The sequence below is a fragment of the Streptomyces sp. NPDC001100 genome, assembly GCF_053598575.1.
The window spans coordinates 418,243-475,913 of record NZ_JBSFKO010000002.1; the positions used below are offsets into that span (position 1 = coordinate 418,243).

Below are 57,671 nucleotides of genomic sequence, written 5' to 3' on the forward strand. Positions count from 1 at the left end.
GGCTGGCCGCGCTCGCGCGACGGTAGCCGCAAATCGATACAGTCCCGCCCCCTTTGGGGCGCGCCGAACCTGAAGGAACCCGAAATGAACCGTCGTACCCTCCTCGGCGCCCTCGCCGGAACGGCCGTCGCCGTCCCCGTCCTGTCCGCCTGCTCCAGCGGGGTCACCTCGCTCGACGGCGGGGGTTCCGCCGGCGGTGGCAGCGCCTCCAGCAAGAACGGCGTCACCATCGGCACCGCCAACTTCACCGAGAACCAGGTCCTCGGATACCTCTACGCCGCCGCCCTCGAAGCGGCCGGCGTGAAGGTCAAGGTCCGCCCCAACCTCGGCACCCGCGAGATCGTCTTCCCCGCCCTCAAGAGCGGCGACATCGACCTCCTCCCCGAGTACCAGGGCTCCCTGCTCACCTACCTCCAGCCCAAGTCCAAGGTCGCGGAGGCGGGCGAGATGCAGAACGCCCTCACCCTCGCCCTCCCCTCCGGCCTCCAGGTCCTGCCCTACGGCATCGCCGAGGACGCGGACTGCTTCGTCGTCACCCGCGCCACCGCCAGGAAGTACGGCCTCGCCACGCTGGCCGACCTCGCGAAGCACAACGGCAAGCTCACCCTCGGCGCCTCCGCCGAGGTCAAGACCCGTCAGGTGGGCGTCGTAGGACTGAAGGACGTCTACGGCATCGAGTTCAAGGAGTTCAAGTCCCTTGATTCCGACGGGCCGTTGGTGAAGGGCGCGCTGAAGAAGGGCGATGTGGACGTGGCGAACCTGTTCACCACCGACACCGACATCAAGGCCAACGACTGGGTCGTGCTGACCGACCCCAAGACCCTGATCCCCAGTCAGCACATCGTCCCGCTCATCGCCGACCGGGTGGCCGACCCCACCGTCCGCAAGGCCCTCGCGAGCCTCGGCAATCTGCTCACCACGGCCCAGCTCACCGAGCTCAACCGCCAGGTGGACAAGGACAAGAAGGACCCGGAGGACGTGGCGAACACGTACGCGAAGCAGCACGGCATCACGAAGTAATGGCCCATTGATGACCGATCGATGATCTGACGAGGGATCAGTCAAGAGTCGTTAAATCGGCACTCTCGGTAACTGATCGCATGCGTAGGGTGAGTTCACGCCCACCACCTGAGGAACCGCATGGCCTCGAACCGCAGGGCCTTTCTGACGGCCACCGCCGTCGGCGCGCTGGCCACCGCCCCCACGACCGCCACCGCCACCGTCGGCACCCGCCCCCGCCCGACCACCGCCCCCGCGGCCCTGGCCGAACTCCTCGACGGCAACCGCCGTTACGCGTCCGGCCACTCCCGCCACCCCGACGAGAGTCGTCCGCTGCGCCACCAACTGGCCACCGCACAGCACCCGTTCGCGGTGATCGTCGGCTGCATCGACTCCCGGGTGCCGCCCGAGCTGGTCTTCGACCAGGGCCTCGGCGACCTGCTGTGCATAAGGACGGCGGGCGAGGTCCTGGACGAGGCGGTGCTCGCGTCCATCCAGTACGGCGTCGAGGAACTGCGCATCCCCCTGGTCCTGGTGCTCGGCCACGAGCGCTGCGGGGCGGTGGCGGCGACCCTCGCCCACCTGGAGACAGGCGCCCCCGTTCCCGGCCATCTCGCGCTCCTCGTCGACGAGATCGCCCCGGCCGCCCGCCGCACCCGGGCGCTGCCCGGCGACTGGGCCGAGCACACGATGACCGCCCACACGGCCTGGGTCAGGGACGCGATCCGCGCCGACCCCGCCTTCGCTCCGGCGCACGTCGCGGCGGGGCGCTTCGACCTCGACACGGGCATCGTGTCCCTCCTGCCGTAACCCCCTCCTCTTCCCCCCACGCGAAGAAGCCCATGCCCATGCCCATGAACGGCGTGCTCTCCGTCCTGCCTGGCGGACGTGCGCGATGTGACGGCCGTGGACCTACGGCTGTCAGGGCTGACGGCGGTCGACGCGACGGGCGCGCTGGCGCTGAAGGAGGCGGTGGGCGAGCTGCGGGGCCGGGGTGTCGAGGTCCGGATCACGGGTGTGGAGCACGGTCACCGCAAGGTGCTGGAGTCGCTCGGGGTGCTCCCGGTGAACCCGAATCCAACAGGGGGGCTATCCCCAGTGCAGCGGGCGCGACCGCTCCCTAATCTGAGGCGCATGACGGGAATGGACTCGCACGACGCCGAACTCAAGAAGGAACTCAACGCCACCCTGCAGGCACGCAGGGAGTTGGGCGACGAGTACGAGTCGGCGCTGGTCGACTCGTTCCTGGAGAAGGTCGACCAGCGCATCGACGGCGCGGTGGAGCGCCGGGTGCGCCGGCAGATGGCCGAGCAGCAGATGGTGGTCGCCCGCGGCTCGCGCGGCGGGCCGAAACCCACCGACTCCTGGGGCGAGCGCTTCGGCTTCGGCATCGTCTCGATGGTCCTGGCGATCCCGCTCTCCGCGATCGGCGGCGGCATCGCCCACCTCCCCGGCCTCCTGGTGGCCTGGGCCGGGATCGTCGGGGTGAACGCGGTGCAGGCGGCGCGCACGACCCCGGGGCTGTTCGGGGGCGGGCGGCGCGGGAAGTCCTCGCAGGACAGCGAGTGGGAGGACTGAACTGCCCGGTCACGCCTGGCGGGTCGGCAGCACCATGATCTGCCGCAGGTTGACGTGCCGGGCACGGCTCGCCGCGTAGGCCACGACATCGGCGACCTCCTCGGCGGACAGCCCGCCCAACGCCCCGAACATCTCGTCCAGTTGACGGGTCATCTCCTCGCTGCCGAGGTGGGTCCCCAACTCGGTGTCGGTCAGGCCCGGTTCGATGTTGGTGACCCGTACGTCACGGGGCCCGAGCTCGGTGCGCAGCGACTGGGAGAGATAGGTGACGGCGGCCTTGGTCGCGCCGTACACGGCGTAGGCGGGGAACGTGATGTGCGCGCCGACGGACGAAATGTTCACCAGGTCCGCGCTACGTCCCTCCGCCGCCGCGGCCACCAGGTCCCCGGTGAAGGCGCGGATGACACGCAGTACCCCGGTCACGTTGGTGTCGAGCATCCGCCGCCACTCGTCGATCCGCCCGTCGTCGACGGCGTGCGGCAGCATGACTCCGGCGGCGTTGACGACCAGGTCGACGGGCCCGAACGTCTCATGCACCCGCTCGGCGGCGGCCTCCACGGACACGTCGTCGGTGACATCGGCGACGACGGCGAGGGCCTGTCCCCCGTCGGCCCGGATCTTCCCGGCAAGGGCGTCCAGTCGTTCCCCGCGCCGGGCCAGCAACGCCACCCGCGCCCCGTTCGCGGCCAGTTGAACGGCGATCGCCTGCCCGATCCCGCTGGCGGCCCCGGTGACCACGGCGGTACGGCCGACCAGATTCTCGTACGACATGAGGTGCTCCTCGGAAGATGGTCCGCCGGGGCACTTCCCCGGCGACGTCCACCACCCTGCGCCGCCCCACGGGCCCTACCCAGGGATGCGTTTTTCCTGGGTCTGCCAGTACCAGGCTGGAAAACGGCGACCGGCCTACCATCGAACCCATGGACGGGGACATCGGAGACTTCCTGCGCTCACGCCGTGCTCGCATCCAGCCCGAGGAGGTGGGGCTGGCCTCGTACGGGCGCCGCCGCGTCCCCGGGCTGCGCCGCGAGGAGGTCGCGCAACTGGCCGGAGTGAGCGTCGACTACTACATCCGGCTGGAGCAGGGCCGCGGGACCAGCGTCTCGGACGCGGTGCTCGACGCGATCGCCCGCGTCCTGCGCCTGGACGAGACAGAACACGGCTACTTGCGTACGGTGGCCCGCCCGCACCGAGGGAAGAAGGACCGGACGCCGACTCCCCGTGTACGCCCCGGTGTTCAGGTACTGCTTGACGGCATGGACCGCATGCCGGCCTTCGTGCTCGGCCCCCGGATGGACGTGCTCGCCTGGAACACCCTCGCCGACGCGCTCAGCGGTTTCAGCGCCATGCCCGTCGCCGTCCGCAACATCCCGCGCCATGTCTTCCTCGACCCGGCCTCGCGCGACCTCTACCCCGACTGGGCGGCGGTCGCCGCACAGGCCGTCGCGAATCTGCGGGTGACCTCCGGCCGCGAGGGCGACGACCCGGAACTGAACGCCCTCGTCGGTGAACTCTCCCTCCGCAGCGAGGACTTCCGCCGTCTGTGGGCCGACCACGAGGTCAAGGAGTGCGCCTACGGTGTGAAGCGCGTCCGGCACCCGGTCGCGGGGCTGCTGACGCTGCCGTACGAAACACTCGCGGTACCAGGGGAGTTGGCGCAGACGCTCGTGGTCTACACGCCGGAGCCGGGTTCGGAGACGGCGGAGAGGCTTGCGCTGCTGGGAAGTTGGGCAACTTCAGCGTCGTAGACGACGTCCCCGCGCAAAAAAAGCTATGCGCGGGGACCGCCGCACCCCCCGTTGCCGGGAGGGCGGGACGACGGCGGTCCCCGCGAGGGACGCGTGCCGGGTCAGGGCCGGGCGTGCGCGTCCTAGGCGTCGGTGGAGGTCCGGGAGCCGCTCCGGAGGTCCGTGACGCCGTTTTTGTGTCGGCGAGGCGGGGAGCCGCTCCCGCCCTGCCGACATCCACCAATCTGCCGTACCCGTGTTAAGCGGGTGCTGCGTGGACGTGACGCGCTCGTACCACTTCCACGAAGTCCACCGATTGGGTGGGCAACCGCAAAGTCGCCGCCGTCACGACCCGTTCACCGGACGTTTTGCTACTGCTTCCCGCCCTTGGCGAGGAAGGACAGCAGGTCCTGCCGGCTGATGACACCGGTCGGCTTGCCCTCGACCAGGACGATCGCCGCGTCGGCCGCGCCCAGCACGGTCATCAGGTCGCCCACCGGCTCACCGGAACCGACCTGCGGCAGCGGCGCCGACATGTGCTTCTCCAGCGGGTCGGTCAGGGAGGCGCGCTGGGTGAACAGGGCGTCCAGCAGCTCCCGTTCGACGACCGAGCCGACGACCTCCGCCGCCATGACGTCCGGGTGGCCGGCGCCCGGCTTCACGATCGGCATCTGCGAGACGCCGTACTCGCGCAGCACCTCGATGGCCTGGCCGACGGTCTCGTCCGGGTGCATGTGCACGAGGGACGGGATGGCGCCGTGCACCTTGTCGTTGAGGACGTCGGCGACACGGGCGCTGGGGCCCTCGTCCTCCAGGAAGCCGTAGTCGGCCATCCACTCGTCGTTGAAGATCTTGCTCAGGTAGCCGCGCCCGCTGTCGGGCAGCAGGACCACGACCACGTCGTCCGGGCCGAGCCGCTCCGCGACCCGCAGCGCGGCCACGACCGCCATCCCGCAGGAGCCGCCGACGAGCAGCCCCTCCTCCTTGGCCAGCCGCCGGGTCATCTGGAACGAATCCTTGTCGGACACGGCGACGATCTCGTCCGCGACGGTCCGGTCGTAGGCGGTCGGCCAGAAGTCCTCACCGACGCCCTCGACGAGGTACGGCCGCCCGGAGCCGCCGGAGTAGACGGACCCCTCGGGGTCGGCGCCGATGACCTGGACCTTGCCGTCGCTGGCGTCCTTCAGGTAGCGGCCGGTGCCGGAGATCGTCCCGCCCGTCCCCACGCCCGCCACGAAGTGGGTGATCTTCCCCTCGGTCTGCTCCCAGAGCTCGGGGCCGGTCGAGTGGTAGTGGGAGAGGGGGTTGTTGGGGTTGGAGTACTGGTCGGGCTTCCAGGCACCGGGCGTCTCGCGAACGAGCCGGTCGGAGACGTTGTAGTACGAGTCCGGGTGCTCGGGGTCCACGGCGGTCGGGCACACGACCACTTCGGCGCCGTACGCGCGCAGCACGTTGATCTTGTCGGTGGACACCTTGTCGGGGCACACGAAGATGCAGTGGTACCCCTTCTGCTGGGCCACGATGGCGAGGCCGACGCCGGTGTTGCCGCTGGTCGGCTCCACGATGGTGCCGCCGGGCTTGAGCGCCCCGCTCTGCTCCGCCGCCTCGATCATGCGCAGGGCGATACGGTCCTTCACGCTCCCGCCGGGGTTGAAGTACTCCACCTTGGCCAGAACGGTCGCCTGGATGCCCGCGGTCACGCTGTTGAGCCTCACCAGCGGGGTGTTGCCGACGAGGCTGATCATCGAGTCGTGGAATTGCACCGTTGTCTCCGGTTGCTGCAAAAGAAGTGGTCGTGATTGGTCCCGCCAGCCTAAGGCCCATAAATGGCGTTCACCGCCTGTTGAGATTGGGCGACGGGCTGTTCGGGGCAAGGAGTGGATGACGGCTACGAGGAGGTGGCGGCGACGTATGACGAGGATGTCGAGGGCGCGGGTGGCCCGGCGGATCGCGGCCGGTGCGGCGTACGGCGGTGGCGGGGTCGGGCTGGTGGGCGCGGCGGCCGTCGGGCTGGTGCTGGCCGAGGTGCGCTTCGTGAAACGGCACGTGGGCAACGGCCATGCACCGGGCAGCAACCATGTGCCGAGCGCCGACGGCCGGTACGGACATGTCTACGACACCCCGGGTGAACTCCCGCTGCGGCTGACCATGCTCGGCGACTCCACGGCCGCCGGCCAGGGCGTGCACCGGGCGGCCCAGACCCCGGGCGCACTGCTGGCCTCGGGCCTGGCCGCGGTCGCGGAACGCCCGGTCGAGCTGCGCAACGTGGCTCTTCCCGGCGCCCAGTCCGACGACCTGGACCGCCAGGTGGCCCTCGCCCTCGCGGACACCTCCCGCGTGCCCGACGTCTGCGTGATCATGATCGGCGCGAACGACGTCACCCACCGCATGCACCCGACCAGATCGGTCCGACACCTCTCGTCGACGGTACGGCGGCTGCGCACGGCCGGTGCCGAGGTGGTCGTCGGCACCTGTCCCGACCTGGGGACGGTGGAGCAGGTCCAGCAGCCGTTGCGCTGGCTGGCCCGCCGGGCCTCCCGGCAGCTGGCGGCGGCCCAGACGATCGGCACGGTCGAACAGGGCGGGCGCACGGTGTCGCTGGGCGACCTGCTGGGCCCCGAGTTCGCGGCGAACCCGCGCGAGCTGTTCGGCCCGGACAACTTCCACCCCTCCGCGGAGGGCTATGCCACGGCGGCCATGGCGGTCCTGCCGACCGTCTGCGCGGCCCTGGGCCTCTGGCCGGCGGAAGAGGACCGCCCGGACGCGTCCCGCCGCGAGGGCTTCCTGCCGGTGGCACGAGCGGCGGCGGAGGCGGCTTCGGAGCCGGGCACGGAGGTCACGGCGGCGATGCCGACCGGGCCTCGGGGGCCGTGGGCGTTGCTGAAGCGGCGAAAGAGGAGGCGGGTACAGGAGGCTTCGCCGATTCACGCACCCATTTCGGCGACTTCTCGACCCACCGAGTCGGGTGGTGGGTGGGCGTAGGTCGGGGGTCCAGGGGCGGAGCCCCTTGGGACGTCCACACGGATCCATCCGCACCACTGGCCCGCCCTACCAGGGGGCGTAGCGCCCAGGGACGCTGCCTCTGCCGACCCGCACCAGTCGTCCGCCCCGCGGGCTGGGGGTTGGCGCACATCTCGACCCACCGAGTCGGGTGGTGGGTGGGCACAGGTCGGGGGTCCAGGGGGCGGAGCCCTCTTGGGACGTCCACACCGACCCACCCGCACCACTCGCCCGCTCCACCGCCGGAGGCCCAAGCAAGCGCTTAGAAAACTGCGGTCAGGGTCACACGGCGATCCCCGTGACCTGTGCCATACGTGCGGGTAACTTCCCAAGGAGCCGTGCCAGTCCCCCCGTACGAAACGCCAATGGAGCCGTGATGCCCGAAGCCGTCATCGTCTCGACCGCCCGCTCCCCCATCGGCCGCGCCGTCAAGGGCTCCCTCAAGGACCTGCGCCCCGACGACCTCACCGCCACGATCATCCAGGCCGCCCTGGCGAAGATCCCCGAGCTGGACCCCGCGCTCATCGAGGACCTGATGCTCGGCTGCGGTCTGCCCGGCGGGGAGCAGGGTTACAACCTCGGCCGGATCGTCGCCGTACAGATGGGCATGGACCACCTGCCGGGCTGCACGATCACCCGTTACTGTTCCTCGTCCCTGCAGACCAGCCGGATGGCCCTGCACGCCATCAAGGCCGGCGAGGGCGACGTCTTCATCTCGGCCGGTGTCGAGATGGTCTCCCGCTACGCCAAGGGCAGCTCGGACGGTCTCCCGGACACCACGAACCCGATCTTCGCCGAGGCCCAGGCCCGTACCGCAGCCACCGCCGCGTCCGAGGGCTCCACCTGGCACGACCCGCGCGAGGACGGCCTGCTCCCCGACCCGTACATCGCGATGGGGCAGACCGCGGAGAACCTGGCCCGGATCAAGGGTGTCACCCGCCAGGACATGGACGAGTTCGGTGTCCGCTCGCAGAACCTCGCCGAGGAAGCCATCAAGAACGGCTTCTGGGAGCGCGAGATCACCCCGGTCACACTGCCGGACGGCACGGTCGTCAGCAAGGACGACGGCCCGCGCGCCGGCGTCACCCTGGAGGGCGTCTCCGGCCTCAAGCCGGTGTTCCGCCCCGACGGCCTGGTCACCGCCGGCAACTGCTGCCCGCTGAACGACGGCGCCGCCGCGGTCGTCATCATGAGCGACACCAAGGCCCGCGAGCTGGGCCTGACCCCGCTGGCGCGGATCGTGTCGACCGGTGTCTCCGGCCTCTCCCCCGAGATCATGGGCCTCGGCCCGGTCGAGGCGTCCAAGCAGGCGCTGGGCCGCGCCGGTCTGACCGTCGACGACATCGACCTGTTCGAGATCAACGAGGCGTTCGCCGCCCAGGTGATCCCCTCCTACCGCGACCTGAACATCCCGCTGGAGAAGCTGAACGTGAACGGCGGCGCGATCGCCGTCGGCCACCCCTTCGGCATGACCGGCGCCCGCATCACCGGCACACTGATCAACTCCCTCCAGTTCCACGACAAGCAGTTCGGTCTGGAGACGATGTGCGTCGGCGGCGGCCAGGGCATGGCGATGGTCATCGAGCGCCTCAGCTGACCAACTCCCCGTAGCCGTACGAGAACTTTGCGTCACCCTTAGGCCCGGAACCCAGTAACCACCTGGGTTCTGGGCCGATTTGTGATCCAATCTCCCCCAGGATGTGACCTATCTCCCTTCGGAGAGGGATTTTCCCAGGTCAGAACCGTTTCACCACCAAACATCGGGCCCAAAGTCCTGCCCGATTCGTGACGTTACGCACTGACAGCTGGATAGTCCGCCCTTCAAGCTGATGTAGGAAGTCGGGGGTCGACTTTGAACCGGGAGTACGTCAGTGAGCGCCATGCCGATCGCTTTGCTGCTCACCACGGCCGCCACAGGCGCCGTGGGCGTCGCCGTCCTGCGCACCCTCTTGGTGCTCCGTCGACAGGTGGCGGACCTGCACACCGAACTGGCCGAGGGCCGGGCCGCCGCCGTACGGGCGCTCGTGCCCGCCGCCCGCAGCCATGCCGACGCGGACGAGATACGCGCCGCCGTGGCCGAGGCGCTGGCCGAGGAGCGGGAGCGGGAACTGGCCGAGGCGCGGGCCTTCTGGGCCGCCCAGGAAGCCCGTGACACCGAGGTGCCGACCCTGCTGGGTCTGCCCGACAGCGAGCTGTTCATGCCCCGCCAGAGCGACTTCGTGGGCCTCGAACCGCTGGAGCCGGTGACCGAGCCGTTCACGGAGTCCGAGGAATTCGCCGGCGACTCCCCCGAACTGGCCGCCGCGCGCCGCCGTCACCCGTCCCACCCCGACTTCGTACCGGCCCAGTCACCGGTCGCGAACGACCACGAACGCACGGTGGCGACGCTGGAGGAACTCGCCGAGTCGGCGGTCGAACTGGCCGACGTCCGCCCCGGCCCCCTGGGCACGCTCGACGTCTACGTCTTCGTCGACGGCACCACCCTCTGCATGACCCCCGGCCACCGCGAAACCGCCGAACGCCTCGCCGCGGCCCTCCGCGCCGGCGAAACCCCGTTCCTGCTGGGCGGCTCGGGTGTCTCCGGCGCCTACACGCTGACGTTCGCGTGCGGCGAGGAGAACGTGTACATCCTGGCGGACAGGGTCATAGCGTCACTCTGATGTGTCGGGGTACGCCGGTTCGTTTTCGGGTGCGGGTGCGTTGTGGCTGGTCGCGCAGTTCCCCGCGCCCCTAAAAGACACGCCAGGCCCCGCGCCTTTAGTCTTTAGGGGCGCGGGGAACTGCGCGTCCAGCCACAACGCACCGTCAGTCGCCACGCAACCTCAGACGCCCGCCCTCTTCTGCGCCTCCGCAACCAGCCCGAGCGCCTCATCGACTTCGGCGTCGTTCACCAGCACAACCGCCAAGTCGTGCACAGCCACGGTGATTTGATCCGCGGCGGCGAACATCCCCGCATCGGGCATCTCCCGAGCATCGACGCCCGGCTCCTCAACAGCCTGCGCCCACCGAGACATTTGCCTGGCCAGCGCCAGCGCCTCCGCGGCAGCGCCCCGTTGCAAACGGCTCTGCGGCGCGGCCCGCAACCGGTCCGCGAAGTGATCCACCGCTTGAGTCAACCGCGTCGTATCCACCACGCCGCGAGACTACGCGCCGCACCCGGACTGTTGCCAACGGGCGAACGCTCAGGCACGGTGACTTGAAGGACCGGCTTACACCCCATGCGTCCGGAGGCGCCGATGTCCCAAGTGTTCTCCCAGGAGACCCACCGCAACCTGCTCGCCCGCATCCCCCACTGCACCGGTCGTGAAGTGTCCGACTGGCTGCGCACCGTCGACGAAGGCCCCGCCCTCTTCCGTTTCGAGGAGAAGGTCAGCTGGCTCCGCGCCGAGCACGACCTCGCATACGGCCACGCCAAGGCGATCATTCACGAGTACGACCTGAGGAGGGCCGCGCGCAAACTGCTCTAGGCGCGCACCGCAGACCGACCCATCACGGACTTACGGACATGACGAAGGGCCCCGGGGAGAACCCGGGGCCCTTTCGCGGATCAGCCTGCTGTCGGCTAGTCGTTGCTGTTGAGGATCGCGATGATCCGCAGGAACTCCATGTAGATCCACACCAGCGTCAGCGTGAGTCCGAAGGCCGCGAGCCACGCCTCTTCCTTCGGGGCGCCGTACGCGATGCCGTCCTCGACCTGCTTGAAGTCCAGGGCGAGGAAGCAGGCACCGAGGATGATGCCGACGATGCCGAAGAAGATGCCGAGCGGGCCGCTGCGGAAGCCGAGGCCGTCACCGCCGCCGAACACCGCGAACAGCAGGTTGACCGCCATCAGCAGCACGAAGCCGAGCGCGGCGGCCATCACGAAGCCGTAGAAGCGGCGGTTGACGCGGATCCAGCCCGCGCGGTACGCGATGAGCACACCGGCGAAGACCGCCATCGTGCCGATCACGGCCTGCATGGCCGCACCGCTCGCGATGCGGTTGTCGACGACGCTGGAGACGACGCCGAGGAAGACGCCTTCCAGGGCGGCGTACGACAGGATCAGCGCGGGGACGGGCTTGCGCTTGAAGGACTGGACGAACGCCAGCACCATCGCGACCAGCGCGGCGCCGATCCCGATGCCGTAGGAACGGCCGATGTTGGCGTCGTCGACCGGGAGCAGCACCCAGGCGAGCGCGGCCGTGACGATCAGCGTGCCGAGGGTGGTGCCGGTGCGCTGGACGACGTCGTCCATGGTCATCCGGCCGGTGGTGGCCGGGGCCTGGGGCGGTGCGCCCTGCTGAAGGTCCTGCTGGGCGTAAGGGTTCTGCGCGTAGGGGTTGCCCCCCGCGTACGGGTTGCCCTGCGTGCCCACGGCGGGGCCCCCGGCCTGCGGCGCGGTGTTGAAGCCCGCGTAGCCGTTGTCGCGGCTGAACCCCCGTCGCGAGAAGACCGGGTTTCTGCTCCTCATTTCACTCCTCCATGGCCGCCTCGCGCGGCCTTGGCCTCAAGAGTAATAGGTAGGCAAAAGTTTGACCCTACCTCTTGGGGAGGATCTTCCCCTCGTCCTGCCACGGTACGCGGTGGACCGCACCCCCTGTGGACACTGGTACCAACCCGTGACGCCCGTCTTAGAAGGTCCTTATCCCTGTTCAGCCGGTTCATCCAGGGGGAACCCGGTATACGCCTCGGCGAGGTCCGTCTCGGCCGCCCGCGAGGACGCGATCCGCTCCAGCCGGGCCAGCTGGAGCCGCCCCTCGAAGGGCGTCGCGTCGGGCGCGGGGTGCAGGAGGCTCGTCATGTCGTAGGAGAACCGCTCGGCCTGCCACACCCGCCGCAGACAGGTCGCGGAGTAGGCGTCGAGCCGCTCCTCGCTCCCCGTCTTCTTCTTGTACGTCAGGGCCCGCGCGAAGGTGACGACGTCGCCGACGGCGAGGTTGAGGCCCTTGGCTCCGGTGGGCGGCACGATGTGCGCGGCGTCGCCGGCGAGGAAGAGCCGGCCGTACCGCATGGGTTCGTGGACGTAGGAGCGCATGGGGGTGACCGACTTCTGCGTGATGGGCCCGCGGTCGAGCGTCCAGCCGTCCTCCGTCTCGAACCGGCGCTCCAGCTCGTCCCAGATCGCGTCGTCGCTCCAGCTCTCGGGGTCCGTGTCCGTCTCCACCTGGAGGTAGAGACGGGAGACGGAGGGGGAGCGCATGGAGAGGAGGGCGAAGCCGCGGTCGTGGCGGGCGTAGACGAGTTCGTCGTGCGAGGGCGCGACATCGGCGAGGATGCCGAGCCAGCCGTAGGGGTACGACCGTTCGAAGACGCGGGTCAGCTCGGCGGGGATCGCGGTGCGCGCGACGCCCCAGAATCCGTCGCAGCCCACGACGTAGTCGCAGTCGAGGACGTCCTCGCGGCCGTGCTGCCGGAACCGGACGCGCGGGCTGTCACTGTCCGCGCCCTCCACCGCCAGCGCCTCCGCCTCGAACAACAGCGGCCCGCCGTCCGCGAGTTGAAGGGCGATCAGGTCCTTGCACACCTCGGTCTGCGCGTAGACCATCACGCTGCGGCCGCCGGTGAGGCCCGGGAAGTCCACCCGGTGCCGCTTCCGGTCGAACCGCAGCTCGATCCCGTCGTGCCGCAGCCCCTCCCGGTCCATCCGCTCCCCGGCCCCGGCCTCCCGCAGTACGTCGACAGTCCCCTGCTCCAGGATCCCGGCCCGCTGCCGGTGCTCGACGTACTCCCGGTCCCGGCTCTCCAGGACGACCGAGTCGATACCGGCGTTGTGCAGCAGCCGGGCGAGAAGGAGTCCGGCGGGGCCGGCTCCGATGATGCCGACGGTGGTACGCATCGGGGGTCCCTTCGAGTGCGGGTCGTTCACTGACGTGTGCCCATATGGTGGCGCGTCCGCGTGTTCGCGCGTCCGCGTGTTCGTGTAGTGAAATTTACTTCACCTGTCTGCCGTCTCAGTCTCCGACCGGCCGGGCCGGGCTGTCAACGGCTGGAGGGCGAGCCCTTTCCCGTGGCGTCGAGCCGGAAGTGCCAGACGACCGCGAGCGGGGAGTCCTCCAGAGCCGCGGCCGACGCTTCCGGGCACCAGTGGTGCAGGTCCCAGGACGGGTGGGCCGGGAGCGGGTCCGGGGCGGCGGCGGGGGTGAGGGAGTGGCGGAGGCGCCGGGGTTCCTCACAGCTGCGGACCTGGAAGCCCAGCGGGAGGGCCGCGGCCAGGTAGGCGCTGAGCGGGCGGTGGTACTCGTCGAGGAGGGAGGGACGACCGTCCGGGCCGGGGCGGCGGGGCAGGGTCGGCCGGAGGTAGGACGCCAGCTGGTGGGCGTCCGAGACGACGAGGTGTCCGCCGGGGCGCAGGACACGCGCGAACTCCCTTAGTACCGGGGCCAGTTCGCGGACATGGGTCAGGGCGAGCGCGCACACCACGGTGTCGACCGCGTCGTCGGGAAGCGGGAGCCGGTGCAGGTCGGCCTCGCGGAAGTCGACGTCCGGCAGGCGCTCGCGGGCCCGGGCGAGCATGTCCGGCGAGGCGTCGACGCCGACGACCTGGTGACCGAGTTCATGCAAGTAGGCGGTGTGGCGGCCGGTGCCGCAGGCCGCGTCCAGTGCCGTGCCGACGGGCAGGCCGTCCAGGATGCGCCGGACAACGGGCTGCTCGACGTCGATCATCCCGTTGCCGGGGGCGTCGTAGTGCGGTGCCCAGTCCTGGTAGACCTCGGCCGTGCCGACCGTGCCCGGTTCCGCCGTGACCCCCTCGGCGTGGGCGAGGGCGGGTGTGTCCAGCAGGGTGCGGATCTCGGCGATCCGGGCCTCGACGAACGCCCGGTCGGCGCTTCCCTCCCGGAATCCGCGGAGCAGAGCGGCGCCCTCGACGCCCAGCAGATATCCCAGGGGGCTCAGATAGGTCACCTGCGCACGGTACGGACCGGCCCTCGGGCCGCTCCACCGGTTTTCCCGCGCTTCGGACAGGGACCGTCCGGTGAGGGGTTGCCGCGCCTACGTCGGCAACACACCGTTCCCATAGGTCACAGTCAGTGACCACGATAGTGCCCGGAGCCGGACTTGAACCGGCACGCCCGCGAAGGGGCAGCGAGGTTTAAGCTCGCCGTGTCTGCATTCCACCATCCGGGCAGGCCGTGGGCTCCACATCGAGGTCCCGAGCCTATCGGGGCGCGTCTCCCCAACAGCGGGCGGGCGTACCGATGTTGTCTTATTTTATTGATGTCTGAGGGTTCATCAGACCGTGGAAAGAGCCATCAGCACTTGCCAATAGCCTTGCGTGCGGCGTGGGGGCCTGTATGCGGAATGACGGAATTTCACCGCCCGAACGAGGGTGCTCCACCGGTTCTTGACCCGGGCCTGACTCAGGGGTCGTATCCGCGCTTGTCCCGGGGCTCGCCTCGGGGGCGGCCGTCATCCCCAGGTATGACAGCGCGGGGTGCAGTCCGACTGGAGGCTGCCCCCGGAACCGGAACAGCGGGTGACTACACGGCGGGATACGGCCGGAAGGATGGGACACGTCCCCAGCAACACCGTCGTCCCGACAGGAGTGCCTTCCGTGACCACCACCCCCATCGCCGACCGGACCACCTCAGTGGCCGCGCGCGCCACGGATCTTTCCAAGATCTACGGACAGGGCGAGACCCAGGTGGTCGCCCTCGACCGGGTCTCGATCTCCTTCCGGCGGGCCGAGTTCACGGCGATCATGGGCCCCTCTGGGTCCGGCAAGTCCACCCTCATGCACTGCGTGGCCGGCCTGGACTCGTTCTCGTCCGGTTCCGTCCGGATAGGTGACACGGAGCTGGGCTCCCTGAAGGACAAGCAGCTCACGAAGTTGCGCCGGGACAAGATCGGTTTCATCTTCCAGGCGTTCAACCTGCTGCCGACGCTGACGGCCCTGGAGAACATCACGCTCCCCATGGACATCGCGGGCCGCAAGCCCGACAAGGAGTGGCTGGACTCGGTGATCCGGATGATCGGTCTCTCCGACCGGCTCAAGCACCGGCCCTCCCAGCTCTCCGGCGGCCAGCAGCAACGCGTCGCCGTGGCAAGGGCGTTGGCCTCCCGCCCCGACATCATCTTCGGCGACGAGCCGACCGGAAACCTCGACTCGCGCTCCGGCGCCGAGGTGCTGGGCTTCCTGCGCAACTCCGTACGGGAGCTGGGGCAGACGGTGGTCATGGTGACCCACGACCCGGTGGCCGCGGCCTACGCGGACCGCGTGGTGTTCCTCGCGGACGGCCGCATCGTCGACGAGGTCTTCGAGCCGACGGCGGACTCGGTGCTCGACCGCATGCTGCGTCTTTCTGGGGGAACCCCCCAGACCCCCTGACTTCGACGCCAAGGGCCGCACCAGCTGAGCCCGGGCCCGAGTCTCCTGACGCTCCCTCACCTCTCGTACACCTGGACTGAGTAGACCCATGTTCCGAACCGCCTTGCGCAACGTACTCGCGCACAAGGCCCGGCTCCTCATGACCGTGCTCGCCGTGATGCTCGGCGTCGCGTTCGTGTCGGGGACCCTGGTCTTCACCAACACCATCTCGAACGCCTTCCAGAACAGCTCGGCCAAGGGCTTCGACCAGGTCGACGTCGCCGTCCAGGCCGTGGGCCAGAGCGACACGGGCGACACGGTCGGCAAAGCGCCCGAGCTGACCCAGGCCATGCTCGACACCAGCGCGAAGGTGCCGGGGGCCGCGTCCGCGACCGGGGTCGTCAACGGCTTCACCGCCATCGCCGACAAGAAGGGCAAGCTCATCGGCGGCGGCTTCCAGTCGGAGGGCGGCAACTACTGGGGGGACAAGGACGCCCGCTATCCGCTCAAGTCCGGTACGGCACCGCACGGTTCGGGTGAGGTCGCGATCGACTCCGCGACCGCGAAGCGTGCCGGGTACAAGGTCGGCGACACCGTGCGCATCTCGGTCGACGGCCCGGTGCTGACCCCGAGGATCACCGGCATCTTCACCACCGACGACGGCAACGTCGCCGCCGGCGGCAGCCTCGCCCTCTTCGACACGGCCACCGCGCAGAAGCTGTTCGGCAAGGCCGGGACGTACGACGAGATCGATGTGAAGGCCGCGGCCGGGACCAGTCAGGCGGCGCTCAAGTCCGCGCTGGACAGGGCGCTTCCCAAGGACCTCACCGAAACCACCACCGCCAAGCAGCTCGCCGACGACCAGGCCAAGCAGATCGCCTCGTCGATGAGCGGGCTGAAGCAGGGGCTGCTGGTCTTCGCGGGCATCGCGCTCTTCGTCGGTACGTTCATCATCGCCAACACCTTCACCATGCTGGTCGCCCAGCGCACCAAGGAACTGGCGCTGCTCCGCGCGGTCGGCGCCTCCCGGCGGCAGGTCACGCGCTCGGTGCTGCTTGAGGCGTTCGTGGTCGGCGTGGTCGCCGCGGTGGCCGGCCTGGTCGCCGGTATCGGCATCGGCGCCGGGCTGCGCGGCCTGATGGGCACGATCGGCGCGACGGTCCCGGACGGGCCGCTCATCATCACCTCGGGCACGGTCCTCAGCGCCCTCGCGGTCGGCATCCTCATCACCATGCTCGCCGCCTGGCTGCCCGGCCGCCGGGCCGCGAAGATCCCGCCGGTCGCCGCGATGAGCAGCGTGCACGCGGCGGCCACCACCAAGTCGCTGGTGCTGCGCAACACGCTCGGCGCGCTGTTCTCGGGCGCGGGCATCGCGGTCGTCATCGCGGCCACGACGATGAGCGGTTCGGACGGCCAGGCGCCCATGGGCATCGGCGCCGTACTCCTCATCATCGGCGTGTTCATCCTGACCCCGCTGCTGTCCCGCCCGCTGATCGCGGCGGCGGCCCCGGTCCTGCGGATCTTCGGGATCTCCGGCAAGCTGGCCCGCCAGAACTCGGTGCGCAACCCGCGCCGTACGGCCGCCACCGCCTCCGCGCTGATGATCGGCCTCACCCTCATCACCGGGATGACGGTGATGGCGGGCAGCCTCCAGCAGGCGATCGACAGGATGGCCTCGTCCGCGATCAGCGCCGACTACGTCGTGTCGATGGCGAACGGCAACGAGCTCTCCCCCGACGTCGACAAGACGCTCACCACCACCTCCGGCATCACCGCCAGCAGCCCGCTGCGCAACGCCCCCTCGCGCATCGACGGCACGTCCGAGTCCCTGACGGGCGTCAACGGCTCCGCGATCGGCAGGCTCACCGACCTCAAGGTGGACAGCGGCACCTTCAAGGTCGCCGGCACACAGGTCGTCGTGGACGACGACACGGCCAAGTCCCATGGCTGGAAGGCCGGTTCGACCTTCACCACGCACTACGAGGACGGCAAGGCACAGCAGCTGACCGTCTCCGCCGTCTACGAGGGCAACGCGCTGATCCGCGGCATCATGCTCGACAACGCGACGCTCGCCCCGCACCAGACCGACCCCGCCGACATGCAGATCCTGGTCAAGACCGCGGACGGCGCGTCGAGTTCGGCGAAGGACAAGCTGGAGAAGGCCCTCGGCTCCAACCCGGCCATCAAGGTCCAGGACAAGAAGGACCTCTCCAACAGCATCGCGCAGGTCTTCACCCTGATCCTCAACATGGTCTACGGCCTGCTCGCGATGGCGGTGATCGTCGCGGTCCTCGGAGTCATCAACACCCTCGCCATGTCGGTCTTCGAGCGCTCGCAGGAGATCGGGATGCTGCGCGCGATCGGCCTGGACCGCAAGGGCATCAAGCGGATGGTCCGTCTTGAGTCCCTGGTCATCTCGCTCTTCGGCGGGGTGCTCGGCATCGGCCTGGGCGTCTTCTTCGGCTGGGCGGCCGGGGAGTTGATCGGCTCGAAGATGGCGACGTACGAACTGGTCATTCCCTGGGCCCGGATGGCGCTCTTCCTGCTCCTGGCGGGCACGGTCGGCGTGCTGGCCGCGCTGTGGCCGGCCCGGCGGGCGGCGAAGCTGAACATGCTGTCGGCCATCAAGTCCGAGTAGCCGTACAGGAGTTGACCGAAAGAGGCCAGGGGCCCCGTTCCTGATCGGAACGGGGCCCCTGGCCATGTGCCCGGAAAACCCGGTCAGTTCCAGGTGCGGGCGCGCAACGGCATTCCGGAGTCGCCCGGTTCGGTGGTCCGGACGGCCAACACCTGGTTGACCCCAATGCGGTTGCGCTCGAAGCCGAGCGCGGAGGCCGCCATGTAGAGCCGCCACACCCGGGCCCGCCCGGCGCCGACGAGACCGACCGCGCGCCGCCACTCGGCCTCCAGGTTGGCGACCCAGCGGCGCAGGGTGAGCGCGTAGTGCTCGCGGATCGCCTCGACGTCCCGCACCTCGAACCCGGCGCTCTCCAGCTGGGTCACGGTGGTGCCGACCGGGGCGAGTTCGCCGTCGGGGAAGACGTACGCGTCGATGAACTCGTCGATGTCGTAGGCCGATTCGTCCTGCCAGGGGCGACGGGCGATCTGGTGGTTGAGCAGCCGGCCGCCCGGTCCGAGCAGTGCGTAGAGGACCCTCGCGTACTCCAGGTACCGTGCGGAGCCCACGTGTTCGGCCATGCCCACGGAGGAGATGGCGTCGTAGGGACCGTCGGTGACGTCGCGGTAGTCCTGGACGCGGATCTCGACCTTGTCGGTGAGCCCCTCCTCGGCGACGCGCTTGCGGGCGTAGGCCGCCTGTTCCTGCGAGAGGGTCACGCCGACGACGCTCACGCCGTACTCGCGGGCCGCGTGGATCGCCATCGAACCCCAGCCGCAGCCGACGTCGAGGAGTCGCTGACCGGGGGTCAACTCCAGCTTGCGGCAGATGAGTTCGAGCTTGTCGCGCTGTGCGTCCTCCAGGGTGCCGTCCGGCGACTCCCAGTAGGCGCACGAGTAGACCATCGAGGGGCCGAGGACGATCTCGTAGAAGTCGTTGCCGACGTCGTAGTGGTGGCTGATGGCGCGTTTGTCGGTGCGCTTGGTGTGGAGGTGGGCGCGGCTGCGGCGGACCTCCTCCGGGGGCGGGGCGGGCGGCAGCGGGAGTCCGGCGAGCTTCACCAGTCCGCGGGCGGCGGAGCGCACCTCGGGGTCGCGCAGGGCCTGGGCGAGGCCGCGGGCGTCGGCACCGCGCTCCCACACCAGCGAGGACATCGCGTCCAGGGCCGCGTACAGGTCGCCCTCGATGTCCAGGTCTCCGGAGACCCAGGCACGCGCCATGCCCAGTTCGCCGGGCTTCCACAGGAGGCGGCGCAGGGCGCGGCGATTGCGCACGACCAGGGCCGGCGCGTCGGGCGGCCCGGCCTCGGAACCGTCCCAGGCGCGGATGCGCACGGGGACAGGGGTTCCCAGCAGCTGTTCGAAGAGGGATTTGAGCCGCAGCGCGGCATCAGCCATGGCGCACACCTCCGTGACGCGGATCCCGGAATTGTCCATCACTACGTAAACACCGGCCAGGCCCGACCGCAGTCCTGCTTGAGCATTACGAGTAGGCAAAACAGATGTAGAGGACATGTAGACACGGGGTGCCGGGAACGCCGAAGGGGCCGTCCGCACCACGGATGGCGGACGGCCCCTTCGGGCGTACTTCAGGGGTGACCGGAGGGGGTCAGGAGGCCTTGGCCTTCTCCTCGGTCTTCGCGGCGGCGGCCGGGGCCGGCGCCGGCTTGGCGGCCTCGTAGAACTCCTCGCGGGGGTTCTCCATGGCGCCCAGGGACACGACCTCGCGCTTGAGGAACATCGCGAGGGTCCAGTCGGCGAAGACGCGGATCTTGCGGTTCCAGGTCGGCATCGCCAGACCGTGGTAGCCACGGTGCATGTACCAGGCGAGGCGGCCCTTGACCTTGATCTTCACCTTGCCCATGACGATCATGGCGACGCCCTTGTGGAGGCCGAGGCCGGCCACGGCGCCCTTGTTGGCGTGCGAGTACTCCTTCTGCGGGAAGCCCCGCAGACCGGAGATCACGTTGTCGCCGAGGACCTTCGCCTGGCGCAGCGCGTGCTGGGCGTTCGGCGGGCACCAGGCGTTCTCCACGCCGGCCTTGCGGGCGGCGATGTCGGGCACCTGGGCGTTGTCGCCGGCGGCCCAGATGTAGTCGGTGCCGGTGACCTGGAGGGTCGGCTGGGCGTCGACGTGACCGCGCGGGCCGAGCGGCAGGCCGAAGCGGGAGAGGACCGGGTTGGGCTTGACGCCGGCCGTCCACACGATCGTGTTGGAGTCGACCTCAAGGCCGTTCTTCAGCACGACGTGGCCGTCGACGCAGGAGTCCATCGAGGTCGAGAGGTAGATCTCGATCCCGCGGCTCTCCAGGTGCTCCTTGCCGTAGAGGCCGAGCTTGGGGCCGACCTCCGGGAGGATCTTGTCGGCGGCGTCGACGAGGACGAAGCGCATGTCCTCGCGGGAGACGTTGGTGTAGTACTTGGCCGCGTCCCGGGCCATGTCCTCGACCTCGCCGATGGTCTCCGCGCCGGCGAAACCGCCGCCGACGAAGACGAAGGTGAGCGCCTTGCGGCGGATCTCCTCGTCGGTGGTGGAGTCGGCCTTGTCGAGCTGCTCAAGGACGTGGTTGCGCAGGCCGATGGACTCCTCGATGCCCTTCATGCCGATGCCCTGTTCGGCGAGGCCGGGGATCGGGAAGGTGCGGGAGACCGCGCCCATCGCGATGACGAGGTAGTCGAAAGGCAGCTCGTACGCCTCGCCCACGAGGGGGGCGATCGTGGCGACCTTGCGGTCCTGGTCGATGGTGGTGACCCGGCCGGTGAGGACCTCCGCCTTCGGCAGTACGCGTCGCAGCGGGACGACGACGTGCCGAGGGGAGATGCTGCCGGCGGCGGCTTCGGGGAGGAAGGGCTGGTAGGTCATGTACGACCGGGGGTCGACGACCGTGACGGTCGCCTCGCCGTAGCGCATCTTCTTGAGAATGCGCCGAGCTGCGTACAGGCCTACGTACCCACCGCCTACTACGAGGATCCTGGGACGCTCCGTGGTGCTCATGCCATCGAGTATCCACCTGCCCCTGGGGGGTCGCTCGTGCGCCCCTTCACAAGCTTCCACAGGGGCTGTGTTATCCTCCGCGACTCGCATGATCCAGGTCACCTCGCGCGAGGTGAACCACGGTGCGGTTCGCCCCGTTGTCAAGGCCGCGTGAGCTGCTCCTCTGTCCCGCCCGACCCCCTGGACCACACCTCCGCGACACCCTCCCGAAACGCCCCCGAATCACTCCCGCGCCGACCCGCCGAGCAAGCTCCCGAGCCCGCCGGGGCCCCGGACGGGCCAACCGGGGCAGTCCGGTCGTCCAACTGGACAGAATTCCTTGTGAAGAACTTCACGAACTTTCTTACGGACACGTTCCGGAGGGGGTCGGCGAGCGCCCCTGCATCCGCTCATACGTTATATGGGCTGCTCAGGAGTTTACTACCGGCCGGTAATAATCCGGGGTGTCCGTCCGCGCCGCGAGGCGTTCCGGACGGGGCGGGAGTCAGATCCTGTGACGGTCCGGTGCCGCCCTCCGTTCGGCGGAAGGGCGGCACCGCGGGCCGGTCGGCGTCTTCGGCCGCTCAGGCCTCTGCACGCTCTTCCGCCGCCTTGGCGGCGATCCCGAACGCGATCCCGTCGAGGATCGCCGCCTATCGCGACTCGGCCGCCGCAGAGAAAGCGATGCCGTCCAAGATGTCGTGCTCGCTCACCACGACCTCCGTCGCGCCCGTCCGCTCCATGATCGAGAGGAGTACGAGGGCGCCCGCGCCGATGACGTCGACGCGGCCCGGGTGCATCGAGGGGATCGCGGCGCGTTCGGCGTGGGTCGACTTCAGCAAGGTGTCCGTGATCTCGCGGACCCGGTCGTAGGAGACGCGGGAGTGGTGGATGGCCTCCGTGTCGTACTCGGGGAGGTTCTGGGCGATCGCCGAGACCGTGGTGACCGAGCCGGCCAGGCCGACCAGGGTGCGGGCCTCGCGGAGGGGGACCGTCTTCGCGGCGAGGTCGAGAGCCTCCTCGATGTCCGCGCGCATCGCCGCCACCTGCTCCGACGTCGGCGGGTCCGTGACCTTGCCGTCGCGGACGAGGTGACGCTCGGTCATGCGGACGCAGCCGATGTCCACGGAGCGGGCCGCACGGACCTGGTCGTCGCCGACCACGAACTCCGTGGAGCCGCCGCCGATGTCGACGACGAGATACGGCTTGGCCAGGTCGTCGCGGCCCGTCAGTTCCTTGGTCGCGCCGGTGAAGGAGAGTTCCGCCTCCTCGTCGCCGGTGATCACCTCCGGCTCGACGCCCAGGATGTCCAGGACGCCCCGGACGAAGTCGTCACGGTTCGAGGCGTCGCGGGAGGCCGACGTGGCCACGAAGCGGACCTTGTCGGCGCCCTTCTCCCGGATCACCTCCGCGTACTCGCGGCAGGCCGCGAACGTCCGCTCCAGCGCCTCGGGTGCCAGCATGCCGGTCTTGTCGACGCCCTGGCCGAGCCGCACGATCGTCATCCGCCGGTCCAGCTCGCGCAGTTCACCCGTGGCCCCCGCGCCGGAGGCGCTGTCGGACACAGCCACGTCCGCGACGAGCAGCCGGATGGAGTTCGTACCGCAGTCGATCGCCGCGACGCGGCTGAAACCCTCCTCCAGCAGCGGGACGTCGGAGAAGTACGCGCTGCGGATCGCGGTGGGGTCGGAGGACTCCGCGGCCTCGGCGGGCAGTTCGTCGGCCGGGTCCGGTGCCGCCAGCGGCTGTACGCACGCGCCCTTGGCCCACCACTCCGGCAGCATCGCGAGCGCCTCGTCGCCGAGCGGGTTGACGCCCGGGCCCGCGGCCAGGGAGTGGCCCACGAGGACGTGCAGGCACTTCACGCGGTCCGGCATGCCGCCCGCGCTCGGGAAGCCCTCCAGGACCTCGATGGCGTCGCGGCGGGCGATGTAGTCCTCGTGCGCGGCACGGTACGCGGCGGCCAGTTCGGGGTCCGTCTGCAGCCGGGCCGTCATCTCCTTCATGACGCCGTTCGCCTCCAGCGTGCCGATCGCCGAGGAGGCCTTGGGGCACGTCAGGTAGTACGTCGTCGGGAAGGGCGTGCCGTCGGGGAGGCGGGGGGCCGTCTCCACCACGTCCGGCTGTCCGCACGGGCAGCGGTGCGCGATCGCGCGCAGGCCGCGCGGCGGACGCCCGAGCTGCTGCTTGAAGGCCTCGACATCCGCGTCGGTGGGCTCGGTGCGCGGAGTGGACGGCGGGGGCGTTTCCATGACTGTCTTCAGGACGTCTTTCTATGGGTCAGTTCTCGCTGGTGGTTCTCACTGGTCGGAGGCGTCGGACTTGTCCACGCCGTCCCAGACGTTCGCGTACCAGGGACGGTCGGCCGCCCCCAGCTCGGCACGCGACTGCTTGGCCGCGTCCGGGTCGATCACGATGTAGCCCGTCTCCCCGGGCATCACGTAGTGCAGCCGCTGCCGGATCTGCTGTTCCGCGTACGAGTCGTCCTGCCAGCGCGCCTTGAGGTCGCGGAGCTGCTCGACGCGCTGCCGGGCCTGCTCCTGCTGCCGCTGGAGTTCGGAGATCTCGGCGCGCTGGGAGACGTACTGCCTTATCGGGTACGCCAGCGCCACGATCAGCGAGCACAGCACCAGTGCGAGGAGGGCCGCCCGGCCGGTGAGCCGGGAGCGGCGGGCCTGCCGTTTGGTCTGGGAGCGGTAGACACGGGCCGCCGTCTGCTCGCCGAGCAGCTTGAGCCTGGTCGCGGTGGAGAACCGGTCCCGGTCCTTCACGGCCATGTCCCGCCTCCCCTTCACACGTGCGTACGTCCCCGCACACGGTACGGGACCGGGTGCGGGGACGTACGTACGACTGGCGAAGGATTGACCCTGGTGGGGTCAGCCCGTTACCGGTCTCAGCCCTTGAAGCGGGGGAACGCGGAGCGGCCCGCGTACTCGGCGGCGTCGTCGAGGATCTCCTCGATGCGCAGCAGCTGGTTGTACTTGGCGACGCGGTCCGAGCGGGCGGGGGCGCCGGTCTTGATCTGGCCGCAGTTCACCGCGACGGCGAGGTCGGCGATGGTGACGTCCTCGGTCTCGCCGGAGCGGTGGGACATCATGCACTTGAAGCCGTTGCGCTGGGCCATCTCGACGGCGTCCAGGGTCTCGGTCAGCGAGCCGATCTGGTTCACCTTGACGAGCAGGGCGTTGGCGGTGCCCTCCTCGATGCCGCGGGCGAGGCGCTCGGGGTTGGTGACGAAGAGGTCGTCGCCGACGATCTGGACCTTCTCGCCGAGGCGGTCGGTGATGACCTTCCAGCCGGCCCAGTCGTCCTCGTACAGCGGGTCCTCGATGGAGACGAGCGGGTACGCGGAGACGAGCTCCTCGTAGTACTCGGTCATCTCGGCGGCCGAGCGGGACTTGCCCTCGAACTCGTACTTGCCGTCCTTGTAGAACTCGGACGCGGCGACGTCGAGCGCGAGCGCGATCTGCTCGCCGGGGACGTAACCGGCCTGCTTGATGGCCTCGATGATGAGGTCGAGGGCGGCGCGATTGGACTCCAGGTTCGGGGCGAAGCCGCCCTCGTCGCCGAGGCCGGTGGACAGGCCCTTGGTCTTCAGCACCTTCTTGAGGGTGTGGTAGACCTCGGCGCCCCAGCGCAGCGCCTCGGAGAAGGACTCCGCGCCGATCGGGGCGATCATGAACTCCTGGATGTCCACGTTCGAGTCGGCGTGCGAGCCGCCGTTCAGGATGTTCATCATCGGAACGGGCAGCAGGTGCGCGTTCGGGCCGCCCAGGTAGCGGAAGAGGGGGAGGTCGCTGGCCTCGGACGCGGCGTGCGCGACGGCGAGGGAGACGCCGAGGATGGCGTTGGCGCCGAGCGAGCCCTTGTTGTCGGTGGCGTCCAGGTCGAACATGGCCTGGTCGATCAGGCGCTGCTCGGTGGCGTCGTAGCCGACGAGCTCCGGGCCGATCTGCTCGATGACGGCGAGGACGGCCTTCTCGACACCCTTGCCGCCGTAGCGGTTGGGGTCGCCGTCACGCAGCTCGATGGCTTCGAAGGCACCCGTGGAGGCGCCGGACGGAACGGCGGCACGACCCGTGCTGCCGTCGTCGAGGCCGACCTCGACCTCGACCGTGGGGTTGCCTCGGGAGTCCAGGATTTCCCGGGCTACGACGACGTCGATGGACGGCACGAGCATCTCCTTCTTGGGGTCTGACGCGGCTACGGCAACACCGCAGCGGCTCTGCGAGACGAGCCTAACCGGCTCGGGGCGATTGGCCATCCGGTCGGCCGCCTGATGGACAGAACCGAGAGTAAATTGTTTCCGAACGGAACAAAAAGCTTTCCCGAAGCGGACACAAAAAGGCCCCGCCCCGGTGCGTACGGGGGAACACGCACCGGGGCGGGGAGCCCGTGGGGGACGGGGGTGACCCTCACGAGGTCTCCATGGTGGAGTCCGCGGATGTGAGGGCGCTGTGGTTCAGCTGAGAGCTACTTAAGGTGGAGCTGCTGGCCCGGGTAGATGAAGTCGGCATCGTCGATGATGTCCTTGTTCAGCTTGAACAGGTGCTGCCAGCCGCCCTTGACCTTGTGCTTCTCGGCGATGGAGCTGAGGGTGTCGCCCTTGACGACCTTGTACTCGCCGTCACCCTTCTTGACCTTCTTGCCGGTCGGGGTGGAGACGGTCTTCTTGGCGGCCGGACGCTCGGCGGAGCGCGAGGCGGTCGTGTTGGACGTGGAGCGCTCGGTGGTGCTCTTGGAGGAGCTTGAGCCGTTCGAGCTGCTCGACGAGCTGGAGCTGCCGCCGGAGTAGGCGGCGCCCGACAGGCCGGTGCCGCAGACGGGCCAGGCACCCTTGCCCTGGGAGGCGAGAACCTTCTCGGCCACGGCTATCTGCTGCGACTTGGAGGCCTGGTTCGCGGTGGAGGCGTAGGCGGTGCCGCCGTACGCGGCCCACGTCGAGGCGGAGAACTGCAGACCGCCGTAGTAGCCGTTGCCCGTGTTGATGGACCAGTTGCCGCCGGACTCGCAGCTGGCGACCGTGTCCCACTCGGAGGCGGTCGCGGCGGAGGCGCTGCCGGTCGCCATGAGCGGGGCGGCGATGGCGACGCCGGTCACGCCGGCGAGCGTGGCGACGCGGGTGGCCTTGGACGGACGGCGGTGCTTGCCCTTGCTGGAAAACAGCATGGAAAATCCCAATCCCCTCACCGACGCCTACGAGGTGAGCTGTCGGGTTCGGGCCGTGTGAGTTGCCCGGCCGCGCACCTCTCGGTGCACGGCTTCACCCCAAGCCGCACTCGGCATCAACTGCCGGGCCCGGCACTTACCTTGGGTCCCCCGCTCCTGCCTACGGCGCTTGACGCGACGAATGTTCCCGGAGGCCGCTGGCAGGACTCGGCGTGTGCGGCAGCCGGGGCTCGTGGTGACGAGCGGCCTTGACCGTAGACACGGAATCGGCGGAATTTCAAAGACGATCAGGGCTTCTGAGACTCATCCCACACTTTCACCAAAGCGGACATTCGCCGCGAAGTGTGACGCGAACTCCCGCTGTTTTGCTGCTACTTTCCGCCCGTTTCAGCACTGACGTCCAAGGTCTGACCGGCGACAATCGCGGCCGGATCGGCGCCTATCACCTTTTTGTTCTCGGCGTAGAGCGCGCGCCATCCGCCGTCGAGGCCAAGGGAGTCGGCGATGGACGCGAGGGAGTCGCCGGCGCGGACGGTGTACGCCTGCGGCACCGCGTCCTCCTCGGCGCTCGCTCCGCGGTGCTTGCCGGCGCTCTGCTGCTGGACACCCTGGTCGGCGGTGTCGTCGAGCGCGCCGGTGTCGACGAGGCTCCACTTGCCCACCGCTTGCTGCGAGTTGTCCGATTCGTCGAGTTTCGGGGACTCGGTGGCCGAGCTGTCGCCCGCCGAAGAGGTGGTGGACTTGTCTGACTTGGTGGGTTTGTCCGTCGCGGAGGGGCTGGGGCTCTGCGAGTCGTCACCGGAGGTGCCGGCCGAATCGGAGGGGGTCGGGTCGGTGTTGCTGGAGTCGGACAGCCCGAACGACCCGGAGGAGCCGTCGGAGTCCGCGGAGCCCGAGGAGTCCGTCGCGCCGGTGGACGGCGAGTCGCTCGCGAGGCCGGTGTCGACGTTCGTCGAACCCGAGGTCGTGGTGAGGCCGGCGACCAGCGCGCAGGTGACCCACTCGGAGGTGCCCTTGGCGTCGAGAATCTTCTCGGCGACGGCTATCTGCTGCGAGCGGCTGGCGAGGTCGGCGGTCGGGGCGTAGTCCTCGCCGCCGTACTTGCTCCAGTCGTCCTGGGTCAGCTGGAGGCCGCCGTAGTGGCCGTTGCCGCTGTTCTCGCTCCAGGAGCCGCCGGTCTCGCACTCGGCCACCTTGTCCCAGGTGGTGCCGTCGGCGGCGTTCGCGGCGGCGGCGCCGAGGAGCGGGATGGCGATGGCGGAGCCGGTCACGCCGGCGGCGACGAGGATTGCCGGAGCCTGACGGGGGCGACGGTGACGACCGTTCCCGGAGAGCATGCGGAGGCCTTTCGCGTGACGACTGGGGGGAGCGCGCGGCGGGTGCTGCGGGGCGCCGCGCTGGTATTCGAACGTAGCCGCAGTCGATCACTTGTCACAAGTTAATGCCACGTAGATCACGTGAAGATCACAGACTTGAGGAACTGTCATCTTCGGGTTTACGCGGCGAGATGCCCTGTTCGGTCCGGGTCTACGACGGTGTCCACGGAGTTGGTGTGCCCGCTCCTGGCGTGAACTCCACGGGCAGGGTGCGCAGTCCGCGCATGATGAGGCCGCCGCGCCAGCGCAAGTCGGCCGGGTCGGCGGCCAGTTGAAGGTCCGGCAGGCGGGTGAGGAGGGTGGCGAGCGCGGTCTGCCCCTCCAGGCGGGCGAGCGGGGCGCCGAGGCAGTAGTGGATGCCGTGGCCGTAGCCGAGGTGTTGATTGTCACGCCGTCCGAGATCCAGCACGTCGGGATCGGCGAACCGCTCCGGATCGCGGTCCGCGGCGGCCAGTACGACGAGCACGGGGTCGCCGGCCGCGATGTCCTGCCCGCCGAGGGTGAGGGGGCGGGTGGCGAAGCGCCAGGTCGCCAGCTCCACCGGGCCGTCGTAGCGCAGGAGTTCCTCGACGCCGGTTTCGAGGAGGCCGTGTTCGCCCGCGGCGAGGGACTTCTCCAGGCGGGCACGCTGCTCGGGGTGGGTGAGGAGGGCGTAGGTGCCGTTGCCGATGAGGTTGACGGTCGTCTCGAAACCGGCGAAGAGCAGGATGAAGGCCATCGCCGCGGCCTCGTTCTCGGTGAGGTGCTCGCCCTCGTCGGAGGCACGGATGAGGGCGGAGATGAGGTCTTCGGTGGGGGCGGTGTCCGGGGTGCCGGGGAAGGTCCCGCCGGGGGGCGGGGCGGGGGCGTCGGAAAGGGCCGCGCGCTTGCGGTGGATGAGGTCGGCGAGATAGCCGCGCATCTTCTTCACCGACCGCGCGACTCCGCCCCTCGGCCCGCCCCCGTGCCGGATCATCATGCCCGCCCAGTCCCGGAAGTCGTCCTGGTCCTCGCGGGGGACGCCGAGCAGGTCGCAGATGGCGTAGATGGGGAGCGGGAAGGCGAAGTCGTGGATGAGGTCGGCGGAGCCGTCCGCTGCGAACCGGTCGATGAGATCGTTCGTCAACTCCTGCACGCGGGGCGCGAATTCGGCCACCCGGCGCGGTGTGAACGCCTTGCTGACCAGCCGTCGCAGCCGGGTGTGGTCCGGCGGGTCGATGTTGAGCAGATGGGTCATCAACTCGGCCTTGCGCTCACCCGGGATACCGGTCTTGCCCTTGGCGTGCGCGGGTTCGTCGTGATGCGCGGGGTTCTTGGACAGGCGTGAGTCGGCGAGCGCGAGCTTGGCGTCGGCGTACCGCGTGACCAACCAGGCCTCCACTCCGCTGGGGAGGCGTGTCCTGTGCACGGGAGCGTGCTCACGGAGCCAGGCGTAGGCGGGGTAGGGGTTGGTGGCGAACTCCCAGGTGAAGAGTTCGGGGGCGGAGGGGTGGGAGAGGTGGGGGTGCGGCTGGGCTGGCTGGTCTGTCACTCCTTGACGGTATCCGGGGTGGGGGCGCGCTCGGCGAGGGCCTTCAGGGCGGCGGGGTGGCCCGTGTCGGCGGCTTTGCCGCTCCAACTCCCCCCTCCCCCGCACAACCCGTTACATCACGCCCCGCCGCCGCTCCCCTCAACCCCCCTGATCGCATCCCGATAAGCCCGCCCCGCCGCCCGCAACGCGGCCTCCGGATCCACGCCGTCCGCCTCCGCACGCACCGCCAGCGCGAGCAGCTCGTACCCGATGCCGCCGCTCCCCTCCGCCAGAGGCAGCGGCACCTCAAGTCCCGCCGTCCGCACACGCGATGCCAGCTTCGCAGCGAGGGCGAGGCCGGGCTGGCCCATCGGGATGCCCTCGGTAATAGAGGTACGGCGCTTCTCCTCGGCTTTCGTGCGCAGCCAATGTGCCTTGACCTCCTCGGGAGTTGACGCGGTCTCGTCGCCGAAGACGTGCGGGTGACGGTGGATCAGCTTGGCGACGATGCCGCCGGCCACGTCGTCGATGGAGAAGGGGGTGTCGGGGTCCTCCTCGGCGATGCGGGCGTGGAAGACGACCTGGAGGAGGACGTCGCCGAGTTCCTCGCGCAGTTCGTCGCGGTCGCCCTCCTCGATCGCCTCGACGAGTTCGTACGCCTCCTCGATGCCGTACTTCGCCAGGCCCTTGTGGGTCTGCTGCGAGGACCACGGGCACTCGACCCGGATGCGGTCCATGACCTGGACGAGGTCCAGGAGGCGGGCGCCGGGCAGGTCGTAGGAGGCGGGGAGGAGTTCCAGTTCGGGCATCTGGACGCGGCCGGAGCCCGCGAGGCGGGCCAGGCCGTCGGTGAGCGCCGGTTCGCCCTCGCCCGTGGCGACGACGACCACGGTGTGGCCGCCCTCGCAGGCGGCGACCAGTTCCTCGGCGGTCGGAGCCGCCTCGACGACGGTTATGCCGGCCTCGCTCAGATACGGCAGCTGCGGATGCGCGGCGTCCGCGCACAGCACGCGGTCGGCCGTGCGCAGCGCCTCCCAGGCGGGCCAGGACAGCAGGCCAGGGGCGACACGGTGGCTGGTGGTGAGCAGGACGATGCGGCCAGGGGCGGGGACGGAGGCGGGAGCGGGGGTGCTCTCGGGACCGGGGCTGGTTGCGTTCACACACCGAACGTAACCCACGTCACCGACAGCCCCGCGAGTTGTCCACAGGCCTGTGGGCAGCCCTGCGGGTGCCGTGTCCGCCGCCGTACCCGGGACCGGACCATCCCCTCCGGAGGAGACGCCGTACCGTTACGCCGACTCCTGCGTCTGCGCCGCCGTCACCTCACGCACCCACGGTGTCTTGGCGTCGACGCGGCTGCTCTTCTCCACGTCCCACGTGCCGTAGCGCGGGTTGAGGTCGACGTGGAGTTCCTTGGAGGCAGTTGACAGAGCCTTCCAGAAGGCGGGCTGGCTGGTGTCGGTGCCGAGTTTCGCGGCGAGTTTGCGGCCCTCGACCTGGAGGCGGAGGTTCTCGTCCAGGCGCTGCGGCGCGACTCCGTACTGTGCGAGCCAGGTCGCCTCCAGGGCCTTGGAACCGCCCGCCTGCTGGGCGAGGGCGGCCCGCATGTCCTGGATGTCCTTGCGGGTGACGGTGACGTCGGCGTCCTGGGCGGCGCGGTGCACGACCTGGTCGAAGACCATGCCGTAGAGCAGCTCGCGGGTGAGGCCGCCGGTGGTGGCGATGGCCCGCACGTACTGTGCCTGGTCCTGGACGGCCGCCCGTTGTGCCACGCGCACCTCGTTGACCCGGCTCTGCAACTGCGCGACGGTGATGCGCTGCCCGCCGACGACGGCCGCCGCGCCGGGATGCGCTTCGCTTCCGCAGGCGGTCAGGGCGGGGGCCGCGGCGGCGATCACGGCGGTGAGGACGAGCGCGGTGCGACGGCGGCGGTGCAAGGGAGCCTCCCGAGGAGATTGTGCGACGGTGCACAAAGTCTTGCGGTGATCGATGTTAGGCAGTGGGTCGCCTGTGGCCAACCCATTCGACCAACGATTCACGAGGACTTCGGGCACCGGCACGTACCGGCACGCACGCGTGCGCTAGTTCCGGGCCTCCACCGCTCGTTCCACGGCCGCGGCGACTCCCTCGCGGAGACCGTCGCCCGTGGGTACCCATGACACGTTCGTGTCGGTCTTGGTGGTCTTGGTGGTCTTGGTGGTCTTGTCCGTGCTGCCACTGCCACCGCTGCTGCCGTCGCTGCTGCTGTCGCCCACGAGGACGAAGCCGACCTTCGCGTACCGCGCCGTCGTCTCCTGCGCCGCCTTCACCTCCACATCGCCCACCGCGAGGACGACCTCGCAGGAGCTCTGGAGCATGGCATTGAGGAAGGGGCGCGCGTTCGCGGTGCTCTGTTCGCCGGTCACCGAGGAGTAGCTCACGCGCGTGTGCGTCCTGAGCGAGGCGTCCTGCATACCCCGCCAGACCTTGGCGGCGACGCTCCCGTTGATGCCCTGGTGGTCGGTGAGCAGGCAGGCGTCGGTGTCGGTGTAGTGCCGGGCCCTGGTGGCGGGGATCGGCGGGCGGCTGTCGTGCCTGGAGAGGACGATTCCGGTCACGATCACCGCGAGGACGACGGCGAGCGCCGTCGCGATCATGGCGATGGTGCGACCGCCGAGCGCACGCAGCCCGGCCACCACGGCATGCCCCACGCGCGTGAGCCGTCGCTGTCTCTCCACCGGGACCGGACGCGCCTGCGCGACCTGCCGGACCTGCTTGCTCATGTACCGCTACTCCTCAGCCCGTTCGACCACCGGGCCGGCTGTCTGCTCGACCACCGGGCCGCCTGTGAGATCGGCGACCGAGTCACCTGCCGCGCGGTCGATCGCAGGGCCCTCCGCGCGGTCGATCGCGGGGTCCTCCGCGCGGTCGACGGCAAGGTCCTCCGCGCGGTCGGCCACCGAGGCATCTGTCCGGATGGCCGCGAGGTCCGCGAGGTCCGCGAGGTCTCCCGCCCGCCGTGGCCACGCCCGCCACGCGTGCGCCGAGGCGCCCGCCATGGAGAGCGTGACCAGCAGCAGGTCCACGCCGAACAGCGCGCCGTGCGTGTCGACCGGCGTCAGCGCGAGTTCGGTGATCCAGGCCGCGAGGACCACGGTGAACCCGGCGAAGGCCAGCCAGGCGGTGCGGGTGCGGCGGCGCAGGGCGAGGACGAGGGACGGGACGGGACAGAGCAGACCCAGACTGACGACCGGCAGCACGGCGAACCCCGCGCGCACGGCGGGTGTCCGCAGCACCGGAGCGGCAGACGCCCGCAGCAGCCTCAACATCCTCATCGCCCTCACCCCTCGCCCTTCAGCACCCGGTGCTCAGCCGGTGACGGCCACCGGCGCGTCCCACGCGTCGCGGTCCACGGTGATCGTGTAACCGCCGCGGGTCTCCTTGCTGTTGACCATGTACTGGTGGGCGCGGCTGTGGTCGGTGAACTGGGTGGAGCCCCACGGCCAGTCCGAGGTGGTCGTGTTGACCTTGTCCCACAGCGCGTACCAGAGGTTGCCCGGCAGGTCCGTCTTGTTGGTCGCCGTCGCGATCGCCTTGGCGCTGGAGCTGGAGAAGCCGTAGAGGCCGGCGCGGTAGATCTTGACGTGCAGTTCCTTGTCGAAGGCGCGCACGTAGGTCAGCACGGCGTTGTTGCAGGACGTGTTCGTCGTGTCGTACGACTCCATGTCCAGGTAGATCGGGCTGCCGGCCTTGAAGCCGAGCGCCGAGGCCTTGGCGACCGCATCGTCCGCCTCGCTCTTGCCGACGGCCGCCGCGGTGGTGGCGCTGATCTTCACCGAGCCGCCGGAGCCGCAGGACGGCTGGGAGCCGACGTAGAGCGGGATGAACTTCCAGCCGACCGTGCTGAGGGACTTGACCCAGGAGGCCGTGAGGTTGGGCTGGCTGCAGCCGCGGTTCTTGCCGCCGATGTAGACGGCGGCGCCGCCGTAGAAGCCGTCGGTGTGCCAGGCCTTCATCGCGGCGAGGGAGGGGGCGGCGCAGGTGTCGAAGGCGCGGCCCGTGTAGGTCTTCTGCGCGGGCCAGGTGGTGGCGGCCATCGAGGTCTGCGCGGCGATACCGCCCCCGGCGACGACGGCGGCACCCGCGACGCCCCAAGCGATGTATCTGCGCTTCTTCGACTGCCGGTGCTCGGACACGAAAAACCCCACCCCTGTTCATGACAAACGGACATGCATGACGTCCGCCGGAAAACTGTCGGCCCTTGTGGGCCCCGGAAGCTGCGCGGGTCCGGCGCGGCGACGCCGTAGGACTACGGTCGTACGGCCCTGATACGGAACTGTCCGTGCGCGCGCGGGACTTGGGACCCCAGCGAATCGCACGATAATCGACGGTGTCCTTCGGTCCGGAAAACGGATCCTCTCGATCGCCACAAGATTCCCTCACGACACGGCAAAAACTCCCGTCCCGGGGAACGCGGACCGGACAAACGCCGTACCAGTGCGCGGACGTGGCGGGCGTGAGCCGGGTCGCGGGACGGGTCGCGGGACGGTTCAGATGGCCGTTCGTCCCCCGGGCGGCGGCCCGTGCCATAACCTTGGCCCGACCTTGGGGGGTTGACATGGCAAAACGGCTGGAAGCCGGCTGGGGACAACGGATCGCCTGGGTGTTCCTTGCCTGGGGGTCGTGCGGCCTCCTGATGTGGGTGCCCTTCCTGTACGCGGCGATCCGCCGCGGGCGGGGTTCGGACTGGGGCGTGTTCGCGTCCTTCGTGCTCTACGAGTGCGTCACCCTGCCGTGGGCGGCGTCCGGCGGCAGCTCCAGCGGCGACCCGTTCCTCGGCTTGGCGGTCGTCCTGACCATGCTGATGGCCGCCGGACTGCTGCTGTTCGGGATGTTCGACACCCCGCCCCCGAAACAGCAGCTGTACATGGGCATGCCGGTGCCCCCGCAGCAGGGGAACCCGTACCTGCGGTAGATCCCGGACCTACGGCAGATTCCGGACCTCCGGTGGGTCACGCCCGCCGCTGGGTCACACCCGCCGGGTGCGCCGCAGGATCCGTACCGCGGGCCAGACGATCAGTCCGGTGACGGCCCACAGGAAGCCCGACAGGCCGAGCCATTCGCCGGTGCCGCTGTCGGGGTCGTGGCCGAAGACCGTCGTCGCGAGCGCGATGAAGGCGAACAGCCCGCCCAGCAGGAAGAGGACGACCAGCGCGGCGGTCTGTCCGCCGGTGCGCCGGGCGGGCGCGGCACCGCTCGCCGCGGCCGGTTCGGGTGCCTCCGCGCGTGGGGTGCTCTGCCGCGGCGGCAACTGCACGCGCGCGTCCGGCGGTACGGCCGCGTCGAGCATCGCCATCGTGTGCGCGTCGACGCCGTAGAGCCCCGGTTCTACGGCGACGGCGAGACCGTCGGTGCCGATGAGCCGCCGGCCGCCGTCGGGCCAGCTGAGCACGGCGGCGCAGGAACGGTACGGCACGGTCACCGCGAGGTCGCCGCCGTCGCGCCCGCGCACGGTCACGCTGACCCCGTCGTCCCCGACCACCAGCGCGGACCCGTCCTTGGCCACCGCCTCGAAACGCCGCCCGGTCACGGCGTACGTCGAACGGACCGGCGCCTCCGCATACCCCGCCCAGCTCGCGCTGTGCCCCGAGGGCACCTGCAACAGCGCGGTCCCCGCGGCCTCCAGGGCCACCGCGTGCAGCTGGCCGGGCGTCACCGACCACAGCTCGTGGCGCAGTTCGTCGAGCCCGCGCGGCGGCCGTCCGGCGAGCAGGTCCTCCGCCGCCCCCGGCAGCCGTCGTACGGCCGCGTCGGCCGCCGTCAGTCCCGCGTCGGCCCGCGTGCGTACGGCCTCCAGGTCCGCCTGCGCGATACGGCCGGCCTGGAGCGCGGCGAGGACGTCGACGAAGCCGCCGAGCACCGCGTCCTGCTTGGCGGGGAGCGAGTCCGCGAACGCGGTGACGACGGCGTGGCCGTCGCGGCGGGAGGTGTAGTCGGTGGCGGCGGTGTAGGAGTTGCCGTCCTCCTGGCGCAGGGCGCGGGAGAGTTCGCGTTCCAGGACACCGGCGTAGAGGCGGGCGGCGGAGGTGTCCGTGACGACTGCGTCGAGGAGGACTCCGCCCTGGCCGTCGGCGAAGTGGGCGGGTGTGGTGGGGAGCGCGGAGGTGACGGCGGGGAGGGGGTGGCGGGTGCCCGGGGGCAGCTTGAGCGTGAGTCCGGCGGGGAATCGCTCGCCGGCGATCCACAGCACGGCGTTGCCGCCGGTGAACCAGGTCTCCGTCCAGTGCCGTACGTCCTCCGGGCGCAGGTTCCTGACCCCCCACTCGGGGTAGCTGACCAGGCCGTAGCCCTGGGCGCCGTAGCGCCACAAGGGGAGTTGGCCGGTCTCACGGCGGGACTCCTCGGTCCGCAGGATCTCCTTCTCGGTCTCCAGGCGCTCCATGGGGAGGTCGGCGAGGGAGGCGCAGACGCCGTGGAGGTAGTCGACGATCTCGTGTTCGGCGCCCTCCACGTGGAAGTGGGTGAAGGCGGCCTTGGTCGCGCCGTTGTAGTGGTAGTCGGCGAGACCGTGGCGGTACAGGGCGAGATGTTCGACGAGGTGCGTGACACCGGCCCGGGCGAGGGTCTCGTCGGCGGTGCCGACGCGGAAGACGAGTCCGGCGCGGAGGGGGCCGGGGGCGTAGGCGAAGAGGGTGGGTATGCCGTCGACCTCGGTGAGGTGGATGGCGTTCACGGTGGCGGCGGACTGACTGTCGTGGGAGGCCTGGTGGTACTGGGGGTCCCGGGGGTTCATCTACGGCCTCTCAGGGCGGTGTCGCGGTGCTGGACGTACTGCTCGGCGGGCTTGCCGAGGTAATCCCACGGATAGTCGGAGGCGAGGTTGCCGAGGGCGCGGAAGTGCGCGGCGGCCTGCGCGGTGTCGCCGATCATCGAGAACAGCGCGGCGAAGCAGCCCTGGACGGTGACCCAGCCGTATGGCCGCGCGAACTGCGAGTGGAACACGGTGCGTTGGGCGGCCTCGACGAGTTCGGCATGCACGTGCGGCTGCCGCAGGTACTCGGTGCGTTTGTCGTCGGTGCCGAGGTCGAGCCAGTGCTCGATGTGCGCCTCGGCGACGAGCCCGCCGTTCAACGCCCCTTCGGGGGCGGTCAGTAGACACTCGCGCGCGAACCCGTGGGCCTCTTCCCAGGTGCCGCCCCACTTGGGGCACAGCTTCTGGAGGAGGCGGGCCTGGCCGGTGAAGTGGTGGGGGTGGTAGCGGGCGAGCCGGTTGTAGCGGCGCCGGCTCTCGTTCATCCCGAGCGACAGCCCGAGGGCGGTGTTGAGACGGGCGGCCCAGGCGGCGTCGTAGGAAGGGTCCAAAGCCGTTGCCCGGATGAGGAGTTGCTCCGCCTCCCTCAGGTGTTCGTGGAACGCCTTGAACTGCTCACGGCTGACGTTCTTGGCCCGCGCGCCGGTCCGTATCTCCCACCCGGCCTCGATGAGCCGGGTCCCGAGCACGGTGAGCGCGAGAACGTCGTGCGGTACGGCGGCGAGTTGCTGCCGCAGCGCGTGTTCAAAACCGTCGTCCTCGGCCAACACGCCCACGACGAAGGCCCGGTCGGTACCGGGCGGCAGGCTGTCGTGGTACTGCCGGATCGCGGCCCAGTCGGCCGCGGCGGCGGCCTGACGCAACCAGGTGACCTCCGGGAAGGCGGAGGCGAGTTCGAAGTCGGGGCCGGGATCGGCTCCGGGGGCGGATGACATGCGGCGGATCCTAGGCGAGGCCTGTGACATCGCGGGTGGCGGGGAATCCGCAGGTCAGAGATGGGGTGAGCGTGGGTTTGACTTGACCTTCGGCGGACCTTCCGTACAACTTCCGTTCACCGGAAGCTCATAGCGTCCGCACCTTTCTGTACTCACATCTGCGCTCACATCTGTACTTACGTCTCCCAGGAGTCCCGCCATGTCCCTGAACTCCCGCCGCAACCGCCAACTCCTTGAAGCAGCGGCCCCGTTGCTCCTCCAGGGCGAAGTCGTCGAGTTCACTTCCCTGGCCGCGATCGGCTCGGTGTCCGTCCGCCGACAGGCCCTGACGGCAGCGGTGGTGGGGGTGTTGAGCGCGGGGACGGTGATGGCCACGGTCACGCCACGCCCCATGTACATAGCCCTCACCGACCAGAGAGTCCTGTTCTTCGACGGCAACAGAGGCGGAAAGCCCGGCAAGTTGGTGCTGAACCTGCCGCGTCCGTATGTCTCGGCGGGCGGTTCGAAGAAGGCGTTCCTGGGGTTGCAGTTCACCACGAGGTTGTCGGTGGCGGGGCAGGAGCAGGGGTTGAAAGTGACGTTTCCGGTGCAGCACCGGGGGGATGGGCCACGGTTCGTGGGGGCGTTGCCGGTCACGCGATGAGGAGCTCACACCTGACGTATTTGCCGCGCGTGCCGTGCCGGGCCGAGGGCTGCCAGCCCCAGAGATCGGCACAGGCCCGGACTAGCGCGAGCCCTCGTCCGCCCTCAGAGTCTGTGGTCAACTCCAACGGCCGTGACGGGGGCGGGGGTTCGGGATCGGCGTCCCACGCCCCGATCCGCAGCACCCCTGCTTCCCACCGGACCCGTAGGTCGGCGGGCCCTTTCGTGTGCCGTACGGCGTTGGAGACCAGTTCGGCGGCGAGGAGTTCGGCGGTGTCGACGTGGCCGATGAGTCCGTGGACGGTGAGGATGAGGCGGAGGGTGCGGCGGCTTACGGTGACGGCTCGGGGGTCGTTGGGATGGAGAGGGAGTACTCCCAGGGGGCGGGGGCGATGGGTTCGATCTCGGGCTCGGTTTCGGGCATGGGTCAACTCCGTTCAGGTAAAGGAGAGTTCGCGCGGTGGCTCTGCCACGGCCGTCACGGCATGACGGGGTGGTGCACTTCCGCAGCGTGTACGTTGCATCACCAACGGTAGGGATAACCTGTCATCCCAAGCAAGCGGATCGCGTAATCTGCCCTCGAACGAGGAGGAGCAATCGATGGTCCTGAGGCGCGAACCAACGGCACGACAGATGCGCCTGGGCATCGAGTTGCGCAGACTCCGCGAGGCAGCGGGGCTCACCGCTGTCGACGCCGCGGCGCTGCTCGGAACCGGTCGCGTCCAGATCAGCCACATCGAGTCCGGAATCGTGGGCGTGAGTGAGGAACGAGTACGCCGCCTCGCATCCCATTACGCGTGCACGGACGCGGAGTTCATCGAAGCCCTTGTCGCAATGGCAACCGATCGGACGCGGGGATGGTGGGAGGAGTACCGGGGGCTGCTGCCCACGTCGTTCCTGGACCTGGCCGAACTGGACCATCACGCCGCGTTCTTGCACGAGGTGGCGATCCTGTACGTGCCGGGCCTGCTACAGACGGAGGACTACGCCCGCGCGGTGTTCTCCGCGAGGGTCCCCGAACTCACCGACGAGGAGCTTGAGTTGCGCGTCCAACATCGCCTGAGGCGCCAACGTATCAACATGCCCTACGAGTTGGTGATCCACGAGTCGGCATTGCGCATCAGGGTCAGCGACCGCGCAGCCTCCCGAGCTCAACTCACCAAGCTCCTCGGACTCTCCGAAGCGGACAACATCACCGTCCGCGTCATCCCTTTCGACCTGGACGGCTTCGCCAGGGCCGCCAGCGCGATGACGTGCGCAGGCGGTCCCGTACCCAAACTGGACACGGTCGTACGCGACGTACCGCACGGCTCGGCCTTCATCGACTCCGAAGCACAGCTCAGCGTCTTCCGAACGCGCTTCCGTAAAGTGGAAGCCGTGGCGCTCGATCCCGAACGGTCGCGCGACTTCATCAACCGACTGGCGAAAGAGCTGTGAGACACCCCATGGACAACTGGCGGAAGTCGTCCTACTCGGGCCCAGACGACGGCAACAACTGCGTGGAGGTCGCGGCGTCCCCCACGCACACCCACGTGTCCATACGCGACTCGAAGGCGCCGGCCCGGGCCATGCTCACCTTCCCTGGCGGAACCTTCCACACCTTCATCGAGACCCTCAAGGCGGACGCAGAGCACCTGCACCCCGGGACGTAGTAGCGGGAACATCACTCGAACCCGAACGATCGCGTGACTTCATCCGCGAACTGGCCCAGAAGCCGTGAGGTACCGATGGACAACTGGCGGAAGTCGTCCCACTCGGGCCCGGACGACGGCAGCCTTCGCCACCTTCATGGAAACCAACAAGACGGACACCGCGCACACGCACATCGCAGTCGGCGCCTCCGTCACCGTCACTGACGGCCCGTTCACAACATTTCAGGCGACGATCACAGAGATCGACACCGGGCGCAGAAGGCCAAGGGCGTGATCGAACTGTTTGGCCGCCATTCCCCGGTCGAACTCACCTTCACCAGCACACCGAACGAACTACGAGTGACAGCAGTTCAGGACCGCTCACAGATCATCGCCACGCACAAAGACGCCACAGGCCACTTCGGGGTCGTAGGACGCATCGCCTCCGGCAAAGACACAGGCCGCTGCACCCGGGTCGACGGAACGGCCGCTCTCGACGACCCCGCTGCGGAGCACACCGAATCGGCGGGAGTGATGATTCGCGTCGCCGACGACCTCGGCATGCAGATCAACTGTGTCGGCGAATCGGTGGAGGACTGGGCAGGCGTGGAGGAGTCGTTCCGACTCGATGGCCGCCGAGTCGAGTGGGACCTTTGAACTTGAACGAGTGCTGCCGAGCCGCCAGGATCTGCGCGTGACGGAGCACAAAGTGGACCTGGTGACCTTGTTGCGGGAACTCGATGATCCCGAGTGGCTGGAACGGCCCCGCGGCTACGACCGTGGTGAGCTCGGCGTCCTCACCGAGCCAGAACCGGGTCTGTTCCACCCGGCACCGTCCGTAGCCGCCGACAACCCCCTGCGAAACCGTCAGGGGCCGCGAGCAGGGTCACCGCAGTCGCACGCCCGGGAAGGGACGTCATGGTCACCCACGCAGACCTTGTAGCTTGGGCCGGTCCGGGCAATGTCCACCGCGCTACGCGGCAGACCGTCGCGGAGTGGGACATCCCAACCGAGGCGAAGCACATGCTGACCAGTGTCGGTATCCCGATCACCGAGCAGATCGTCACCCACGTCCCCTACCAGAGCGAGCCGTCTCCGCAGCTGGTGGCCTCCGACGGTCGACGGTTCTACAAGCTCACGATCTCGCAGGTATCGGGCTTGGACCTCTGGCAGGCCTTCGGTGTTCAGCCGGTCACAGGCGAGGTCCACCACATCGGCTGGACCGGTGAAGCCCGGTTCACCAACGGTTCGGTCGAGCGGTGGCTCCAGTCTCTCCACCACATCGGACGTCACCTCAGCCAGTCCCACGTACTTGAGGATCCGTTCGAGGACGAAGACGCCGCACTCAATGAGCTGAAGGCTCTGGCCGACGATCTCAAGGAGATCGATCCTGCGGCATTCGAGGGCTACGAGGCCTTCACCTGGCCGGCGTTCCTCGACCGGTGGCTTTGGTGATGCCGACTGCCCTCGTCGCCCACGACCCAGGGGACACGACATGACCAGGCACGCTCCGGTGGACCTCATCCGCCTTGCCGATGAAGAGAACAGAGTGGTCGTTCAGGTGACGGGGCGAACAACCGAGGTGCTCCCTTGGGACGGCTGCCTTGACATCGACATCGTGGTGGCCAGCGAATTCGCTAAGGGAAACCTCACAGAGGTGTGTCTCCTGCCCGAGGACCTGGACGATTGGGCAGAGGCGCTCGAACTGCTCGCCGAGGGCCGGCCAGTTCACTGGATGGACGACGGTCGAAACCCGGAGATCCAGATCACGCCGAAGGGGCCGTACATCTCCCACGGTGAGGTCCTCAACGCGATCGAGGTGGTGGTGAGGGACACCACGGTGTCTCTCACCTCGGTGTGCGTCCTGGTGCGCCTGCCCGCCGACTGGGTCGACGCCCACCGTATGCAACTCGCGCAGGTCCGCGCAGCGTGGCCCTTCGAGCAGAACTGAGAACGGAAGGCTCTGAGTTGGGGGATCTCACCGAGGCATTGAGGTGCCGCCAACGGAGACCCGTCCGCGAAAGCGTGACACCCCTCCGTCGAGTGTCACACTTCTGCGCCTCGACCAACTGGAGCCCAGGGATGCCCTGTTGCGGGTCTGACACGATCAGGATCCACAGCTCCGCAACGCCCCACGAGCGGCCGGGGTCAGTCGATCACAGTCTGGAATGATCGCGTGGTGAGTGAGGCGAGACTGCTGGCCGCAGATGCCGTTGAGGCACATGTCCGGGCGTTCTTCACGGGACACGCGGTAGAGGTCGTCGACTACGACCTAGGTCCGGAACGGCGAGAGGCAGTGCCAGATCTGCGAGTTCTCGTCGTAGCGCCCGGCCCCCGCAGCGACAACTGGGCCTATGTCACCGCCGGATGCTGGGCCTCAATGGAGGAGCGTGGTCACGGACTTGAGTTCGTCATGACGGCGCGCGTCCGCGACCAACGGTTCATCGAACTCATGGCGATGATCGCCTTCTACCACTGCGAAGGGCATCAACTCGACCTGGAGCACAGCATGCCGATCGGCGAACCGTGGGTACCGGGCTCGACCTGCGACCACCTTCTGATCAGCCTGCCCTACCTCCACGGCCCCGACCTCGAACACTGTCCGCTGCCTGAAGGACACGCCCGCATCCTGTGGACCCAGCCGGTGACCGCAGCCGAGATCGAGTTCCGCAGACATCACGGACACAAGGCGCTGGAACAGCTCTTCGACGAGGCACAGATCATCCCCACCGATCCCTTCCGAGTATCGGTCGTCTGACCTCATAGCCTCAGCCGGTTCGCCTCAATCCCTTGCAGGTATTCGATGAGGCCTTCCACGAAGTTACGGAGACAGGTGGAGGCGCTCCGCCACTCGTCGTCTACTTGGAATTGCCATTTGGCATCAGTCACCAAGACCTGGCCCGTCAGTGATCTTCGAGCCGTTCTGGATGCGGCGGGCCGCAGCCACGAGCTCGGCAGGCAGCGCGGGACCGGCACACGCGTGATGAATCAGCAGGTCCCGGTACGAGTTGTTCGGCAGGTTCGGCGCCAGTTCGATGAGTTCGCTCAGTTCGGCGGGCGAGCCGGTCAGCCGTGCCCGGTAGGCGGCCCCGGCAGCGCACAGTGTGAGCTCGGTCGACTCGTGCTCCATTCCCCGATCGATCAGCCGGACCGCTGCGGCGAAGTCGCCCTGCTCGGCGTGAACGTCGGCCAGGTCGAGATGGAGCGACCAGTTGGCCGGGTCCAGGGCGAGAGCGCGCTCGAACGCCGCCACCGTCCGCTCAGGATCACCCAGCCATCGGCCACCTGGGCGGCGACACCCGCCCCTGGCTGGCTGACCCGCATGCAGGCGTCCGAGTCTGCGCGGCCCTGGCGCCCGGCCTTGCCGGCGACGACGCAGCGGGCCAGGTGCTGATGGAACTGGAGCGGTCGCTGCAAGCCTTCGGCAAGTCCTTTGGCGACATGGCTCCACCCCTGCAGCTCCAGTCCAAGTCGTACCAGGACCTGATCACAGGGCGACGCGTGAGGTGATGCCCGGTACTCGACACGCCCCTGCATGACGCCAAGCCCAAGATCATTCACGGAAGGGCAGTGAGAACCTCGCATACGGTGCTTCATGCACTATCGGGACGCAAATACATCGCCCCGGAGCGCAGTGTGAGACTCCCCTCCAGCGCCCGCTCAGCCGCTTTCTCACCCACTCTGAAGCGGCGCTCCGGGGCGACAGCAACAGCCTCCAAGCCTGCCCCTCTGGTGCGCACCATTCCATTGGTGGTAAAACGGTTCAGTATTCTCCAGAGGGAGCTTACGAAAGAGGCCATATCCGGGTCTCTTTCCTTGTCGTACCCCGCCGCCCAGCGCCCAGATTCAAGAATTCCAGGATTCTTCTCCAAACTCCTGACCCATTGAACTACAGGCCCGACCCCAGGTCCGGTAATTGAACCGTTTGAACCGACACTCACAGGCAATCGGGGATGCAGTTTGGGATTCCAGATGGTTGCGATAGTTCCGCAGCCATCAACCGTCTCACGAACCGGTGGGGTTTCCTCATCGGCCCACGCGGTATAGGCGACGAGTTTCACCTCTGGATACTTGGCGTGAATCGCTTGCAGTATCTGATCCTCGTCTTCGGGCAGCAAAAGCAGTTGAATTTGCCGTCCAGTAGATGACATTTCTCCCCTCCGATCCCCAAAAGAACCACTCACTACTACGACTACGGTTTCGGAATCATTAGAACCGGACCCCTACCCCACTGGTGAATATCAATCGCATTTGCCAGTTCACGCGAGTCCGGGGTAACTCCGTCACTCAGGGTGTCGACAGTATTCACATAGAGAGGTGAACCGTCTTCCAACTCGAACGATAGGTCAGGTCTCCGTGTTTCTCCATTGGGCCCCAATATTGTTTGCTCTGGCTTCACCTCGCCAGTGTTCCGGTCCGTTCCTCCCGCAACATGTTTCCAACCAGGATTGGCGTCCATCAGCTCGTCCCGGACTTCATCCAAATGCTGCACCGTCGACGGCTTCCCTCGCATGCCGAACGGATTACGGGGAATCCGCGGCTTGGCTCCATTCGCACACTGGCACTTGGTGGAGTGCCTTGCGATAGCTCCGTTGCAATTGTGGACGAGGACCGGCGTATCACCTGCCTCCACATAGTACGTGTGAAGACTGCCGATGGTCAGGTCGTAGGTCGTGGTGTTCGCGTGGTAAAGCCGAACTCCGGTGACCTCGGCCGTGCCGGTCGGGGTCTGGAGAACGTCGCCGACCTTCAGGTCTTTGCCCTCAACGAACGCCGACTGGGTCTCGTCGTAGAACGGGTGGTGGAAAGTCGTCGTCAAGTGCGCGCCCTGCGCATCGGACGTGGCCTCGGCAGCCTTGGTGCTCTGTCCGGGCGTCGCCGGGGAGACCGCCGCGACCGTCTTGGTTGCCGAGTCCTGAGCGGAACCGTGACTGTGGCTCGCGCCCAGCGCCCCCAGTACAGCCGCCGACGCCGCCAGACCGAACGCCGCCTTGCGGGCGACCTTCTTGGCCAGGGACTTGGTGCCGGTGATCGCACCCTTCTTCGCGCCGGCCTCGGCCGTCGCCTTGATCGTCAGATCCACGAAGTCGTGGTCCGTGTGCGTCACGATCACCGCGGTGACCTTGTGCGCCTCGGTACCTGCAACCCCAGGTACCGAGTTGGCGATCGTGTCGCCCACCTTCACCTGGTCGATCGCCTTGGTCGACCCGTTTGCCATCAGCACCCGGGTCGAACCGCTAAAGCTGTGCGGGATCGGGCAACTCTCGCCCTCGTCCTCCCCCGAGTGCGACTGACTCCGAGTCCCCGCCCCCTCGGACTCCGCCGCCGAAGCCGCCTCATCCGTGGCATCCGCAGCCCCGGCCTCCCCGGCTTCACTCGCCCCCTTGCCGAACAGCCCCCCGACGACCTCCATTGCCTTCGGAGCCGCCTTGGCAAGGAGCTTTCCGCCCAGAGAGCCGAGCGCGCCGCCCAGCGCGCCCGTCACCGCCCCCTCGACCGCCGACCCCGCAAACGCACCCGCGCTGCAGTCCCCACCGCCGTTCTGAGCGCACTTGAAGCCCTGCTCCACCAACGAACCCGCCGCGCCCGCCAAAGCGGCGCAGCCAATCGTGCCGACGCCCCAGGTAGCCGCCTCGCAGCCTGCGAAGACCGCCGTGGAGACCACGATCGACGTGATGGCCGCCGCGTGGTTCTTGACGAACTTCGCGGTGGTCTTCACCGCCTTCACCGTGGCGTGGTAGGCCGTCCGCGTCGCATGCGCTACCGCCTTGGCCGCCTTCTTCACCGTGTGGGCGACCTTGTGCGCCGCCTTCTTCACCGCGTGGACGACGCGATGCGCGACTCTCGATGCCTTGTGGTACGCCGTATGCACCGCGTGAACTGCCGCGTGATACACGCGTTTCACGTGTCTGACCGTGTAGTGGTAGACCCGCCGAGTCACCCGCACCGTCGCGCGGTACACGTCCTGCACCTTGTGGACGACCTTGTGGGCCGCGTGCTTGACCGCGTGAACCACCTTGCGGGCCACGTGCTTGGCCGCGTGGTAGACCTTGTGGACCGCGTGCTTGACCTTCTTGGCCACGTGCTTGGCGGCCTTTACCTCGCACGAACCCGTCCACCAGGAGCAGTGACCCGACTCGTCGGTACCCACCATCGGGTTGTCGTCGACGTACGCGAACGGGTTCGCCGCCACCGAGTCCGGGCTCGGATCCAGGGACACGCTGTCCTTGTTCAGGAACTCGCCCGTGTTCGGGTTGTACCAGCGGGACGCCGTGCCTACGTCGCCCGTGCCCGGTTCCGTCCAGCCTGACTGGAAGCCCAGGTGGCCTATGAGTGACAGCGTCGCCGTCACCTTGCCGAGTGGGTCGTACGTAGCCGAGCCGGACAAACCAGTCGCGCCCGACGTGAACGTGCCCACCACGTCGTCGTGCAGGTCCGTCAGGGCAAGCACGCCAGCCGACGCGCCTGTCTGTTTGATGCCTACCAGGCCGCCCGCCGGGTCGTACGTGTACGACGCGTCCCCGTCCGTCGCGATCGTGTTGTCCGCGCCCGAGTAGGCGAACGTCCTGGTCGTCGACGCGGCCGTGTTGGTGTCCGTGATGTTCCGGCCCAGGGCGTCCAGCGTGTAGGACTGCGGGCCGGCGACTATCTGGCCGCCGAACGCGTCCGTCTTGAACGCGGCCGTGCCGTTCGCCGTCGAGGACTCCTGGGTCATCGTCCCGCGGGCCGAGTAGGAGTACGTGTTCGTGCCGTCCGACGTCAGCTGGTCTCGGGCGTCGTACGTGTAGACGTCCGCGCCGACCCGCACCCGGTTGCCCGAGGCGTCGTACGAATACGCCGTCGTTGCCGTGCCGTTGTTCCACGACGTCAGGCGGTCCGACCAATCGTACGCGTACGTGTTCGTCGACGCGCCCGTCACACCCGCCGTCGTCTTCGACGTCAGGTTGCCGTTGTTGTCGTAGCCGTAGGTGAAGCTCGACAACGTGCTCGCGCCTTGCACCATCACGTCGTTCGACAGCTCGTGCGCGCTGTTGTACGTGAACGTTCGGGTCTGGCCCGTGCTCCCGTACTTGATCGTCTTCAGGTCGTTCAACTGGTCGTACGTGTACGAGAGATGGGTGCCGGTCGCCGCGTCGTCCAGCGTGGACAGGCGGCCCGCCGTGTCGTAGCCGTAGGACTGGGTGCCCGCCGCGTCCGTGCGGCTCAGCATCGAGCCGTCGTCGTTGTACGTGAAGCTCGACGCTCCCGCCGAACCCGACGCCGACAGCAGATCGCCCCGGTCGTCGTACGTGAACGCGTCGTGCGTGGACGCCTGGTGGTCCGCGGCGCCCACCGTGCCGGCCTCGTCGGTGTCCGCCGAGGTGACGCGGCCGTCGGCGTCGTAGGAGAAGCTGTGCTTCGCCGAGGCCGCTTCAGCGCCGGTGCCCGTCATGGTCTTGAGCTGGTCGTTGGCGTCGTATGTCATCGACGTCGTGACGCCGCCGGGGGCGGTGGCCGAGGTGACGTTGCCGTCCGCGTCGTAGGCGAAGGTCGTCGTCGTGTCGGCGGCCGAGGTGTACTGGCTCGTCGTCGGCTCGGTCACCGTCGCCTGCTGGCCCCACGGGGTGTAGCCGTAGCGCCAGGAGTTGCCGCGGCCGTCGGTGAAGCGGGTGCGGTTGCCGGCCGCGTCGTAGCCGAAGGACGTGGTGATCGACGTTGTCGCGTCTACCGGCTCGACCTGCTGGGTGATCGTGCCCGCCGCGTCGTACGTCCAGCGGGTGGTGTGCTGGTTGGCGTCGGTGGCCGCGGTCAGGTTGCCGTTGCCGTCGTACTGCTGCGAAGTGCCGTACAGGAGCGTGCCGTTGGCGTCGTAGCTGCGAGTCGCCGTCGGGTCGTCGTTGACGTTGTAGTCCGTGACCGTGTAACTGCCGTCCGCCAGCGTCGTCTTGGTGGGGTTGTCCTCGAAGTCGTAGGCGTAGGACGTGGAGTTGCCCGCGCCGTCCGTCGTCTTCGTGACGTCGCCCGCACGGTTGTAGGCGTACGTCGAGGTCACGCCGCCCGGGGTCGTCGTCGAGGAGAGGTGGGCACCGTAGGGGTTGCCGGTGGTGACGGCGTAGGAGTTCGTCGTGGTCAGCGTGCGGGTGGAGGGGTAGCGCTCCAGGGTGGTGGAGGTGACCTGGCGGCCGAGGTAGTCGAAGGTCGCCTGCGCCTGGGCTCCCGTGCCGTCCGTCGCCGTGCGCTGTTCGCCGTTGGTGTCGTAGGTGGCGTGGGTCTTGGTGCCGTCGGGCTCGGTTATCTGGGCCAGGTCGCCCAACTGGTCGTAGAGGTAGGAGGTGGTCCTGCCGCCGGGTGTGGTCTCGCTGGTCTGGTTGCCCTCGCTGTCGTACGTCCAGACTGTCGTGCCCGCGTTGGGAGTTGAGGCTTCGGCCGGGGTGTACGACGGGAGGGTCTCGCTGACCTTGTTGCCGACGGCGTCGTAGGCCGTGGTGGTGACCAGGCCGGTCGGGTCCTTCTCCGCGACGGCCTCGCCGAAGGTGTTGAAGCCGCTGGAGGTGACCGGGTTGACGGGGGCGGCGTTCGCCGCGATGCCGTCCGGCTCCGACTGGACCGTGGGTGCCGTGGTGACCGCGAGGTTGCCCGCCTGGTCGTACGCGTAGTTCGTGGTGTGCTGTTCGGGGTCCGTCATGGACGTGGGCAGACCGCGCTTGTCGTAGGTGTACTTGGTGGTCTGCTGGTCGGAGGAACCGACCGTGCCGCCCGAACGGCCCTTGCCGTAGAGGGAGTTGATCTCGCTTGTCGACAGCGCTCGCTGGTAGGTCTGGACGTTGCTGACCGCGCCGTTCACGGCGTTGCTGACGGTGCCCGAGGCGGTCTTCGCGCCGCCGATGGAGAGCGGGCCCGCGCCGGTCCAGGGGGCGGGGTTGTTGGCGGTGCCCGCGAGGGTGCCGTTGACGTACAGGCTCATGGTGCCGGTCGACGCGTCGAAGGAGCCGACCAGTTGGGTCCAGGTGTTGAGCGCTGGGGTGCTGGAGGCGGCGGCGCTGTAGTACGCCGACGGGGCGGCGGAGGTGTCCTGGCTGGGCGAGATGAGACGGAAGACGCCCGTGGTGGAGGCGTACTGGAGGTAGAAGGAGGAGCGATTGGTGCCGCCCTGCGCGACGAAGGTGCGGAACGTCGAGGTGTCCGACAGCTTCACCCACGCCGAGACGGTGTAGGAGGAACTGGTGTCCAGGACCGGTCCGTTGGTGGCGGCGATGTCGCCGTTGCCGGAGGTGTCGCCGCTGAACTGGGCCGCGTCGTCCGACCACGTCACGCCCGAACCTGCGGTGACGGTGTTGCCGGTGCCGGAGGAGTCGGTGACGGACCGGCCGGTGGTCTGGTTCAGCTTCCACCAGCCCGACGGGTGCCCGGACGCGTCGCCGTACAGCGTCTCGCTGAGCAGGTTGCCCATGTCGTCGTACGTGTCGGTCGTGGTGCGGTCGTAACCGGTTGCGTCGTGGTCGTTCTCCGTCGCGACCTGGTCGTCCGGGGTGTACGACACGGACGTCACGCGGTCGACACCGGTCGGGTCGACGGTCGTGGACGTGGTGCGGCTGGAGGCGTCGACCGTGAACTGGGTGACGTTCTCGCCGTTGTCGGTCGTCTGGGTCAGCAGGTTGCCGGCCGCGTCGTAGGCGTCCGACTCCAGGACATAGGTGCTGGTGCCGTCGGAGCTGGTCTTCTTCACCGTCGCGGTGAGGCCGTCGTCGGTGTAGGTGTACGACGTCGTGTTGCCCATCGCGTCGGTGACCGAGGCCAGCCGGCCGGCCGGGTCGTAGGCGCGTGAGGACTCGACGAGTTTCGCGGCGGTCTGCGGGGAGACCGGGTCGCCGGTGTACATCAGGCTCTGCGTGAGCAGGTTGCCGTTGTCGTCGTAGGTGTAGTCGGTCTCGTTGCCGGCGCTCGTCACCTCCTTGGTCTTGTTGCCGGAGGTGTCGTACGAGTACGTCGTCGTGTTGCCGTAGGACGTGCCGGCCGCGACGTTGGCGTCGGACTCGGTCAGCAGCCGGTCGTAGGCGTCGTAGGTCTGGGTCTCGGTGCGCGGGGCGTCGCCGCCCTGTGCGTCGGAGACGGTCTGGGAGAGGACGTCGCCGTCGTCGTCGTAGACCGTGCTGGAGACGGCGGCGTGGTCGGCGCCCTGCACGCGGTCGGTGATCTTCGGGTCGTGCTCGGTGATCACCTGGCCGTTCTTGTCGTACTCGTAGCTGGTGGTCAGACCGGCCGGGTAGGTGTCGGAGACGACGTTCTGGCTGAGGACCTGGCCGACGTTGTCGTAGGTGTACGACGTGACCAGGCCGATGGCGTCGGTGGTGGAGGCGACGTCGCCGTTGGTGAAGTACGACACGGAGTTGACCGCGCCGCCGGGGCTCACCGTCCTCACCGGGAGGCCCTTGGGGACGACCCCGCCGTTGGCGGACGGGTAGGTGCTGGTGCCGTCGCTGTAGACGGTGGTCGTGGTGCGGCCGGACGGGAAGCCGGGGACGGCGGGGCCGGTGACGGCGGTCTGGTTGCCCGCCGAGTCGTAGGTGTACGACGTCAGGTACGTGTTGTCCGTCGCGGACGCCGAACGGCCGTCGCGCTCGGTCAGCAGCTGGTCGTTGCGCGGGTCGGCGGTGGTCAGCTGGGCGGTCGTGTCGTCCGGGTAGTACGTGTAGTACTCGGTGTTGCACTTGTTGGCGACCTGGTCCTGGCAGGACGTGGACGAGACGATGTTGCCGCGGACGTCGTGACCGGTGGTGGTGACCGCGCCGTTGGGGTCGGTGACCGTGTGCTCGAAGCCGGCCGTGTCGTAGCCGAAGCTGGTCTTGTTGCCGAGGCCGTCGGTCTCGGTCAGGGCGCGGTTTCCGTTGGTGACGTCGTAGGTGTACGTCAGCGTGGAGGTCGTCGGCGAGGTCACCTTGACCGTCTCGACCGGGAGCAGACCGCTGGAGTTCTTGCCCGCCTCGACGTGTGCGGCCACGTCGGCCGCGCTGAGCGCCGAGTGGTAGAAGGCCGCGTCGGCGATCGAACCGGTGAAGTGGCTGACGTCCGCCGGGGAGTCGAGCCAGCTCTTGGAGAAGCCGGCGCCGAGGTAGAGGTGGTTGTAGGTCTGGTCGGCGGGGGTGCCGGAGTAGCTGGACTGCTGGACGCCGTCCAGGTACAGGGTCTGGGTGGCGCCGGAGGCCGTGAGGGCCACGTGGTGCCAGGCGTTGTCGGTGACCGTGCCCGTCGAGCCGAACGCCGTCGCGGCGGAGCCGCTGCCCGAGTAGTAGTGGCCGTGCAGTTTGTTGTCGCTGCCGACGTACAGCAGCGGCGCATAGGTGCCGGACACGGTGGTCGCGCCGGAGATCGCCGCCGACTGGGCGCCGACGATGACGCCCTGCGAGGCGGTCTTGAACCAGAGTTCGAGGCTGCGGTCGCTGGTGCCGAACTGCACGGACGTCGGCAGTTCGACGTACGAGGAACTGCCGTTGAACGTCGCCGCCTTGGCGTCGCTGAACGGTCCTGTCGCGCCGAGTGTCACCCCGCTGTACGTGCCGTTTCCGCCGTGCACCTCGTTGAGGGCCGTGGTCGCGCCGGCCGCCTCGCCGAGCCGGTAGTAGCCGGCCGGTCCGCCGCCGAGGACCGCGCCCCGGTAGGTCTGGCTGGAGCCGGTGACGGTGGGTGCGGCGAGCTTCCAGACGCCGCCGTTCTCGTCGGTGAGCTGGGTGAGCGCCGTCGTCGCCGGGTCGTACGTCATCGTCGCGAAGGACTTGCCCGACGGACGCTTGACCGAGGTGAGCAGGGACGCCGAGTGAGTGCCGTACTGGTAGAGGGCGTTGACGTCGGCGGCGACCAACGGGCGTCCGTACCAGGCCGCGTCGGCGATCGAGCCGTTGAAGTAGGTCGCGTAGCCGGTGGCGTCGGTGGTGCTGCTGTTTCCCTCGTCGGGCCAACTGCCGCCCAGGAAACCGGTACCCAGGTAGTTGAAGACCTGGTTCTTGCCGAAGGCCACCGCGCTCTTGATGGAGACGGTGCCGGTGCGCGAGCCGACCTTCGTGTTGTCCAGGAACAGCGTCTGCGAGTTGCCCGCGGCGCTCAGCACCACGTGGTGCCACTTGCCGTCGGCCACGGACGCCGAGGACACGATCGGGTTGATGCCGCCGCTGTACCAGAACTCGGCGTTCAGCTTGCCGTCGGTGCCGACGTAGACCGACGGGGTGTAGAAGCCGGCGGCCTTCTTCGAGCCGATCGGCTGGGAGGCGTACGAGTAGAGCACGCCCGGTCCGGCCGAGGTCTTGAACCAGAGGGACAGCGCGCCCGAGTCGGTGTCGTTGCCGGTGTTCTTCGGCAGGGCGACGTCGGAGGTGGTGCCGTTGAAGGAGGCCGCGGTGGAGGAGGAACCGGTGAGCGGTCCGGCCGCGCCCAGCGTGACGTTCTCGTACGTCGCGTTCTTGGTGCCCTCGTTGGCGAGAATCGCGTCCTTCGCTGTGGTGCCCGAGGTCTCCGTGAGCGGCCAGGCCGCGCTGGGGTCGAGGTCGAGGGAGGCGTTCTGGTACTGCGAGCCCGTCGTGTAGCCGTACGTCGTGCACTTCGTCGTCGACAGCGGCGCGCACACTGTCGTCAACTGGTCGCCGGTGTAACCGTAGTTCCAGGTCAGCGCGGTCGACGCGGTGCCGGCGGTGACCGGGTCGGTGGTGACGGTCGCGACATGCGCGGCGAGGGCGCCGGAGGGGGTGGACCAGGTGAGGGTCAGGGTGCGGCCGGACACGTTGGACTTCATCTGCGTGACATGACCGCCGGCCCACGTCAGCGATATGGAACGGCCGTTGGCGTCCGTGACGGAGGTGAGTCCGTAGTTGCCCGTGGTCAGCAGGGTGGTGAAGGCGTAGACCGTGTCGTCCTTGTCGGTCAGGCTGTAGCCGCCGCTGACCGTGGTGAACGTGGCCCAGCGGCCGGTGCCTGGCGCGAAGGTGCCGTCGCTGTTCTTGCCGTAGCCGACCTGTGAGCCGTCCGGATAGGTGACGTTGACGCTGGTGACCGCGCCGGCCGCGCTGTACTGCTCGGTGGCGCGCGCGTCGAAGATCGACGACCAGCCGGAACCGAAGGCTCCGGCCCAGCGCGGGTCACGGGAGTTGTAGTCGCGCTCGACGTCCAGGGACGGGCCGACGGTGGAGATCGAGGCGTCCGTGTCGGAGGTGGTGTAGTTGCCGATGGACGCGTCGAAGCCGTGGTCGCTGCTGTTCTGCGAGAGCCCCGAGGTGATCACGGGTTGGGGTACTTGAACGGACAACTCGTAGGGATCGGCGGGTGAGTAGAGCCCGGTCGTCGCGTCGTACGCCTGGACTTCCCAGTTGTAGTTCTTGCCCCAGGCGAGCTTTCCGGCGGGGACCGTCCAGTCGCCGGTGGCGACCAGGCCCGAGTCGACGACCAGGGCGTTGTTGGCGTCGTAGACCTTGAACTGGTACTTGTTCGCGCTGCCGCTGGTGGAGTTGGCGCCGCCCGCCCAGGCGGTGAGCTCCGGGGTGGTGGTGCCGACGACCGCGTTGTCGGCGGGGAACTGCTCGTAGAGCTGCGGGGCGGTGTTCCCGGTGTAGGTGACGATGAGCTTCGGGCCGAGCCCCGGGTCGTTGAAGGAGCCGAACTGCTTCCAGTGCGCGGCGTCGCTCGTGGACGCGTAGAGCGCGAGGCCGTAGTCGGCGGTCGTCCCGCTGAACCAGCCCTGGATCGCCGAGGTCGACAGCGTCACGTCCACCGTGTCGCCCACGCTCCGGTCGGCACTCGTGTTCGCGCAGGCGTTCGGCACGGTCGGGGTCAGGTTGCCGATGGAGGCGCCGTAGCTCGGTCCGGGGTAGCTGGTGACGCCCTCGGGCGTCCAGGCCTGGGTGACGAGGGCGACGTCGAAACGCTCGGCGGTGCAGGTCGCGGCCCAGGTGTCGAACAGCTCCAGCTTCGCCGCGGTGACCGTCAGACCGGTGTCGTCCCAGGCGGTGTCCCAGTGGTTGACGTAGCTCGCCGCGGAGTGCGTGCCCGAGTCGTACGAACCGACCTTGATCGTCTGCTCGTAGGAGTGGTCGCCCGTCGCGTCCGACCCCGACTCGGCGTAGGTGGTGGTCCAGCCGTCGGTGACGGTCGGGTCGACGGTGACGGGGAAGACGCGGTGCGTGTCCTTCAGCCAGGCCTCGTCGAGGGTGATCCTCAGCGCGTAGCCGCTGCCGTTCCGCACGAGGGTGGTGGTGACGTCGTGGGTCGTGGTCGGGTCACCGGAGCGCGGATCGACCTTCGAGTCGTAGGCGTACGACGAAGGGACGCGCTCTACGGTCTTGCCCGCGCTGTCGCGCAGGACGATCGAGCCGTCCTTGTTCTGGACGGGGGTGAGTCCCTTGAGCTTCAGCGGGAAGGTCCAGGAGTTGCCGGCGTCCGCGGAGTGCAGGACGACCGCTTCCTTCACGCCCGTGGCGGTGGGGGCGACCTGGAGGTCGGTGTCGGCGAGGACCTCCGGGTAGGTGACGCGCGAGCCGCCGACGACGGTGCCCTTGACGGCCTGGGCGTCCTTCAGCCCGTAGGAGACGGTGTGCTGTGCGTCGGGGGCGAGGGAGACGAGCGCGGAGTCGTCGGCCTTGGGCGCGAAGTCCACGCCGACGGAGTTGGCCTTCTCGTGCCAGCGCCCGTCGGGTCCGGCCCGCACGTCCACGTCGATGGGGGCCCATTTGCCCTTGCCGACCTGGTAGTTGACGGGTGTCGGGGAGATCTGTCTGGTGATCGACCCGTCGGCGTTGTCGAAGACGGTGTCGGTCCGCGAGGACTTGCCCGCGTCCCGCTTGCTCGTCCTCGCGTTGAAGCCGGCCTTGCCCGCAGCGCTCTTTCCCGGCTTCACGGACGCCGAGTGGGCGTGGTAGGCGGCGAGTTCGCCCTTGCCCTTCCCCGGCTTACGGCCCGCGCCCTGGTGTGCCTCGGTGGCCGCGGCGGAGACCCGGTGCCGCTTGCCGGCCGCCGTGCCAGACTTCTCCGACGGCAGCCGGCCCCAGTGCGGGTCCTTCAGCCAGGCGGTGAGCGAGGACAGGCTCGGCAACGAGACGTCCACGGCATGCAGTTCGACCCCGTCGGCCATCGCCTGCTGCGTCGTCCACATCAGGGCGAGCGCGGTCAGCAGGAGCAGGGCGACACCACGGCGGGCGCGCCGTATGCGGCGGGGTGGGCGAACACGGCGAGCGAGCCGGACACGCACGACGAGGACTCCAACGGTCGACGGGCACGAAGCAGCCGCCGCCAGTCGATGCTTGACCGGGTCCTGACAGGACAGCCACAGAAACGCACAGATCTTGCCCATCGCCAACAAAGACCGAACAGACCCCAGAAGAGATCATCGACCGATCTTGACCATTACCCGGTGAACGCACCCCGAGTCACCCCTCATGTCCCTTTGCTCCTTGTGAACTCCTTTACCAGTACAACGACTTGACCAGAACAGATCGTCATCTCCCGTATATGTACTTCACGGGAAAGGGCTTGCTCCGACGGGCGCCCAGCTCACCTCGGCCCGCTTCGGCTCACTTCGCGTGGAACCTGCTCGGCGCGTTCGTCGGGTTCCCGCCGGACGGGAGCTTCTGCCCCGGACAGGTGGAGAGGACCTTCTTCATCGCGGCCTTCTCGGCGGCGGTGACCCACAGTCCGTACTTCTTCTTCACGGCGACCTGCGCGGCCACATACGTGCAGCGGTACGCCTTGGGCGGCACCCAGGTCGCCGTGTCGCCGTCGCCCTTGCTGCGGTTGGCGCTCGCGCCGACGGTCAGGAGGTTGAGGGGGTCGTTGGCGAGGGCTATGCGCTTGCTGGCGTCCCAGTACTTGGCGCCCTTCTGCCAGGCGTCGGAGAGGGCTACGAGGTGGTCTATGTCGACGAGGCTGGCCCCGCGACGGTAGGTCACCTCCTTGCCGGAGTACGGGTCGGATTCGAGGACGCCGTAGGACACCTTGCAGGTGCCGCCGGTGAACTTCACCTGCTTCAGGTCCCGTTTGAGGATGTCGTCCCTGGTGTCGCAGCTGTTGGAGTCGGTGTCGGCCCATGCGGTGCCGAACCGCTCGCGGGAGTAACCGGTCTTCGGCGCCCGTCCCTTGACGGTCAGGGACTCGGCGGCGGTGAGCGCCGCGCCCCCGCCGGGGCCTCCGCCGGAGTTCCCGCCGGTGTCCCCACCGGTGTTCCCGCCGGTCGTCGCTTCGGGCCCGGAGGCCCCTGTGGTGTCCTTGCATCCGGCGACGGACAACATGATCAGGACGGCAACGGCCGCCCCACCCCTCAGACGCATCACGTGCGCCCCTCCCCTGGTTCACCCGGCCCCGCCCCTGCGGGGGCGGATATTGACCTGGTGCCCACGTTAGCGGCGGAGATGTCGCGAACATATGGGGCCCGGGGGCGTATGACGTGCAACTCGGGTGTATCGATACGACCTGGTCGGTGCGGGCGCCCCCACCTCGCACTCCCTCCCCACACTCTCTCCCCAGGCTCCTCCCAGACCGTGCCGAAGACCCTTCTCAGACCTTGCCGATGCCCAGGGTCGACTCCGAGGGCAGCAGCCCGGAACCGAGCACGGCGACCCAGAACTCGCCCAGCAGATCGGCGAGTCGGTCGGTGTCGGCCCGGCCGAGGAACCGCCAGGGCTCGGCGGCCAGCCGGTCGGTGGTGCGCTCCACCTCCTGGCGCAGCTCGCGGCCCGCCCTCGTCGCCGTACCGAGGTCGTCCAACAGGCCGCGTGCGACCAGGCGTTGGCGGGCCGCCGCCCATTCCTGTGGGCTCCAGCCCCGGCTTTCGAAGCGCTCGACGGGGGCGGCCCCTATCGCGGCGAAGGAGACCAGGGACTCGACCGGGTCCAGGTCGGCGACGAGGAGCGCCGCGAGGTGGCCGTCACCTCGGTGTTCGCGCAGGATCGTCGCCGCCTGCCACAGCTGGAGGTGGGGTTCCTCGGGCCAGGCCAACTCGGCGTTGGCCGCGGCGAGGGGACGGCCGGCCGCGGTGACCGCCTCGGCGGCGCGGCGGGCGAGGGCGGCGGCCTCCGCGAGTTCGGGGCTGTCGACACGGTCGCCGAATATCGCGCGGTAGGCCCGGTCCATTCCGCGCAGCCTCGACTTCAGTACGGCGTCCGGGCTCGCGACGTGCCACGCGGGGTCGATGTGCGCGGCGACCATGCGGGGGCTGAAGCTGTAGAAGGCGGAGGTCACCCGCTCGGCGCCGGCCGGGCCCAACGGGGCGGCGCGCAGCGGGAAGTAGCTCGGCCAGCGCTCCTCGGTGTCGTATCCGAGCGCCGCGGCCTCCTCGAAGACCTCCGGCGCGTAGTACAGCACCGCGTGCAGGGGTTCGAGCAGGTGCCAGAGCCGGCGCACCCTGCTCGACTCCACGGCGGCGGGGTAGTTCACGGTCTCCACTCCACGTACGTCTTCGGACATGGCACAACTCCTCGTCGCGTCCCGGCCGTTCCACAACTTGACACTGACAAGATTGCCCCAGCCGCTCGAACTTGTCAATGCCTAGATTCGGCGTAGGCTGCTGAGCATGAGTACGACCAAGCCGGCCAAGCCGACCAAGAGCCCGTACCACCACGGCGATCTGCGCCGCGCCGTCCTCACCGCCGCGCTCGACGTCATCGCCGCCGACGGCCCGTCCGGGCTGAGCCTGCGGGACCTCGCCCGCCGTGCCGGCGTCTCGCACGCGGCGCCGGCGCATCACTTCAAGGACCGCACGGGGCTGTTGACGGCCATCGCGGCGGAGGGGTTCGGGCTGCTGGCCGCCACGATCGGGGAGGCGGCGGATCTCAAGGACGCGGGAGTGCGGTACGTGCGCTTCGCGCGTGAGCATCCGGCGCACTTCCAGGTGATGTTCGCGCCCGAGCTGCTGCGCGAGGGCGACCTCGAACTCGCCACGGCCCGCACCCTCGCGAGCGAGGCGCTGAGCGGCGCCGTCTCCGCCGTACCGCCCGAGGGCCGCGGCGCCGACGCCCGCCTCGCCGGAGTCGCCGCGTGGTCCCTGGCGCACGGCTTCGCGACGCTGCTGCTGGGCCACAATCTGGACGGGGCGGTGGGCGAGCGGGAGCCGGAGGAGGTGTTCCGGGTGCTGGCAGGGATGCTGTTCCGCGGGGCGGCCGACTGACGGCTCCGCGGGCGGTCGACTGGAGGCGGATGGGGAAGTGGACGCCCCCGACGAACAGGGCAATACGCCTTTGCGGCTGGCGGCGTTCACCGGTCGGAGCGATGGCGCGGTGCTGTCACCGCTGGTCGACGCCGGAGCCGATCCGGACCTGGGCAACCTTCATGGCGTGAGCCCGCTGCGCCTCGCCGGCGGGCGCATTGGTTCAAATGCCCCAGATTTCGCTATGCATCTCAGGGATCGTCCTGACTCGTAGTGCGGTTTCCACAGGAGTCGTCCCGCCGTACGCGAAAGGCCGTTGGGCGCCCACGGGCGGGCAGGCCGGGCCGCTGTTGCAGCTGGAAAAGTG

General features: G+C 69.0%; 45 protein-coding genes, 1 tRNA gene, 3 pseudogenes and 1 riboswitch. Of the genes and pseudogenes, 21 read left to right on the forward strand and 28 right to left on the reverse strand.

The window, feature by feature from the left end:
• Positions 1-84: 84 nt before the first annotated feature.
• The 4 genes and pseudogenes from ACWDEW_RS04160 (at position 85) to ACWDEW_RS04175 (ending at position 2,577) form a co-directional block, all read left to right on the forward strand.
• Entirely contained in the window at positions 85-1,020 is a 936-nt protein-coding gene (locus tag ACWDEW_RS04160) for an ABC transporter substrate-binding protein (protein WP_450509374.1), read from the forward strand.
• A gap of 120 nt (positions 1,021-1,140) precedes the next feature.
• Positions 1,141-1,809: a carbonic anhydrase gene (locus tag ACWDEW_RS04165; protein ID WP_450509376.1), complete on the forward strand. Its 669-nt coding sequence runs from the start codon at positions 1,141-1,143 to the stop codon at positions 1,807-1,809.
• Positions 1,810-1,905: 96 nt separating this feature from the next.
• A pseudogene (locus ACWDEW_RS04170) lies at positions 1,906-2,055 on the forward strand (STAS domain-containing protein); the annotation flags it as partial.
• Positions 2,056-2,142: 87 nt separating this feature from the next.
• Positions 2,143-2,577 carry a hypothetical protein gene (locus ACWDEW_RS04175; RefSeq protein WP_450509502.1) on the forward strand — a complete coding sequence of 145 codons (435 nt, stop codon included), beginning with the start codon at positions 2,143-2,145 and terminating at the stop codon, positions 2,575-2,577.
• A 9-nt stretch (positions 2,578-2,586) separates the two neighbouring features.
• Here ACWDEW_RS04175 and ACWDEW_RS04180 read toward each other — a convergent pair whose 3' ends face one another.
• Complete coding sequence (locus ACWDEW_RS04180; protein WP_450509377.1) at positions 2,587-3,348, reverse strand: SDR family oxidoreductase; 762 nt, start codon at positions 3,346-3,348, stop codon at positions 2,587-2,589.
• 149 nt (positions 3,349-3,497) lie between these two features.
• Here ACWDEW_RS04180 and ACWDEW_RS04185 point away from each other — a divergent pair, with 149 nt between their 5' ends.
• Positions 3,498-4,325, forward strand: a complete 828-nt coding sequence (locus tag ACWDEW_RS04185; RefSeq protein WP_450509379.1) for a helix-turn-helix transcriptional regulator — start codon at positions 3,498-3,500, stop codon at positions 4,323-4,325.
• Between the two features lie 350 nt (positions 4,326-4,675).
• Here ACWDEW_RS04185 and ACWDEW_RS04190 read toward each other — a convergent pair whose 3' ends face one another.
• Positions 4,676-6,067: a cystathionine beta-synthase gene (locus ACWDEW_RS04190; protein WP_450509381.1), complete on the reverse strand. Its 1,392-nt coding sequence runs from the start codon at positions 6,065-6,067 to the stop codon at positions 4,676-4,678.
• A gap of 148 nt (positions 6,068-6,215) precedes the next feature.
• Here ACWDEW_RS04190 and ACWDEW_RS04195 point away from each other — a divergent pair, with 148 nt between their 5' ends.
• The 3 genes from ACWDEW_RS04195 (at position 6,216) to ACWDEW_RS04205 (ending at position 9,964) form a co-directional block, all read left to right on the forward strand.
• Entirely contained in the window at positions 6,216-7,286 is a 1,071-nt protein-coding gene (locus ACWDEW_RS04195; protein WP_450509383.1) for an SGNH/GDSL hydrolase family protein, read from the forward strand.
• Positions 7,287-7,680: 394 nt separating this feature from the next.
• A complete protein-coding gene (locus ACWDEW_RS04200; protein WP_019066694.1) occupies positions 7,681-8,901 on the forward strand; it encodes an acetyl-CoA C-acetyltransferase in 1,221 nt (406 codons plus the stop codon).
• A gap of 283 nt (positions 8,902-9,184) precedes the next feature.
• Complete coding sequence (locus tag ACWDEW_RS04205; RefSeq protein ID WP_450509504.1) at positions 9,185-9,964, forward strand: hypothetical protein; 780 nt, start codon at positions 9,185-9,187, stop codon at positions 9,962-9,964.
• Positions 9,965-10,126: 162 nt separating this feature from the next.
• Here ACWDEW_RS04205 and ACWDEW_RS04210 read toward each other — a convergent pair whose 3' ends face one another.
• The gene (locus ACWDEW_RS04210) at positions 10,127-10,438 is read right to left on the reverse strand and encodes a hypothetical protein (RefSeq protein ID WP_427920534.1); all 312 of its coding nucleotides are present in this window, start codon (positions 10,436-10,438) and stop codon (positions 10,127-10,129) included.
• 102 nt (positions 10,439-10,540) lie between these two features.
• Here ACWDEW_RS04210 and ACWDEW_RS04215 point away from each other — a divergent pair, with 102 nt between their 5' ends.
• Positions 10,541-10,771, forward strand: a complete 231-nt coding sequence (locus ACWDEW_RS04215) for a DUF4287 domain-containing protein (protein ID WP_026178224.1) — start codon at positions 10,541-10,543, stop codon at positions 10,769-10,771.
• Between the two features lie 95 nt (positions 10,772-10,866).
• Here the strand turns inward: ACWDEW_RS04215 and ACWDEW_RS04220 are convergent, their stop codons facing one another.
• The 4 genes from ACWDEW_RS04220 to ACWDEW_RS04235 form a co-directional block, all read right to left on the reverse strand.
• Entirely contained in the window at positions 10,867-11,754 is an 888-nt protein-coding gene (locus ACWDEW_RS04220; protein WP_362974724.1) for a Bax inhibitor-1/YccA family protein, read from the reverse strand.
• Between the two features lie 171 nt (positions 11,755-11,925).
• Positions 11,926-13,119: a 4-hydroxybenzoate 3-monooxygenase gene (locus tag ACWDEW_RS04225; protein ID WP_450509386.1), complete on the reverse strand. Its 1,194-nt coding sequence runs from the start codon at positions 13,117-13,119 to the stop codon at positions 11,926-11,928.
• A gap of 143 nt (positions 13,120-13,262) precedes the next feature.
• A complete protein-coding gene (locus ACWDEW_RS04230; protein WP_450509388.1) occupies positions 13,263-14,186 on the reverse strand; it encodes a class I SAM-dependent methyltransferase in 924 nt (307 codons plus the stop codon).
• A 138-nt stretch (positions 14,187-14,324) separates the two neighbouring features.
• Positions 14,325-14,408: transfer RNA gene (locus tag ACWDEW_RS04235), tRNA-Leu, on the reverse strand.
• A 427-nt stretch (positions 14,409-14,835) separates the two neighbouring features.
• Here ACWDEW_RS04235 and ACWDEW_RS04240 point away from each other — a divergent pair.
• Together ACWDEW_RS04240 and ACWDEW_RS04245 are read left to right on the forward strand one after the other, a co-directional pair.
• Complete coding sequence (locus tag ACWDEW_RS04240) at positions 14,836-15,609, forward strand: ABC transporter ATP-binding protein (RefSeq protein WP_450509390.1); 774 nt, start codon at positions 14,836-14,838, stop codon at positions 15,607-15,609.
• An 88-nt stretch (positions 15,610-15,697) separates the two neighbouring features.
• Positions 15,698-18,226: an ABC transporter permease gene (locus ACWDEW_RS04245; protein WP_450509392.1), complete on the forward strand. Its 2,529-nt coding sequence runs from the start codon at positions 15,698-15,700 to the stop codon at positions 18,224-18,226.
• 83 nt (positions 18,227-18,309) lie between these two features.
• Here ACWDEW_RS04245 and ACWDEW_RS04250 read toward each other — a convergent pair whose 3' ends face one another.
• From ACWDEW_RS04250 to ACWDEW_RS04310, 13 genes are all read right to left on the reverse strand, one after another.
• Positions 18,310-19,602 (reverse strand): class I SAM-dependent methyltransferase, encoded by a 1,293-nt coding sequence (locus tag ACWDEW_RS04250; RefSeq protein ID WP_450509394.1) that lies wholly within the window; start codon positions 19,600-19,602, stop codon positions 18,310-18,312.
• 211 nt (positions 19,603-19,813) lie between these two features.
• Positions 19,814-21,199, reverse strand: a complete 1,386-nt coding sequence (locus tag ACWDEW_RS04255; protein WP_450509396.1) for an NAD(P)/FAD-dependent oxidoreductase — start codon at positions 21,197-21,199, stop codon at positions 19,814-19,816.
• A 632-nt stretch (positions 21,200-21,831) separates the two neighbouring features.
• Positions 21,832-23,430 (reverse strand): DUF501 domain-containing protein, encoded by a 1,599-nt coding sequence (locus ACWDEW_RS04260; protein ID WP_450509398.1) that lies wholly within the window; start codon positions 23,428-23,430, stop codon positions 21,832-21,834.
• Positions 23,431-23,478: 48 nt separating this feature from the next.
• A complete protein-coding gene (locus ACWDEW_RS04265; RefSeq protein ID WP_450509400.1) occupies positions 23,479-23,955 on the reverse strand; it encodes an FtsB family cell division protein in 477 nt (158 codons plus the stop codon).
• 116 nt (positions 23,956-24,071) lie between these two features.
• Complete coding sequence (gene eno, locus ACWDEW_RS04270) at positions 24,072-25,358, reverse strand: phosphopyruvate hydratase (protein WP_450509505.1); 1,287 nt, start codon at positions 25,356-25,358, stop codon at positions 24,072-24,074.
• Between the two features lie 293 nt (positions 25,359-25,651).
• Entirely contained in the window at positions 25,652-26,347 is a 696-nt protein-coding gene (locus tag ACWDEW_RS04275; protein WP_450509402.1) for a transglycosylase family protein, read from the reverse strand.
• Positions 26,348-26,356: 9 nt separating this feature from the next.
• A riboswitch (cyclic di-AMP (ydaO/yuaA leader) is annotated at positions 26,357-26,525 on the reverse strand.
• Between the two features lie 193 nt (positions 26,526-26,718).
• The gene (locus ACWDEW_RS04280; protein WP_450509404.1) at positions 26,719-27,684 is read right to left on the reverse strand and encodes a transglycosylase family protein; all 966 of its coding nucleotides are present in this window, start codon (positions 27,682-27,684) and stop codon (positions 26,719-26,721) included.
• A gap of 190 nt (positions 27,685-27,874) precedes the next feature.
• On the reverse strand, positions 27,875-29,233 hold the full coding sequence (locus tag ACWDEW_RS04285) for a cytochrome P450 family protein (protein WP_450509406.1): 1,359 nt from the start codon (positions 29,231-29,233) through the stop codon (positions 27,875-27,877).
• 116 nt (positions 29,234-29,349) lie between these two features.
• The gene (locus tag ACWDEW_RS04290; RefSeq protein ID WP_450509408.1) at positions 29,350-30,372 is read right to left on the reverse strand and encodes a nucleoside triphosphate pyrophosphohydrolase; all 1,023 of its coding nucleotides are present in this window, start codon (positions 30,370-30,372) and stop codon (positions 29,350-29,352) included.
• A gap of 129 nt (positions 30,373-30,501) precedes the next feature.
• Positions 30,502-31,149: a SurA N-terminal domain-containing protein gene (locus ACWDEW_RS04295; protein ID WP_450509410.1), complete on the reverse strand. Its 648-nt coding sequence runs from the start codon at positions 31,147-31,149 to the stop codon at positions 30,502-30,504.
• Positions 31,150-31,293: 144 nt separating this feature from the next.
• The gene (locus ACWDEW_RS04300) at positions 31,294-31,974 is read right to left on the reverse strand and encodes a hypothetical protein (protein ID WP_450509412.1); all 681 of its coding nucleotides are present in this window, start codon (positions 31,972-31,974) and stop codon (positions 31,294-31,296) included.
• 6 nt (positions 31,975-31,980) lie between these two features.
• On the reverse strand, positions 31,981-32,526 hold the full coding sequence (locus ACWDEW_RS04305) for a hypothetical protein (protein ID WP_450509414.1): 546 nt from the start codon (positions 32,524-32,526) through the stop codon (positions 31,981-31,983).
• A 33-nt stretch (positions 32,527-32,559) separates the two neighbouring features.
• The gene (locus ACWDEW_RS04310; protein ID WP_450509416.1) at positions 32,560-33,387 is read right to left on the reverse strand and encodes a glycoside hydrolase domain-containing protein; all 828 of its coding nucleotides are present in this window, start codon (positions 33,385-33,387) and stop codon (positions 32,560-32,562) included.
• Between the two features lie 422 nt (positions 33,388-33,809).
• Here ACWDEW_RS04310 and ACWDEW_RS04315 point away from each other — a divergent pair, with 422 nt between their 5' ends.
• Positions 33,810-34,166, forward strand: coding sequence for a hypothetical protein (locus ACWDEW_RS04315; protein WP_450509418.1), 357 nt, complete (start codon positions 33,810-33,812; stop codon positions 34,164-34,166).
• A gap of 54 nt (positions 34,167-34,220) precedes the next feature.
• Here ACWDEW_RS04315 and ACWDEW_RS04320 read toward each other — a convergent pair whose 3' ends face one another.
• The gene (locus ACWDEW_RS04320; RefSeq protein WP_450509420.1) at positions 34,221-35,984 is read right to left on the reverse strand and encodes an insulinase family protein; all 1,764 of its coding nucleotides are present in this window, start codon (positions 35,982-35,984) and stop codon (positions 34,221-34,223) included.
• Positions 35,981-36,937: a hypothetical protein gene (locus ACWDEW_RS04325; RefSeq protein WP_450509421.1), complete on the reverse strand. Its 957-nt coding sequence runs from the start codon at positions 36,935-36,937 to the stop codon at positions 35,981-35,983. The genes ACWDEW_RS04320 and ACWDEW_RS04325 overlap by 4 nt, the downstream gene beginning before the upstream one ends.
• A gap of 199 nt (positions 36,938-37,136) precedes the next feature.
• Between ACWDEW_RS04325 and ACWDEW_RS04330 the strand changes: the two genes are divergently transcribed.
• Positions 37,137-37,580, forward strand: a complete 444-nt coding sequence (locus ACWDEW_RS04330) for a hypothetical protein (protein WP_450509423.1) — start codon at positions 37,137-37,139, stop codon at positions 37,578-37,580.
• Here the strand turns inward: ACWDEW_RS04330 and ACWDEW_RS04335 are convergent.
• Positions 37,570-38,003: pseudogene (locus tag ACWDEW_RS04335) on the reverse strand (ATP-binding protein). The gene ACWDEW_RS04330 and the pseudogene ACWDEW_RS04335 overlap by 11 nt on opposite strands.
• Positions 38,004-38,179: 176 nt before the next feature.
• Between ACWDEW_RS04335 and ACWDEW_RS04340 the strand changes: the two are divergent.
• The 6 genes and pseudogenes from ACWDEW_RS04340 to ACWDEW_RS04365 all read left to right on the forward strand — a co-directional run bounded on the left by ACWDEW_RS04340 (position 38,180) and on the right by ACWDEW_RS04365 (position 41,968).
• The gene (locus ACWDEW_RS04340; protein WP_450509425.1) at positions 38,180-39,016 is read left to right on the forward strand and encodes a helix-turn-helix domain-containing protein; all 837 of its coding nucleotides are present in this window, start codon (positions 38,180-38,182) and stop codon (positions 39,014-39,016) included.
• Positions 39,017-39,024: 8 nt separating this feature from the next.
• Entirely contained in the window at positions 39,025-39,231 is a 207-nt protein-coding gene (locus ACWDEW_RS04345) for a DUF397 domain-containing protein (RefSeq protein WP_450509427.1), read from the forward strand.
• A 178-nt stretch (positions 39,232-39,409) separates the two neighbouring features.
• Positions 39,410-39,546: pseudogene (locus tag ACWDEW_RS04350) on the forward strand (KOW motif-containing protein); the annotation flags it as partial.
• Positions 39,547-40,128: 582 nt separating this feature from the next.
• The gene (locus ACWDEW_RS04355; protein WP_450509429.1) at positions 40,129-40,665 is read left to right on the forward strand and encodes an SUKH-4 family immunity protein; all 537 of its coding nucleotides are present in this window, start codon (positions 40,129-40,131) and stop codon (positions 40,663-40,665) included.
• 40 nt (positions 40,666-40,705) lie between these two features.
• Positions 40,706-41,161, forward strand: coding sequence for a DUF5959 family protein (locus ACWDEW_RS04360; protein WP_381252454.1), 456 nt, complete (start codon positions 40,706-40,708; stop codon positions 41,159-41,161).
• A gap of 228 nt (positions 41,162-41,389) precedes the next feature.
• The gene (locus ACWDEW_RS04365) at positions 41,390-41,968 is read left to right on the forward strand and encodes a suppressor of fused domain protein (protein WP_450509430.1); all 579 of its coding nucleotides are present in this window, start codon (positions 41,390-41,392) and stop codon (positions 41,966-41,968) included.
• 123 nt (positions 41,969-42,091) lie between these two features.
• On the opposite strand, the gene ACWDEW_RS04370 is transcribed toward ACWDEW_RS04365, so the two are convergent.
• From ACWDEW_RS04370 to ACWDEW_RS04390, 5 genes are all read right to left on the reverse strand, one after another.
• Entirely contained in the window at positions 42,092-42,661 is a 570-nt protein-coding gene (locus tag ACWDEW_RS04370; protein ID WP_450509432.1) for a tetratricopeptide repeat protein, read from the reverse strand.
• A 142-nt stretch (positions 42,662-42,803) separates the two neighbouring features.
• Positions 42,804-43,361, reverse strand: a complete 558-nt coding sequence (locus ACWDEW_RS04375; protein ID WP_450509434.1) for a hypothetical protein — start codon at positions 43,359-43,361, stop codon at positions 42,804-42,806.
• Positions 43,362-43,402: 41 nt separating this feature from the next.
• Complete coding sequence (locus tag ACWDEW_RS04380; RefSeq protein ID WP_450509436.1) at positions 43,403-54,415, reverse strand: LamG-like jellyroll fold domain-containing protein; 11,013 nt, start codon at positions 54,413-54,415, stop codon at positions 43,403-43,405.
• A 322-nt stretch (positions 54,416-54,737) separates the two neighbouring features.
• Positions 54,738-55,490 carry an HNH endonuclease family protein gene (locus ACWDEW_RS04385; protein WP_450509438.1) on the reverse strand — a complete coding sequence of 251 codons (753 nt, stop codon included), beginning with the start codon at positions 55,488-55,490 and terminating at the stop codon, positions 54,738-54,740.
• Positions 55,491-55,716: 226 nt separating this feature from the next.
• A complete protein-coding gene (locus tag ACWDEW_RS04390; protein ID WP_450509440.1) occupies positions 55,717-56,625 on the reverse strand; it encodes an SCO6745 family protein in 909 nt (302 codons plus the stop codon).
• Positions 56,626-56,731: 106 nt separating this feature from the next.
• On the opposite strand from ACWDEW_RS04390, the gene ACWDEW_RS04395 reads away from it, so the two are divergent.
• Positions 56,732-57,325 carry a TetR/AcrR family transcriptional regulator gene (locus ACWDEW_RS04395; protein ID WP_450509442.1) on the forward strand — a complete coding sequence of 198 codons (594 nt, stop codon included), beginning with the start codon at positions 56,732-56,734 and terminating at the stop codon, positions 57,323-57,325.
• Between the two features lie 37 nt (positions 57,326-57,362).
• Complete coding sequence (locus tag ACWDEW_RS04400) at positions 57,363-57,578, forward strand: hypothetical protein (RefSeq protein WP_450509444.1); 216 nt, start codon at positions 57,363-57,365, stop codon at positions 57,576-57,578.
• Positions 57,579-57,671 lie beyond the last annotated feature (93 nt).

What these genes read in the sequence shown, in the direction of transcription:
- ACWDEW_RS04250 (WP_450509394.1), bottom strand. Translation starts at nt 19,602, where the DNA reads ATGGCTGATGCCGCGCTGCGGCTCAAATCCCTCTTCGAACAGCTGCTG.
- ACWDEW_RS04280 (WP_450509404.1), bottom strand. Translation starts at nt 27,684, where the DNA reads ATGCTCTCCGGGAACGGTCGTCACCGTCGCCCCCGTCAGGCTCCGGCA.
- ACWDEW_RS04340 (WP_450509425.1), top strand. Translation starts at nt 38,180, where the DNA reads ATGGTCCTGAGGCGCGAACCAACGGCACGACAGATGCGCCTGGGCATC.
- ACWDEW_RS04305 (WP_450509414.1), bottom strand. Translation starts at nt 32,526, where the DNA reads ATGAGGATGTTGAGGCTGCTGCGGGCGTCTGCCGCTCCGGTGCTGCGG.
- ACWDEW_RS04255 (WP_450509396.1), bottom strand. Translation starts at nt 21,199, where the DNA reads ATGAGCACCACGGAGCGTCCCAGGATCCTCGTAGTAGGCGGTGGGTAC.
- eno (WP_450509505.1), bottom strand. Translation starts at nt 25,358, where the DNA reads ATGCTCGTGCCGTCCATCGACGTCGTCGTAGCCCGGGAAATCCTGGAC.
- ACWDEW_RS04245 (WP_450509392.1), top strand. Translation starts at nt 15,698, where the DNA reads ATGTTCCGAACCGCCTTGCGCAACGTACTCGCGCACAAGGCCCGGCTC.
- ACWDEW_RS04330 (WP_450509423.1), top strand. Translation starts at nt 37,137, where the DNA reads ATGTCCCTGAACTCCCGCCGCAACCGCCAACTCCTTGAAGCAGCGGCC.
- ACWDEW_RS04160 (WP_450509374.1), top strand. Translation starts at nt 85, where the DNA reads ATGAACCGTCGTACCCTCCTCGGCGCCCTCGCCGGAACGGCCGTCGCC.
- ACWDEW_RS04320 (WP_450509420.1), bottom strand. Translation starts at nt 35,984, where the DNA reads ATGAACCCCCGGGACCCCCAGTACCACCAGGCCTCCCACGACAGTCAG.
- ACWDEW_RS04325 (WP_450509421.1), bottom strand. Translation starts at nt 36,937, where the DNA reads ATGTCATCCGCCCCCGGAGCCGATCCCGGCCCCGACTTCGAACTCGCC.
- ACWDEW_RS04300 (WP_450509412.1), bottom strand. Translation starts at nt 31,974, where the DNA reads ATGAGCAAGCAGGTCCGGCAGGTCGCGCAGGCGCGTCCGGTCCCGGTG.
- ACWDEW_RS04185 (WP_450509379.1), top strand. Translation starts at nt 3,498, where the DNA reads ATGGACGGGGACATCGGAGACTTCCTGCGCTCACGCCGTGCTCGCATC.
- ACWDEW_RS04355 (WP_450509429.1), top strand. Translation starts at nt 40,129, where the DNA reads ATGGTCACCCACGCAGACCTTGTAGCTTGGGCCGGTCCGGGCAATGTC.
- ACWDEW_RS04165 (WP_450509376.1), top strand. Translation starts at nt 1,141, where the DNA reads ATGGCCTCGAACCGCAGGGCCTTTCTGACGGCCACCGCCGTCGGCGCG.
- ACWDEW_RS04180 (WP_450509377.1), bottom strand. Translation starts at nt 3,348, where the DNA reads ATGTCGTACGAGAATCTGGTCGGCCGTACCGCCGTGGTCACCGGGGCC.
- ACWDEW_RS04215 (WP_026178224.1), top strand. Translation starts at nt 10,541, where the DNA reads ATGTCCCAAGTGTTCTCCCAGGAGACCCACCGCAACCTGCTCGCCCGC.
- ACWDEW_RS04275 (WP_450509402.1), bottom strand. Translation starts at nt 26,347, where the DNA reads ATGCTGTTTTCCAGCAAGGGCAAGCACCGCCGTCCGTCCAAGGCCACC.
- ACWDEW_RS04395 (WP_450509442.1), top strand. Translation starts at nt 56,732, where the DNA reads ATGAGTACGACCAAGCCGGCCAAGCCGACCAAGAGCCCGTACCACCAC.
- ACWDEW_RS04360 (WP_381252454.1), top strand. Translation starts at nt 40,706, where the DNA reads ATGACCAGGCACGCTCCGGTGGACCTCATCCGCCTTGCCGATGAAGAG.
- ACWDEW_RS04200 (WP_019066694.1), top strand. Translation starts at nt 7,681, where the DNA reads ATGCCCGAAGCCGTCATCGTCTCGACCGCCCGCTCCCCCATCGGCCGC.
- ACWDEW_RS04220 (WP_362974724.1), bottom strand. Translation starts at nt 11,754, where the DNA reads ATGAGGAGCAGAAACCCGGTCTTCTCGCGACGGGGGTTCAGCCGCGAC.
- ACWDEW_RS04175 (WP_450509502.1), top strand. Translation starts at nt 2,143, where the DNA reads ATGGACTCGCACGACGCCGAACTCAAGAAGGAACTCAACGCCACCCTG.
- ACWDEW_RS04265 (WP_450509400.1), bottom strand. Translation starts at nt 23,955, where the DNA reads ATGGCCGTGAAGGACCGGGACCGGTTCTCCACCGCGACCAGGCTCAAG.
- ACWDEW_RS04225 (WP_450509386.1), bottom strand. Translation starts at nt 13,119, where the DNA reads ATGCGTACCACCGTCGGCATCATCGGAGCCGGCCCCGCCGGACTCCTT.
- ACWDEW_RS04375 (WP_450509434.1), bottom strand. Translation starts at nt 43,361, where the DNA reads ATGTCATCTACTGGACGGCAAATTCAACTGCTTTTGCTGCCCGAAGAC.
- ACWDEW_RS04315 (WP_450509418.1), top strand. Translation starts at nt 33,810, where the DNA reads ATGGCAAAACGGCTGGAAGCCGGCTGGGGACAACGGATCGCCTGGGTG.
- ACWDEW_RS04385 (WP_450509438.1), bottom strand. Translation starts at nt 55,490, where the DNA reads ATGCGTCTGAGGGGTGGGGCGGCCGTTGCCGTCCTGATCATGTTGTCC.
- ACWDEW_RS04195 (WP_450509383.1), top strand. Translation starts at nt 6,216, where the DNA reads ATGACGAGGATGTCGAGGGCGCGGGTGGCCCGGCGGATCGCGGCCGGT.
- ACWDEW_RS04205 (WP_450509504.1), top strand. Translation starts at nt 9,185, where the DNA reads ATGCCGATCGCTTTGCTGCTCACCACGGCCGCCACAGGCGCCGTGGGC.
- ACWDEW_RS04345 (WP_450509427.1), top strand. Translation starts at nt 39,025, where the DNA reads ATGGACAACTGGCGGAAGTCGTCCTACTCGGGCCCAGACGACGGCAAC.
- ACWDEW_RS04390 (WP_450509440.1), bottom strand. Translation starts at nt 56,625, where the DNA reads ATGTCCGAAGACGTACGTGGAGTGGAGACCGTGAACTACCCCGCCGCC.
- ACWDEW_RS04260 (WP_450509398.1), bottom strand. Translation starts at nt 23,430, where the DNA reads ATGGAAACGCCCCCGCCGTCCACTCCGCGCACCGAGCCCACCGACGCG.